Genomic DNA, 57,671 nt, shown 5'->3' on the forward strand with positions numbered 1-57,671 from the left:
ACACCAAAAGAAGACATACAGAAATAGGAAAAGTGCCACCTGATCAAATATTTTATCAGAAAAATATGGCTTCGTAAATAATTAAAAAATACCTTTAGACTGTCCTAAGGATTGGGAGTATCATAGGCTGATTAGGTCATTCTAAAATGATAATTAAAAATAATACGTTAGATGATCAAATATTTAGAATTGACTTTTACTCAATTTTTAAAATAGATGTTTTTACTATTGACAATAAAAAACTAGACAATTTATGTGTTATACAAACTGCTGTTAATAGTGGAATAACAGGATTATATAAAGTTGAGGGAAATTTTTATAATCCTACAGAAGAAGAAATTATGATTGGTAACTGCAGACTATGATTTTTGTTTTACAGGATTATCTATATTTGAAACTGGATTATGCAAAATAGTATAACTTTTCAAAGAAAATTATTAAAGAATAATATAGAGCAATAAGGATGGACTTTTATTCAATTTTTAAAATAGATGTTATAGCTTTTTTGCTTATAGTCCTTTATTTATTAAGTGCCATTTTTTTTTATTTTTTTCTTCTGAGAAGAGAAAGGTTATTGACTAGAGAGGTTGCTGTTACTACTTGTATTGCTTTTTTTCTTCCACTATCCTTTTTTGTTTTAAATCAAATATTTCATTTTAAATCGATACCTCCTGATACACATGCATATGCTGCTGTAATTTTTGATTTTAAAAATTTTAATGCATTCACTTTTGGAGTAATGGGATATTCTATACTCAATTATATTCCCATCAAATTATGTTTTGGAAGACCTGCCGTTTTTGTCATTTTTAATATTTTTTATTTTCAGGTAGCTATATTGTATCTTTTTAAGGCCTTCAAAATGTATTGCGGGTATAATGGAGAGAAAACACGTACCTCGGTTTTTATTTTTTTGCAAATATTATCTGTGGTTTACCCAGTTGCTTTAATGCATACTTCAAGCATCTTAAGAGAATCAATGATGCTTATGGTATTTTCAATATGTATTTATTTCCTAGTTAAATTTTATTGTATGAGATATAAGAATTATGTATTAATGTTAGTTTTTATATTGTTTTTGTTCATCATAAGACCTATTACCGGGATATGTATGGTACTTGCTTATTTTGTTGCCTATGTGGATAAGAAAAAACTTTTAACAGCAAAAAACTTCTTGAAATTTGGAGTTTTAGCTCTGATTCTTGCATTTATTGGGCAAGAGGTTATTTTGAGCTTGTATAATATTGACTTTAGCATAGAATGGATTGCTCAATACAGGGCGCGCTCGAATTCAAGATTCGGTATTGAAGGTTACAATTCGTTAGATTGGACGAGCCCATTATACTATCTCAAAAATCTTTTTCTTATAGTTACTCAATATATACTTTCACCCCTACCTATTTTAGTATCAAAAGAAGTTGCATTTAATAAGTTAATTCCATTATTGGACTCAGTTTTTATAATAGTATTTCTATTTTTGCCTATTGTTATGTTTAGGAGAAAGAATTTTAATCGCTGGATGATATTATTTCTTCTGTTTATAGTTGTACCTGCAATTATGGAAACTAACATTTCAGGAGCTTATAGGCATAGAATGAATGGAATTTTTATGTTGCTACCTTTAGCGGCGTATGTTTTTTCATTATTTAAAATTAAAAATATTGGAAGATAAAGTAATCATTTTAGCATCTACAGTTGATAGGAAGATTTTAGAAAATGATCATTTAATTGGTTTACATCTTTCACCAGATTTAAGCATGGTTATTGTTAATCAAATGATTAATGACAAAACACCGCTGCAACTGGAAAAAGAGTTTTGTAAAATCGTTAATGATAATGGTAAAGGCCTATCTAGAAGTAGAAACATTGCTTTGGATCAGGTAAACTCAGGATATTGTATTGTTGCTGATGATGATGTTGAATATGTAAAAGAATTCGATACAATAATCAAAGAGTCATTCAATAAAAATCAAGAAGATGAGATTTTAACTTTTATGATTAAGACACCTGATGGCAAATTTTTTAAAGAATATGCTAATAAACAATTTGTTCATTCAAAAAGAACATTACTTAAAGTGTCCTCTATCGACATGGTTTTGAACTTAAATAGGATTCAAAAAAGTCTACGATTTGATGAAAATTTTGGATTAGGTGCACAATTTAATACAGGAGAGAACAACATTTTTCTTTTTGATGCACATAAACAAGGCTGTAAAATTTCATTCATACCAGAGACTATAGTAATTCATCCTTATGAGAATTCAGGAAGAGTATTAGATAAAAAACATTTTGTTTCAAAAGGAGCAGTATTTAAGAGGATGTTTGGGTTTAAAGGTTTTTTGGTTTCCATGGTATTTTGTTTAAAAAAACGCAAAGAAGCGAAATTGCAAAAAATAGGTTTATTTAACACCATGATTTATTCGTTAAGAGGATATTTAAAGTATAAGAAATGAACAAAATTGAAAGAATTATATATGATGGTGTAAAAAAAACTCCTTTTTTAAAAAAAGCTATTAGGGATTTCTATCAATGTATTATATTATTGTTTAATACACCCAAAAACAAATTTTCAACACAATTTAAAATTGAAGTTAAAGAAGGATTTTTCTTTGGTTTCCATGATAAAACTCCTTGGTCTCCGGATAATTCAAAGGCCTTATCGCACTATATTGGAAAGAACAACTCAAAGTCCTGTAAAGGACAAATTGAAGTTGGATACTTTGATACTCATTCTTTTGAGTTTACATCTATAGGAAAGACAGATTCTTGGAATTGGCAACAAGGAAGTATGTTGCAATGGGTTAATGATAAAGAAATAATATTTAACTATTGGAATGGAGAAAAAAATGCTTCTAAGATTGTAAATCTAAATGGAGAGATTATAAAAGAAATTGATGTTCCTGTTAGCGTAATATCTAAATGTGGTAACTTTGGATTGTCATACTCATTTGACAGATTAAATATCGGTATGCCAGGGTATGGATATCAAAATGAATCTGAAGAATCCAATAATAGTGTTTTAGAGCCCGAGAATATGGGTATAACTTTGGTTAATATCAAAACAAATGAATCTAAGATGTTATTTTCTGTAAAAGATATTGCGAATTTTAATAGAGAAGATTCTATGCAGAATGCATTTCATTTCCTTACACATACTCAGTTTTCTCCTGAAGCGAAAAGATTTTTCTTTTTACATAGATGGAATGAAGGAAAAGGAAAAAGAGTCAAGACCAGGTTACTAACATCAGATTTAAATGGTGAGAACTTATATGAGCTTCCCGCTAGGGATATGGTCTCTCATCTTACTTGGATAAATGAAACCCAGATATTGGCCTATGCTGCAACTACCCAGTACGGAGATGCATATACCATTTTCTCAGATTTTTCTTCAGAATTAAAAGTTTTAGATAAGAAAAGGTTTAATTCAGATGGGCATCCTCAGTTTTGCGAGTCCAATAAACTTGTAGTATCGGACACATATCCCGATCGCAATAGGATTCAAAAGGTTTTTACTATTGATTTAGAAGATAATACAAGAAGCGAAATAGGTTATTTTTTCTCTCCATTTAAATATAGAGAAATGTATCGATGTGATTTACACCCGAGGTGGGATAGACTAGGGACCAAAATTTCTTTTGATTCTGTTCATCCAGGAGTAAGATCTTTTTGTGTTTTATCGCTAAAGGATTCTAATGTCAAATTAACAAATGTACAGGCTTGAAAGTTAGTATAATTACACCAGTTTATAATTCTGAAAAATTCCTTAGAGAAACTATAGATTCTGTTATCGCACAAACGTTTGAAGATTGGGAAATGATTCTTATTGATGATAGATCAACAGATAATTCTTGGGGTATTATTGATGAATGTAGAGTTAAAGACCATAGAATAAAATCATATAAGCTAAATAAAAATTCGGGGGCAGGTGTAGCAAGAAACAAAGCTATAAGATTAGCAAAAGGGCGATTTATAGCCTTTCTAGATAGTGATGATATGTGGCACCCAGAAAAGCTACAAAAGCAACTGGATTTTATGCAGTCAAATAATTTTGCCTTTAGCTTTACGAGTTATAGACAAATTGATGAAGAAGGAAATGAAATAAGGATAATTAAATCAAAGAAACGGGTTACGTATAAGGAAGCTTTGTTTGATAACCCGATCGGTTGTTTGTCAGCTATGTATGACGCTGAGGTATTAGGTAAACAATATATGCCTACAATAAGAAAGAGACAAGATTATGCGTTATGGTTAAAAATATTGAAACTTACTACCGCACACGGTCTCAATGAAGTATTAGCGTATTACAGAGTCCGAAAAGACTCTATTTCTTCTAATAAAGTTAATCTAATAAAGTATCAATGGAGGTTATATCGTGAGATTGAGGGGTTTTCAAAAATCAAAAGTTTGTTTTATTTATTGAATGTCGTAATAAATAAGATAATAAAGAATTAGAAGATCTTTAATATTAATTAATTACTACTTTTGTACTTATTTAAAATTGATGAACAAGGTCTTTACCCTCAATGTAATTGAAAGAAAACTATTTTTATTTATAGGTGATATTATGATTGTCATACTATATCTTTATTTGTTAACAAACAGAACATTAAAAGGGACTTTTGATCATGAAAAACATAGTTTAACTATTTATATAACTGGAATTATTTTATTTTCGATAATTGCTTACGTAATAGATATATATAATTTAGAAAGGGCTTCGAAACCTATTACAATTTTTAGATTAGCATTGATAGTCGGTGTTTTATATTCCTTTTCTATTTTCTTCATTACTGTTTTACTAATCAATACTACAGTAAGTAGACCCTATCTAGTAACGTTTTTAGCATTAATGCCATTTTCATTAACAGCTTGGCGACTCATGTGTTCTAATTTTTTTATTTCACAGCCCTTTTTAAAGAATACTATCTTTATTTATGAAGATTCTTTTGAAATAGATAGAGAAGAGAATATAAATAATATTGAAGGAGAAAAAAATTCTAACGGTTTTAAGGTAAAATTAAGCCTATGCACAAATCATGAAACATTTGCCAATAATCCTGAACGGTTAACTAATCTACTTCCTAAAATTGATACAGTCATCATAAGAATAATTAATTACCAAGATATTCCAGTTGAGGTAGAAAACTTTTTAACCCGAGCAATGTACTTTGGAAAAGAAGCGTTTACATTTACGTCCTTTTATGAATCTACATATGAAGCCTTACCTTTAAATTTATTAGGAAACAATTTTTATGAAGTATTACATTTAAAAAATAAAAGGGCGCATTACATACAGAAGTTGTTTACTAAATTGATTGATCTCACATTATGTGTTATTGTTGGGATCGTTCTCGTTTTAGTAATTCCACTAGTATTAATTTTCAACTTTTTCTTAAATAAAGGACCTCTATTCTACGTTCAAAAGAGAATTGGTAAAAAAGGCAAAGAATTTAATATTTACAAATTTAGATCAATGGTGATTGATGCCGAAAAGTCTGGAGCCAGAATGGCCACTAATAATGATGCTAGAATAACACCTTTTGGCAAAGTTTTAAGAGCATTTAGAATTGATGAGCTACCACAAATTATTTCTGTTATTAACGGAGATATGAGTTTTATAGGGCCAAGACCAGAGAGAAAAATTTTCGTCGATCAGTTGGACAAAATAAATCCTTTCTATTCTGTCAGGCATGTAATTAAACCAGGAATTACTGGATGGGCACAAGTCAAGTACAAATATGGTGAAAACTTAGAGGATTCAATAAGAAAGCTAGAATATGATCTGTATTATATCAAAAACAGGTCTGTTACATTAGATATAAGGATTTTATTTAAAACAGTAACTACTATCTTATTTTCAAGAGGAGTATAAAAACCAGGAAAATCATTATTTAGGAATTAGATACATAAATACTGTAACCCTAATATATTCGGCAAAAATAAAAGAAATTGGTTAGGGTCAATGAACATAGACAAATAATAGATCTTTTAAATTATTTTGATTAATATATAGAATAAAAGTTAATAAAATTCCAGTAGCTTTGAAGCAATTTATCTTTTATCATTTTTTTTAAGTTTTTAATATGCAAATCAAATCCATTTGCTGTATAGGCGCAGGTTATGTAGGCGGACCTACTATGACGGTAATCGCAGAGCAATGCCCTGAAATAAAAGTAACCGTTGTTGATATCAATCAATCGCGAATTGATGATTGGAATGATGATAACCTTAATAACCTTCCAATCTTTGAACCAGGTTTAGCAGAAATAGTAGAGAAGGTTAGAGGAAAAAACCTTTTCTTCTCAACAGAAGTTGATAAAGCAATTGAAGAGGCTGATATGATTTTTATTTCGGTAAACACTCCAACCAAAACATATGGTAAGGGAAAAGGTATGGCTGCTGATTTGAAATATATAGAGTTATGCGCACGTCAGATCGCAAGAGTAGCCAAAACAGAAAAAATAGTCATCGAAAAATCAACATTGCCAGTAAGAACTGCCTCAGCAATTAAAGATATTTTAGATAATACGAGTAATGGAGTACAATTCCAAATTTTATCTAATCCTGAATTTTTGGCCGAGGGTACTGCTATTGAAGATTTGCTAAATCCTGATAGGGTATTGATAGGAGGAGATATGTCTAATTCAGAAGGTAAAAAAGCGATACAAGCATTAGTAGAGATATATGCTAATTGGGTCCCAAAAGAAAAGATTTTGACGACCAATGTTTGGTCCTCAGAACTTTCTAAATTAACTGCCAATGCCTTTTTAGCCCAGCGAGTATCCTCTATTAATGCAATGTCTGAAATTTGTGAAAAAACAGGTGCCGATGTTCAAGAAGTTTCCAAAGCTATTGGGATGGATTCAAGAATTGGATCTAAATTTCTGAATGCTTCAGTTGGTTTTGGTGGATCTTGTTTTCAAAAAGATATTTTAAACTTAGTATACATAGCCAAAAGTTACGGACTGAATGAAGTGGCAGATTATTGGGAACAGGTCATTATTATGAATGATCATCAAAAAAATAGGTTTTCAGATAACATTGTAAGGACATTGTATAATACCGTTTCGGGAAAGAAAATTGCATTTCTGGGATGGGCTTTTAAGAAAAACACAAATGACACCCGAGAGTCTCCAGCTATTAAAGTTGCTGATAATTTATTAAATGAGCAAGCAAATGTTGTCGTATTTGACCCTAAAGTAAAAGAAAAGCAAATATATCAAGATTTAGATTCCCTAGGGACTAGATCACCTGAAGAAAATAAAGAGCATTTAACAGTGCTCAACGACCCTTACAGGACGATGGAAAATGCTCATGGGATTGCTATCCTTACAGAGTGGAATGAGTTCAAAGATTATGACTGGAAAAGGATACATGAGAAAATGAAAAAGCCAGCATTTTTATTTGATGGAAGAGGCATTTTAGATAGAACTAAAATGGAAGAAATGGGTTTTGCTTATTATAAAATTGGATCAGGAAATTAACATAAATTAGTTCTATTCTTAAAGAAGTTCTAAACACAGGAGCGATTGGACGCTTCTGACCCCTATAAAATATGAAATAGTACTGTCATCCTGAATTCATTTCAGGATCTCATGCGCGCTTTTAATAAAATAGAAAGAGAGTCGAGACTATGACTCTAAGTGAGTCACGGTATATGCTACTTCATATATTGTTTAAAATGTCAGTTCACAAGCTAAATCTAAAAAAGGTTAAATCACTTCATTACATGAAAACATAAAACTTTAATCTTATTTTAAAAAAATAATATAAATTATACCGTATTTTCAGGCATAAAATTACACCTGTGCCCATACAACATATACCCCTTAAAAACTACATCAATCAGAACACCACCAATGCCATACGCAACAGGGCCAAAAGCATAGAGCTTATTACCGTTGAACTATCTGAAGATCAAAATGAAGTCAAAGCCGAGGTTCACGGGAGCTATGGCAATACCTATCAGGTACAACTCATCGGTTTTAATACGGGCCAGATACAGGGTGGATGTACCTGTCCTTATGATTGGAGCCCGGTTTGCAAACACCAGGTAGCCATAGCGCATGAAGTGGACGTCTTGTTAAAGTCTCAAAATGAGCAAAGTCAGGATAAAAGCCCTGTAAAAAAGAAAAGATATAGTAGCAAAAAGCCCATTATAATTCCTGTTCCCCAACATAATGGGAATATCAGTGCATTTTTAAACACTATCAGTTCCCCAAAGGTTTCCAAGCAATACAGGAACCATTATGCGCGAGATTATATTACCTTACTACCTCCTTTTGATATCGATCAACCTGTATTTCATTTAGAATTCAACGCAAAAGGACATGTAGCTTCAGAAAATCACCAGATCAAGATCTATAGAAAGCCTGAAAACCTGGAGCTGTATTGTACATGTACAGCAACCAACCAGTTTTTATGCCTGCATCAGATGCTGGCTTTAGATATTTTTTACAGTCATGTACAACCCGTATTTTGGAATCCGGATAGGATAAAAACCATCAAAAAAGGATTGTTACAGCAATATGGGTATGATTTGGATACCGATGATTACAAAAAGTACTTCAGGTTTGGGTATGATCAAGGGGAAATAACGGTCATTCCCGAGCATCCGGGAATTTTAAAATTGCCACAATATCAAGAAGGGCTTCATAAAATTCTAGAAGAATTAGTCACTGGCGAGCAGGCTACGATCGACAAATTACCTGCTGTGCCCTCAAAGCTTCGATCTCCTAAAATGATGGTGGCCATCGGCATGTTTTTTCAACAGGTTCCAGATGCAAATATCCTGGTCATGTTTCCCATCAAAGGGAATACAAAAAAGAATGGCGACCTTTCTAATCAAATCTTTGAAATCAGGGTAGAGGAGTATTATAAAGACAAAGCACTTTTTACACCACCAGAAACCCGTCTTGTTAATGGATTGCTAGAATATAATGAAACCATTAAAAATACACGTAAGGATAATAGATCAGATCAGTTACAAGCGTTAATTTCCCTCTGCCAAAAAATGAAGGAAGATCTTGCTGATGTAATGATTTACGAATTGTCTTACTATCATTCATACGGGTATTATCATGCCCAAAAAATTTCTCCAAAAAATCTTACGCAAAAGAAAGGGATGAATGTTTCAAACCCTCCCAAATTGCATTTTGAAGTGTCGCAGGAAACAGATTATATGAAGGTACAGGCATTTGCCAGAATTAAAGGCGTATCTATCCCGCTGCAAAGTGTTGATATTGCTATAAAAGCACCTTTTCTGGAAAAAGACGGCGTTTTTTACCTGTTAAAATCTGTTGGCGATGTAAAAGCTTTTGAAACGTTTAAAAAGAATGCACAGTTGCGGGTGCCTAGAAACGAATTTAATACATATTATACTGATTTCTTAAATCCTTTATCTAAAAAGTTTACGGTTGATATGCAACATCTTCCCACAAAAACCAGGATAATCCCTGAAACTGAAGTCGCAAAACAGTTGTATTTGTCAGAAATTCATGGGTTTATTTTATTAAAACCGATTGTACTATATGCTGAAGAACCTGTCGAAATATGCAATCCGGCTCCCGTACAAAAATTAAAAAAAGATCATATCGAAGTATTGCAACGGCATCATGCATATGAGGAAGAGTTCAAAAAAATGCTTGTAGGTCTTCACCCGGAGTTTGCTCATCAACATCAGGAGTTTTTTCATCTCACCCCAAAGCAATTTATTGAAAACATGTGGTTTTTAAAGGCTTTCGAACTGCTAAAAGAAAATGACGTTCAGGTTTTTGGCTATAACGACCTGTCTGTAAAAAAATACAGCCTTCACAAGCCTTCCATACAAATGAACATAAACTCTGGTGTCGATTGGTTTGACGTCAATGTTAAAGTAGCTTTTGGTGACCTTACTGTTTCGCTTCAAGATTTGCAAAAATCAGTCATCAATAAAAACAAATACATTGCTCTTGATGATGGAAGCATTGGGATCTTACCAGAGCATTGGCTAGAAAAATACGCTCATCTTTTTAGAACAGCAACCGTTAAAAAAGAGGGGATACGTGTTTCTAAATATCAGTTCTCTGTGATTGATAGTCTCTACGACGATTTGGATCCAGAATCTCCGATATTGGCGCAACATCGTAACATAAAAGAGCGTTTACAACAATTTGATAAGATTTCCAGTGTAACCATACCAAAAGGAATCCTTGCAACACTTCGGGATTACCAAAAAGAGGGGCTCAATTGGCTTTGTTTTTTAGACGAGTACAATTTTGGGGGATGTTTGGCAGATGATATGGGACTAGGGAAAACTCTTCAGGTGATTACCTTTTTGAAACATATCAATACAAAAAATAAGCCGAAAAGAGCCCATCTGGTCATTGTGCCTACTTCATTGATTTTTAACTGGCAGGAAGAAATCAAAAAGTTTTGCCCTTCGTTGCATGTTATTGTGCACACAGGTAGTGAAAGAGAAAAGGACACAGGGTCTTTTAAAGAAAAATTGGTGATCCTAACCACCTACGGCATTGTGATGCGTGATATCCAAATGCTAAAAAACTATGACTTTCACTACATCATTCTAGACGAATCCCAGGCAATTAAAAACCCGAATTCACAACGCTATAAAGCGGTACGGTTGTTAAAAGCCAAAAACCGATTAGTACTTACCGGCACGCCTATAGAAAATAACACCTTTGACCTGTATGCACAAATGAGTTTTGCAAATCCTGGTTTATTGGGCACTATGGCACACTTTAAAAAAGCTTTTTCAATACCTATCGATAAAGATAAAGACTCAAACGTTGCTAAAGAACTAAAAACATTGATCCATCCCTTTTTACTAAGACGCACTAAAGAACAAGTCGCCAAAGAATTGCCAGAAAAAACAGAGCAAATTTTGTATTGTACCATGTCTGAATCGCAACAGCAGGTCTATGATGCGTATCGAAATAAATACAGGAATTATTTGCTTGGGAAAATCGATGAAAACGGATTGGGGAAAACCAAAATATATGTGCTCGAAGGGCTTACCAAGTTAAGACAGATTTGTGATGCCCCGCAACTACTCAAAGAAGATGAAGGATATACATCAGAGGCTGTAAAAATAAAAGAATTACTGCAGCATATCACTGAAAAAACCGGAAAACACAAGATCTTGATATTTTCTCAGTTCGTTGCGATGCTCAATCTACTGAAAAAAGAATTAGATACACAGGGTATTTTATATGAATACCTAGACGGAAAAACAAAAAACCGGCAGGAGCGCGTCGCTAATTTTCAGCAAAATGAAAACATCAGATTGTTTTTGATAAGCCTTAAGGCAGGGGGTACAGGACTCAACCTTACCGCTGCTGATTATGTATATATCGTAGATCCCTGGTGGAACCCTGCTGTAGAAGCACAGGCGATCGATCGTTGCTATCGTATTGGCCAAACCAAACATGTAATGGCCTATAAAATGATCTGCAAAGGCACTATCGAAGAGAAGATCATCAATTATCAAGCCCGTAAAAAAGAACTATCTAGCGATATCATACAAACCGATGAAAGTTTTGTAAAATCGTTGTCCAAAGCATCCATTTTAGAGCTGTTTAGTTGACAATAGTAGTAATAATTAAAAAATGATCTTACAATTTGGGAATTAGATTCCCAAATTGTATATTTGAATATGATTTCTAGGATCGCTATAAAAGCGCTTATAACCCTATCAGAACAATATAAATCCATAGCCGTCGTGGGTCCCAGGCAATCTGGTAAAACAACATTGGTACGATCGGTATTTCCCGTTAAACCCTATGTTAACCTGGAAAACCCCGATATAAGAGCTTTTGCTTTAGAAGATCCCAGGGCTTTTCTCTCGCAATTTTCATCAAACGGAGCCATCCTTGATGAGGCACAACGAGCTCCGCACTTATTTTCCTACTTACAACAAATGTTGGATGAGAAAGAAGACAGGGCCCAGTTCATTATCACAGGTTCCAACAACTTTTTATTACAACAAAATAGTACTCAAAGCCTGGCAGGAAGGGTTGGATATCTTACGTTACTTCCGTTTTCTTTATCTGAGATCAAAACAAATGCCCCGCAAGACATTTCAGAACTTTTATTCAAGGGATTTTACCCTCCTTTGTACGATCAACCCTTCGACATTCAAAGTTGGTTTTCGAATTATATAAGAACATATATAGAAAGAGATGTACGACAACTTAAAGGGATTGAAAATCTTATTATTTTTGAACGGTTTGTAAAGTTATGTGCCGGAAGAATAGGGCAATTGCTCAATAAAAATGCGTTGGCTATAGAGGTGGGTGTGGATAATAAAACTATTGAGTCCTGGATAGGGGTATTAGAAGCCAGCTTTATTGTATTTAGATTACAGCCCCATCATAAAAACTTTAATAAACGTATTGTCAAAATGCCTAAATTATATTTCTATGATGTTGGATTGGCTAGCGCTTTACTAGGGATACAGCATGCCAATCAATGGGAATTACATCCTTTTAAAGGAAATGTATTTGAAAACCTGATAATCGTAGAATTTTTAAAGCAACGTTTTAACCAAGGAAAACCAAATAATCTATATTTTTGGAGAAATAATACAGGTAATGAAGTCGATATCATTATAGACAATTTTGAAGAACTCATTCCTGTAGAAATTAAATCGGGCAAAACCATTACCCAGGAATATTTTAAAGGGTTGCACTATTGGAACAAATTAACAGGTTCTCTAGGAGGGATGGTGATTTACGGAGGTTCGACATATCAAAAAAGAAGCGGTCAGATAGAAGTAATTCCTTATCGGTCAATGTCAGAAAATAACATAATCTAAAAGTGAATATATTTTGAAAAAAATCTTGATCACAGGAGCTGCCGGATTTTTAGGATCGCATTTGTGCGATAGATTCATAAATGAAAGTTTTCATGTGATTGGTATGGACAATTTAATTACAGGAGACTTAAAAAATATTGAACACCTTTTTAAATTAGAAAATTTTGAATTCTATCACCATGACGTGACAAAATTTGTCCACGTTTCAGGGGAGTTAGATTATATTTTGCATTTTGCTTCCCCGGCAAGTCCAATTGATTATCTTAAAATCCCTATTCAAACGTTAAAAGTTGGTTCTTTAGGCACTCATAATCTTTTAGGACTGGCTAAAGAAAAAAAAGCAAGAATCCTAATAGCTTCCACTAGTGAGGTTTATGGCGACCCTCTAGTACACCCTCAAACCGAGGAGTATTATGGTAATGTAAATACGATCGGTCCTCGCGGAGTGTATGATGAAGCAAAACGTTTTCAGGAATCTATTACGATGGCCTACCACACTTACCATGGTATTGAAACTCGTATTGCTCGCATTTTTAATACTTACGGACCAAGAATGCGATTAAATGATGGCCGTGTCGTTCCTGCATTTATTGGGCAATCCCTGCGAGGAGAAGATGTAACAGTCTTTGGGGATGGCTCGCAAACACGTTCGTTTTGCTACGTTGATGATTTGATAGAGGGTATTTATAGACTACTTCTGAGCGATTACGTATACCCTGTAAACTTAGGAAACCCTCATGAAATTACCATTAAAGATTTTGCTGAAGAAATCATAAAACTTACCGGAACTGATCAAAAAATTGTATATAAATCCTTACCGGTCAACGATCCTCTTCAAAGACAACCTAATATATCAAAAGCAAAAGAACTGCTCAATTGGGAACCTACAATAGATCGATCTGAAGGCATGAGACGAACTTTAGCATATTTTCAAAATCTTTCAAAAGAGGAGCTTTATAAAAGTGAGCATAGAGATTTTTCTAAATAAATAGCAATAACTATCGTTTACTAAATTACCTAAGGCTAATTAAATTAAGATAAAGCTAGGAGTAACCAAGGATTATCAAATTAAAAATGAAATGTAGACATGAGACTGATCAAGAGGATATCTCTGCTTTCAGAACTATTTTATAAGCATCAAGACAATTGGATACTCACCATCTTCTGGAATAGTCTATACACCGCCTTTTTTTTATTACCCCTTGGGATTAATCTTCCAACCCCCTTTTTTATAGTTTCAATACTACTTGGGCTTATTCATATTTTCAGGTTCAAAAAAAAGTTTAAGATAGATGATAAGGCGCTGCTCCTGTTTCCTTTATATTTTGTCATTATGGTTTGCAGCTTATTATATACAGAAAATCTTTCCGCAGGTATAGCACTAGTTCAGCGATCCTTGTCGCTTTTGTTTTTCCCTATAATTTTCCTTTTCGTAAAAGAAGATGCATCTACCGTCAAAAAATTGTTCGAATTCTTACTTTACGGACTCATTTTATCATTTTTTCTGAACTTTGTATTAGCATGCTATACGGTCGTAGGCATAATCAATACCGAAATGTCTTCTTTAGAGATGTCAGCAGAAGGAATGTCACTACTCATGTATACCCTTAGTGATGGATTGACAAATTTCCTTGGTGCAGAATTTTCGAGTTTGGTCAATCCTAATTATGTTTCTTTATATATTTTGCTTGTGTTGTCATACTATCTTAAAAATCAACTTCAATCCAGATTACAAGCCTTTATTGTATTTATATTGTTTCTTTATCTTTTTCTTCTTGCTTCTATAGCAGCATACTTAATTTTGTTCATTGTAAGTATCATGCTCATTTCTAAGATTACAAATAAGAGCCAAAAATATACCATGGTTCTCATGTTTTTTCTTGGATGTATCGTTTTTTTACAAAACCCCAGGGTTTTTGATTTTTATACGAATGTCACCAGTATTGACAGAACGCTAGAGATAGATAATACTTCGATAGAGCGATCCAGGTTATTAACCTGGGATGCCAGTATAAAGCTTATTGCAAAGGCTCCGATTTTTGGATATGGTATTGGGGATACCAATACCGTTTTGGTCGAAAAATACAAAGACTTAAATTATGTATTGAACTATCAAAACCAATACAATGCGCATAATCAATTTCTTCAGACATTTTTGCAAACCGGAATCATAGGATTCGCAGTATTGCTGAACGTTTTTATCGTTTTAGCCTTTCGAATGAATAGAAGTAGAAATGAAATAGCTGTATTCGTTATCCTTTTTATCTCCCTCTTTTTTGAGTCTATGCTGGTACGGTTTAACGGAATCGTATTCTTTTCAATAGTCATTCCGTTACTACTTAAAAAAAGAAGTATATTGAGTAGTAGAATCATTCGAAACGATGCTGCTACCAAAGAATTTTGATGTCTATTCATCGCTACAGCCCACCAAATCAACGCTACGATGATGTAGTGTAGCTGGGGTATTATACTATCTTTTGAAAAAAATCTTCAGTTAAATCAAAAGTTTTTACTCAGAACGAAAGGAGCAAAGTCCCTCTTTGAAAGCTTGTGCTGAACTGGTTTCAGTAAGGGATTTAGGGAGATGTTTTATTTACAGAATATTATGCAATCTGTCAATTCAAGATTTCTGACAAAAATTTTATCCAGCTGTTGAACCGACGTATTACATTCATCCCTTTTCCTGCGCTCTATCTCGCCTGTCGCTATCACGCCATCGTCTTCAAAGGAAGGGGGCAAAGTCCCTCTTAGAAGAGGAATTTAGGGAGATGTTTTGTTCGCTAAAAATCAATGCATTACATAATACGTCAATTCGAAATTTCCAATAAAAATTTTATCCAGCTGTTGAACCGACGTATTATATTCATCCCTCGCCACACATAATCTCACCTATCGCCTTGCGCTATCATCTTCAAAAGGAAAGTAGCCCAAAGTCTCCCCTTGAGGGGAGATACAGAGGGGTGTTGTCCCCGAAAAGAATAAAAAATACGATCTAAGACGTAGAAGGGGTAATCCTATAAAATTTATTAATAATGTGCCAGTGTCAAAAAATGAAACTGGAATACTGTATCATTGCAAATGCAAGTTAAAATCAGATCCATAGAAATTAAAAATTTTATGAAATTATTAACAAATTGGAGTATTACGTATATAATTATAGCAATATATCTATATTCGCCATGCCGCTACAATCCCAAAATATAAAACTCATAATTATTTAATCCCCTAGATGATATGAAAACAAGAATTTTAACGGTCATAGCCATATTATTATGTGCGATTATTTTAGGTCAAACTAATTCATTTCCTGATAATGGTGATGTGGGTATAGGAACAACTAATCCACAATCAAAACTTCATGTAGAAGGGCGCGCTTCTTTTGGAAGATCAGGAGTTTTGGTATCGGATTGGACGAACCAGTCTAATTGGGGAGGTCATTCAAATAAATGGTCAGGACATATAGGCTTTAATGCATATAGAAATAATAATGAAACTAGGGATTATTATTATGGTATCAATCGATATACATCAAAAGGAGTTTTTGAAGGTTCAAATTACGGGTTTAGATGGTTATTTAGAAACCACAACAACTATGATTCAGAAGGACAACATAAGCTAATGGAATATATGTGTTTAACCAATTCTGGTAATTTAGGGATTGGAACCAACAATCCTACATCAAGATTATCAATTAAGAAAGGAGGACAATCTATTAATTTTTTAACCGGGACTAACTCTAGTAGTTACGAATTAAACGTAGGAATAAACAACGATGGAATTAATATCGCTAATAATTCAAAAGTCAGAGGGTTTAACTTCAAAAATGCAAATGGTCTTTTGCTAAAAATAACACATACTGGCAACATAGGCATTGGCACGAAAAACCCCGACGCCAAACTCACCGTAAAAGGAAAAATTCATGCCGAAGAAGTAAAGATTGACCTTAGCGTACCAGCACCCGATTATGTTTTCAAAAAGGATTATGCCTTATTAACGATTGATGAGGTACAACAACACATCCAGGAAAAAGGGCATTTGCCTAATATTCCATCAGCCAAAGTAATGGAAACTGAAGGTGTAGATCTGGGAATCATGAATATGAAATTATTGGAAAAGATTGAGGAGTTGACACTATATACCATTGAGCAAGAAAGAAAAATAAAGCAACTTGAAAACCAAAATACTTTAATAATTGATCTTAAGAACAAAGTTGATTTTCTATTAACACAAATGAAAAAATAGCATGCAAAAAAAAGTATTTATAATAGGAGCTTTTATAAGCTTTAGTGGTGTTATTAGTGGACAACACAATTATGATAGTCAAAATACAATTTATTCTGAAAACAGTAATGTTGGAATTGGTATAAACAATCCATCAGCAAAACTACAAGTAGATGGAGATATTTCTTCGGTAAACAAAATAGGTTTTTCTACGCACGATGCTTTTAATGTATTGGGTAATTCAGTAGCGCATTATGGGTTATCTCGCATCAGTGGTTCGGGATATCAACGTGTTGGTTTATCAGGATTTTTTGGACTTAACTTTTATACCGAGGGTAAGGAGAGAATAAAGGTAAATCAGAATGGTAATGTTGGAATTGGTATAAGCAATCCATCAGCAAAACTACAAGTAGATGGAGATATTTCTTCGGTAAACAAAATAGGTTTTTCTACGCACGATGCTTTTAATGTATTGGGTAATTCAGTAGCGCATTATGGTCTATCCCGCATTAGTGGTTCAGGATATCATCGTGTTGGTTTATCAGGATTTTTTGGACTTAACTTTTATACCGAGGGTAAAGAGAGAATAAGGGTAAATCAGAATGGTAATGTTGGAATAGGAACGACAACCCCCGATGCCAAACTCACCGTAAAAGGAAAAATCCATGCCGAAGAAGTAAAAATTGACCTAAGTGTTCCGGCTCCCGATTATGTATTCAAAAAAGAATATGATTTGTTGACTATTGATGAGGTGCAACAACACATCCAGGAAAAAGGGCATTTGCCTAATATTCCATCAGCCAAGGTAATGGAAACTGAAGGCGTAGACCTGGGAGTCATGAATATGAAATTGTTGGAGAAGATTGAAGAACTAACGTTGTATATGATTCAGCAACAAAAAGAAATTGAATTGTTAAAAATTTCAGTTCTAGAGACACTAAAAAATAAAGGGTAATATTTTTAATCCTTCAAACTTAGCAAGTAGAATACAACTTATTATAATAAATTATTTTATGAACAATTACACTTTTATCTTGGTATTGTTATGGTCGGGAATTATAAAGGCTCAAAATTTTGATAATCTTACTGCAAATCTAGGGTCTGATAAATCAATAACTTGGTTTTCATCAAGCTGGGGATCCGGATTTGGACATAGAATTATCAACGAAGATCCCGGAGGTAAAACTTTATTAAATTTTCAGGGGAGACATGATACAGCGACCTGGACCAATATCATGACTCTAACTTCGAATGGAAATATTGGGATGGGGCTCAAAGATCCAGAAGGTAAACTTCATGTGAATGGAAATATAATTAGTTCGGGAGCAGACAGTCAAATAAAAATTCAAGGTACGGGAACTGGAAATTACCAAGGAGCCAATCTAATCCTTGCTGCAAAAGGGGTCACTAGGGGAAACAGTCATGTTTCTACTTGGCTCATGACACATCGGGGAACGGATGGAACTGCCACAATTGACCTGCAAAGACGCGGAGATAACGGTCAATACAACGGAACTTTGTTACTTTATCGTGATGGTTATGGATGGAAGTTTGCTGTTGGAGAAAATAAATCATCAGGCCTGCAAAATGCTATGATAATAGATCAAATAGGAAATGTAGGTATTGGAAATACATCACCTACAGAAAAATTAGATGTTACTGGAACCATAAAAGGTCACAAATTGTTACTTCTTGATCCAAATGCCACCGATAATTGGAACTCTCTATGGCAAAGCGGTTTTTATCAAAGTTATAACGCAACCAATGCACCCGAGCCTAATCAATGGTTTTGGGGAATTAATATGAACCATAGCGCTAATAACTCTTCCTATCGATATAATGGACAAATTGTTATTCGAAACACTTCTACAACTCCGAGAATGTATTTTAGAAGCACTAAGGTTGATGGTAGTGGAACTTGGGCTAGGATCGTTCATAGTGAAGGAGATCAATTTATTGGTGGAAAATTAGGCATCGGCACCACAACCCCCGACGCCAAACTCACCGTAAAAGGAAAAATCCATGCCGAAGAAGTAAAAGTTGACCTAAGCGTTCCAGCACCAGACTACGTTTTCAAAAAAGAGTATGATTTATTGACCATTAATGAGGTACAACAACACATCCAGGAAAAAGGGCATTTGCCTAATATTCCTTCAGCCAAGATAATGGAAAGTGAAGGTATAGATTTGGGAATCATGAACATGAAATTGTTGGAGAAGATTGAAGAACTAACGTTGTACACAATTCAACAAGAAGATCGAATAAAGAAGCTAGAAACAGTAAACCAAAAACTTCAAACCTCAGTCTCCGGTCTTCCGTCTTCAAAAACGATTGAAGAATTGACACTACAAATCATCGCTCAAGAAAAACAACTAAAACAACAAAAAGAAAAAAATAACACCCTTGAAACACGGTTGGCAAAATTAGAAACCCTGTTGATTAAACGATAAATACTCAAAATAAAACAGAAACAATGACAATGATGAACAAATTAGTACTACCCATTTCAATCTTAGCGCTTGTAATAGCTATAGCTTCTTTTTTCTACTTGAAATCCTCTTCAGATCTGGTATATGTAGATGTTAACAAACTTTTAGAGGGATATAAGAGAACCAAAGTCGTAAAAGCAGAATTTGATGAAAAAGCCAAAACGATGAAAGCTAATGTAGATAGTTTGATTACAGGTTGGCAAAACGAACTCAAAACGTATGAAAAAGAGCGTAGTTCGATGAGCAAAAAAGAATTAGAATTAAAACAAGAATTACTGGCCAACAAACAACAACAAATAAATAACTATCAACAAGCCATACAAAAACAATTGGTAGAAGAAGACAAAAAAGTTACGCAAACCGTAATTAATGATATTAATGACTTCGTTAAAGAATATGGTAAGAAAAATGGACACAAAGTAATTTTTGGAGCCACCGGAAACGGAACCATCATGTATGGTGAAGAGTCTGCAGATCTTACTGAAAAGGTCTTAACAGAGTTAAATGCTGAATTTGAAGGGAAGTAACGAAGGCAGGAGTCAGAGATCAGAAATCCGGAGTTAAAAGACGGAAGACAATAGATAAAGAACAATCTACCTTCCAGCTTCTGACTCCCGTCTTCCAGCTCTCAACAAAAAAGCTATGAAATTTAAATTCGAAAACCTAATTATATGGCAAAGAGCAATGGATTTGGGAGAAGGGCTAAACGCTATAACAGGACAGTTTCCAAAAAAGGAGATGTATAATCTGTCTTCTCAAATAATGAGAGCAGTTGATTCTGTGGCTCTAAATATTTCTGAAGGATCGATTGGACAAACAAATCCTGAATTCAAAAGGTTTATGGGATATTCGATACGATCTTTAGCCGAAGTTGTAACCTGTTTACACAAAGCCAGTAGAAGGAAATATATAACAGCTAAAGAGTTTGAAAAGTATTATAATGACAGCTTTGAATTAATGAATATGATGGTTGCGTTTAAGAATAAAATTAAATAAAGTGAGTGGTTAAAAACAGAGGGTTGAAAAACGAAGCTTGCCTTCAAGAATCAAGGAATATGCTTCAGACTACGAGCATAAAAAGAAAAACAACATCCGAGTTCAGTCATCTGACTTCGGACAAAAAAACAAATAATTTGAAAATAATAACAGCAATACTCATAGGAAGCTTCCTCCTTTTCTCGTGTGCTACCAAAACCTTTGATACCGCTACAGAATTGTTGAATTATATCCAACAGCCAGAACATGATTATTTACAAACCAAAACAGTTAATGGAGTAAACTTTTCTATACTGTACAAACCAACAGATCTACTGGTAGATCAAGAATTAACAGGTGAGCGTACAGCCTTGAAGATCGATAGTTTACGAAGTAAATATGAGCAGTATCTGTATTTCACCATATCGATGTCCAAAAACAATCAGGAATTATTAACCAATATGGCAAGAGATAAACAACGATTTGGAGCGATGGTCAATCAATTAGCCTTTGGGATGGAAGAAAAAGTACATCTATATACACCTCAAAAAGATACGATAGCTATTGCAGACTATCTCTATCCACGAATGTATGGGATGAGCGGATCGACAACAATTTTGTTTGTTTATCCAAGAGACAAAAAAATAACCAATCAAGAATATGTACATATGACCATTGACGATTTAGGATTATATACCGGGGATGTAAAATTTAAGATTCCCACGGAGATAATGAATAACGAACCAAGAATAAAATTTTAATCAATACTTAAAGCTGTTCCTTCTCCCTTGAGGGAGAAGGCTAGGATGAGGGTGTAACTGAATACGATCATAGTCAGAACATTATAACGCTGATTTGTCACACTAAGCTTTTCGAAGTGCTGTCAAAGCATATATAACAACAAATACGTTTTATGAAAACAAAAACCAAACCATCACATCGCATAATTGCCATATTTTTTATGCTAACTTTTTTACAAACACTCATTCCTTACAATCAGCTTTGGGCCAATAACAATGGTCCTAATGCACCAGAAGCTGCTTCGTTCGAACCGGTAGATGCAACCGATATGGTTAATTTATTAACTGGGGATTTCTCGTATGTACTACCTCTACTTAATGTCCCTTCTCCCGAAGGCGGATATCCTCTAGCGTTGGCTTATCACGCTGGTATTGCAATGGATCAGGAAGCCTCTTGGGTCGGGTTGGGATGGAATTTAAATCCTGGGGCAATTAACAGGTCTGTGAATGGATTTGCAGATGATTTTTATCTCGAAAAATTTCATGAATTCTTCTATGATAGAGGAGGATCTGCATCATACTATAATCTTTCTGTTGGTTATGGATCCTTAGAATCAGGATTATCAGTTGGTCTAGGTTTTTCTTGGGGTACAAACAGGGCTTTAGGAGGTAGCATAAATTTGGGATTTGGCCCTCCTGGACAACCGTTTGGTAGCAATATTTCTGTAGGAACTGATGGCGCATCAGGCGGTATAGGTTATCAATTCGCTGGAGGATTGTCATTTGGAATAAATGCAAGTACCTCAGGAAATTTAGGAGTAAATACTGGATTTGCTTCAAACGGTGTGGGTATGTCTGTAAGTGCTAATACGAATGGAACTTACGGTGTAGGAATATCAGCTCCTTTAAATAAAAATGATAGTATGGGACTAAATTTTAGTTTTAGTGAAAATGGAGTTGGAATTACGGCGACAAGTATAAGTCGTGATAATGGTAACGTTGTTGGCGGAGGCGGAGTAGGACTACAACTTAATTTTGATAATAGTATTGATCAAGGTGATTATAACATTAAACAATCTGGATATAATATTCCTGTAATTGTACCAACGCCGTATGGAGTATTCTTTGGATCATTTGGTAAACAAAAAATAACATGGTTTTTAAACAAGGCAGAACAAAACTTAATTACTGGACCTTTAAATTTCAATAAAACAATTTCTTCAATCTATAAAATAGAATGTAAAAAAAATGTCTTTGGTAAATTTGGGGCTAGATTATTGGCCTCAGAGACAGCTAGAACATTTAATGAAGCCGAGCAAATAAAACAAAGATTAGATATAGAAAATCAATGTGATAGATGTCGTTGTAGGATTTCAGAAACTGTTGAAGCTTCTATGGATGTAAACGAATTTCCCTTAAACAATGAAAATTACACTTCTGTAGATAAGAATAATGTTATATTCCCAAATGTAGATAATTATAATGTTCAAGCACAAGGTATATCCGGTAACTTGTCGTTGAAACATTATGAAAATGCAAATTTGTTTAGTCTTTCAAAAAAGAATTCTTTGTTTACCTCTTCATTTAATATTAATGGAAAAACTCAACCAACGGCGTCAACAACATTTATATTTAACAGTAGACCAGAGTTCTATTTCGAAAATGAATTTAGTTCATATTTAGCAACACAAATAGCGACCTTTAATACGAAGGTTGATAATTTGAACATTTTAGACTATTACGAAACTTCAAATCCAGATGCTCTGCCAAGAAGAAAAACTGCTAATTATATTGAATACTTTACCCATGGTGAGCTAAGCAATCCAAATGATGAATCGTTATACCTAAGAGGGTTTATCCCACCTGGAAATAATCATAATATATTAAAACCATCTAACAATGCAATTGCTGCTTTTACAGTCACCGCTCCAGACGGTAAAAAATATCACTATTCTATTCCAGTGTATAATAATACATCGGTAACACGAATTATAGGAACGGTCGAGAATAAAGAAGAAAAAGATGCATATTTTGAAAAAATACAAGACAATCCTTATGCTACCCATTGGCTATTAACCGCCATTACAGGGCCAGATTATTTCGATACGAACGGAAATAGAAAAGTTGACGAAAGTGACTATGGGTATTGGGTGGAATTTGATTATGGTAAGTGGTCTGAAGCTTACGGTTGGAAAATGCCATACGGAAAGGATTATATAGAATCTAATAATGATGAAAACGTTAAAACTAGAATAGAAGGTTTCAAAGATATATACTATCTGGATCAAGTGAAAACCAGGACTCATACTGCAATATTTAGTAAATCCCAACGATTTGATGGAACAGGATATGAATGGAAATATAATTCTGTAAACTGGAACGATGCAGGAAGTGCATTTACAGAAAGGTTCAAAATACCATCGCAGCGCTCTTTAAAATTAGATCAGATTATTCTTCTTAAAAATGAAGATGCTCATACATTAAATAAAGGAAATGGTAGTCGTGGAACCATTTCTATAAAATTTCCTTATCCCAATAGCACCGCAAAAAACTATGATTACAATTTGTGGTCTAATGTATTTGACAAAAATGACATATCAAGTGAAATTTTTGATAAAGCAATCAAAGTAATTGATTTCGGATACAGAAATTCTGAAACTTCGCTAGTTCAAAACACACCTAATACGTTATTAAATGGAAGGTTAACCTTAAACAGAGTAACATTTAAAGGTAAGCAAAATAAAGGATGTGTACCTCCCTATCTGTTTGATTATTTTAACGAAACTTCTTTCAATTTAGATAATAAGAATGATTGGGGTTATTCAAATACCAAACCTTGGGACTGGTCTTTAAAATCTATTAAAACTCCTGAAGGAAGCAAAATAAGTATGGTGTATGAATCTGATGATTTTCACAAGCCTGCCTTTCAAACAGGTAGATTATTTTCTAGCCAATTACAATTTACATTTCTAGATGTTCCATCTTCAGGCAGTACTCCAAATATTGCTCCTAAACGTAAAATAAGAATAAAAATTGAGCAGGATCCCTTGGATCCATTAGCAGCTGATATACGCTTTGAAGATCATTTCGATATCACTAAATCATTTTTTATGGATATGTGGTTTTCAGGAGTGCGTAATTATAGAGGTCGAGGATATGCTAGGTTCACGGTAGATATTGAAGAAGAACAAGCAGTTATCACAGAGCTCAATACTGATCAAAATTATATGATTATCGAAGTTTCTGCTTCTAGTCCATATAGAACAGAGGACTTTAGAACCGACGTGAATCCAGTTTCGGCTACAGAAGCAGGAGCTATTAACTTTTTAGGAATCCGTAATTATGGTAAAAATGAAAAAAAACCTCGATATGACTTAGTTTGGCGTGAAGAAAATGCTTCGACTAATAATGGATATTCTTTAATTTTTAAATTAGTTGGAAACAAGCATATATTTGATCAAAAAGAAGGAGATATTCGGGTAAAAGAACTTACGGTGACTGATGGTGCAAGTGAGTACAAAACAAAATATCATTACCAGCAAAATGGATACCATCAAGACCCTTATCACTCACAATATAGGTCATCTGGTGCTTTATCTTATATACCCAATGACAAAAATTTAGCAATTCCTTATGCAGCAGAATTACCCGCTCCTAAGGTTATGTATGAAAAAGTAACTGTTACAAGTACAGATGCAAAAGGAGTCGATCAAGGAAAATCTGTATACACCTTTAATGTTTTCAAAGAAAAAGAAGAAGGAAAAATTAAATTTGGGGAATTTTTTGAAATTGAAACTTTTGAGAAAACATTTTATAATAATAAAGCAAATAAAAATGTAGGTATTAGAAATACTATTATACATGATAATTTAAGTGCTGTTGGACAACTACTTAAACTCGAAATATTTAACAAAAAAGGTCAATTAATTTCGAAAATCAAAAATGAATACTTTGGCAGAGAAAACAGACCTAACAATCAAGGAATCGATCAGCAATCATTTCAAACCTATAAAGAAATTGATTATAACGAAGATGTTTTTATTGACAAATGGTTAGTAGGCTCGTCAACAAGAGTAAATTATTTACCTGCCCTTAAAAGTAAAACAACTACAGCTAAAAATCAGGTTAGAACTACGAGCTTCGATCGATATGACGAAGTTTCTGGAGCAACATTAGAAACCTCCACACATTTAAGTGACCAACAAACTCAGATAAAATCTATCGTGATACCTGCATACACAAAATATAGTGCCTTGAGTTCCAAAGTTGATGATATAAATAATAAAAATATGTTAATACAAAATGCAGCAATATTAACACAAATCAAAGTAAATAACACTTGGAAAGCTATTAATACAAATATTACTACATGGAATAACAACTGGACTTACCGAAAAACAGATGGGTCAACAGAATTAGCTCCTACAGAAAATGCAAGAATCTGGCGTAAGCATAAAACCTATACCTGGAAAAGTGATGTAGATACGGATGGAGCATATTCAGAATATACTGGTGATTTTGACAGTTTTAATTGGCAAATCAACGGAACTCAAACCAATCCCAAATGGATCAATACGTCAACAATTAGCCTTTATGACCATTATTCGATGCCATTAGAAACTATAGATATGAACAACAACAAGGTAGCTACTAAAATGACAGATAAAGATTCTAAAATAGCCATAGTAGCGAACGCAGGGTATACCGAAATGTTCTACTCTAGTGCAGAGTATAAAAATGGAAATTATATAGGAAATGAAATCCAAGGGGCAAACTTCCAAAGTAACGTAATTGCTCATACAGGTAAATTTTCATTAGCTCTAGGTCCAGGAAATGAAGGTTTCAAAATTTCAATGAAGGCTAATGATCAACACCGTGCAGGTCAATATAAAATTTCGATATGGGTTAATACAGCTAATGTTAATGATGCAAGAATTCATATTAATGGTGAGACAAAACCTTTTAATGGTGAAAAAGTATCTGCCGGAAATTGGACTCAATTAAATCATTATGAAGAGCTATCTGCGGGAGATGAAACGATTTACATTACTGCATCTGCTAATACCATATATGCAGACGATTTTAGACTACATCCCATCGAATCTTCAATGACAAGTTATATTTACAATAAATGGGATGAGCTATCTGATATTTTGGGATCCAATAATCTGGCAACGCACTATGAATATGATAACAATGGGAAATTAAAGAAAACCTATAATGAAGTTGTTGATGCGACGAATATTGCCGGAGGATTAAAATTAATCGATCATAGTATATATAGATATAGCAACCCTATTTGTGGAGATTTAGGCGGAGGCTCAGAAGAAAATGAAATATCGTTTAGTATTGGTGTAGCAGTTCCCACTTCAGGACCTACTGGAAAAATAACAGTAACTACATATGGAGGTAGTGGAAATTTCTCTTTTCGCTGGGCAAAAGGTCAAGAAGGAGAAACAGGATATAGCCATTTAACATTTGGTTCTTGGTCCAATCAAGGAACTATTTATTTAGTAGATGAATTGTGTGATGATAAAGGTGTTCCTTTTATGCTAGAAGTTAGAGACAATGTAATAGGTGGAGTAAAATCACGTAGAGGTTTTTATAAACGTATTTGCAACTCAAATGGTGACGGTGGAGTGGATGGTTGCCTGAATTGTGGAGAACAATATTAAATGAATTAATTGATTACTACATTAAAAAAGAAAATATAATGAAAAAGTTTTTAATATTTTGTTTCGTTTTAAATGCTATTTCTCAAGCTTATGCCCAAAGCGAAGATGATGCATTAGACTGTTCTTTCAATGATCAAATTTGGGTAGATAATCGATATTATGATCTTGATAATGATGGTATTGGCGGAGCTCGAATAAGCATGTACGTTTGTAAAAATAAACCTCTTCCCGGAGTAATTAGAGGAGGAGATTGTAATGATAATAATAGAAATATTCGTGGACCGAAAACATGGTATAGAGATAAGGACGGTGATACCTATGGATCATATACGGTAACGGAAACTAGTTGTATCCAACCTGTAGGATATGTTGGAAGAAGTGGTGATTGTAATGATAATGATGAGAATTTGATTTTTGAAGAAAGATATTATATTGATTCAGATGGAGACGGTAAAGGTGCATACGGTTCTACTGCTGTTATGTCTTGCGGAGAACCTTCAGGTAATTATGTAAACAATGCACAAGATTGCGACGATAATAATCGTAATAACTGGCAGAACTCAGTTTGGTATGTAGATACCGATGATGATGGTCTAGGAGAAGGTGCTCCTGTCGTAAGTTCTGTAAGTTATTGCCAACCTCCTAATGACGGAAAAAAGTATGTATCAAATAATAATGACAGATGTCCTGGATTGTATGGTGAAGAAGATGGATGCCCTCCACCTCCCCCGCCAAATCATACTTTAGAAGAGTCAAAAAATACAGTAAAAATTATAGGATACGATATTACCGGAAAAATTATAGCACAAAGTAAATCTTACTTTGACAATTTAGGAAAGCTTGTACAGGTACAAACAAAAGATTTCAAAACTGGCGAAACCTGGGCATCATCAACACTTTATGACAGCCAGGGCAGACAGGCTTTACGAACACTAAGTGCTCCAACAAACAGAGATATCCCATTAGATTTTTTCTATAGGTCTAATTTTATCAGAAAAAATGATGGAAATACATTTTCTGTTGCAGATTTCGAAAACAACCCAGAAGATCCAACAATTGTCGGAAATCAAGAAAATACCTTAGGTTGGTACTATAGCGCGGCTAATACACAAGAACCCTATCAAGACGTTACCCAACGCCCATATAGCAGAACTATCTATAGTGATCTTAATCCTGGGGCAGTGCTTAAAACAATAGGAGGCAATAAAATTAATAACCAATGGAAAAATGGCTATTCCTTCTCTATGCCGGCAGGGCAAGAATTGTCAAAAAATGTAGCTTTTGGTGAAGCTAAATATAACGGGTACAAAGTGATCAAAACCGTAACTCGCGATGTACACGGGGTAGAAAACGTAATATTTACCGATACAGATGGAAAAACCTTGGCTTCAGCGCGCAGTGGTGATGCAGTCGTACGATATGCAACCGTTGAAATCGGTTTACAAGAATTTGTTGATATTCATATCCCAAAAGGAACCAAAGGAATCGAAAAACTTGGGACTGCTTCAAATCAATTGCGTATTTATAATCTAATTACCGAAAAAGTGGTGAATGCAAGTATAAGTAGTCTTAATCCTGGATTTTATAGAATTGTCGTGTTAAGTAATACCCCTAGAGATCGATACAATCCTGAAATCCAACCTATTTACATTAAATATCCAGAAAACTATTATGACTACAGTTTGAATTACTACGACAAAGCCGGACGGTTATTGCGCAGTAAGCAACCCCTAAATCATCTTGAAAGTACTTTTCAGTACAATTCGTTAGGGCAATTAGAAACTACCACTAGCCCAGATGAAGGAAACGCTTGGTTTCATTATAGAAAAGACGGGCAAATTAGATTATCGATAAACAGTCAGCAATTAATCGATAAAAAAATATCGTTTACAGATTATGATAATCGTGCCAGACCAGTAGCGAGTGGCATCATAGTATACCCCGATTTAACACCAGAATTACTTAATGCCTTCCTTTACGATCGCGATGGTATAGACGCAAACGACCCTTTGGCAATCGCTTTATTTGATGAAAGTTTGCAGATTGCACAACTGCTCCAACAAAACCCAGATGTTAGCTTACAAGAAGTGTATCAAACTACATATGATCTTCCTGATTTATCGGGTCTTAAAGCCGCATTTGGAACAGACAATCGTAGCAACAATTATACTACACAATCTTTTGTAGCCGGTAATGTTTCAAAAACTAGTAACAGCAATACAACAACATGGTACAGTTATGACATTTATGGCAGGGTACAATGGATAGTTCAAAATATAGCAGGTTTAGGTGTTAAAACTATTGATTATGAATATAATGCTATATCTGGTCTGATAGATAAAGTAATTTACCAAAAAGATAAACCTGATCAATTTATACATCGTTATACTTATGACCAGGCAGATTACAGTTTAATCAAAGTAGAGACATCTACTGATGATACAAAATACATAGAACATGCGCAGTACGAGTATTACCAGACAGGAGCGCTAAAGCGTATTAATCTGGCAAAAAATTTGCAAGGGATTGATTATGTATATAATCTACAAGGAGCCCTAAAAAGTATCAACCACCCAAGTTTAAAAGGTCAAAATGATCCTAGCGGAGATACAGACGACCTGTTTGGGATGATCATTGATTATCACGAACATGACTATAACCGCCCCTTGCGTAATATTAAAAGCGCCAGTTACGGGACAAATCAATATAACGGAAACATAAAAGGAATACGCTGGAACTCTAGCTACAATCCAGTAGCCGGTAAAGAGCATACCTATCAATATCAGTACAACAGAAACAACTGGTTGCAAAAAGCCGAGTACGGACAGTTTACGGGAGACTATACTAGCTTGCCTGTAATTACAGAAGAACAGTTAGGAAATGCACCACAAGATTACATTACTACTACCGATATTACAAACTCGGGAAGCACTAAAAATTATTTTGCCAACCAGGCGATTACATTAAAGCCCGGTTTTCATGCAAAATCAGGGAGTACAGTATCGGCAAAAATCTCTCAGACGGGACCCATACATGATGTAAACGCAGGAAGTTTTTTAGCAAATAGCAATGGTGATTATAAGGTGAGTAATCTAACCTATGATGCCAATGGTAATATCCAATCCTTGTTTCGTAATAAACATACCGAAAGTGGTAGCAATGCCATGGATCAACTATCGTATGTTTACAAGACAGATAAACCCAATCAATTACTACGAGTAGATGATGCTGCTGGTGATGTACCAGGCGCAAAGGATATAGGTGATCAAAACGGCGATAATTATGAGTATAACCAAATAGGACAATTGATAAAAAACCATGAAGAAAATATTCATTATCTTTATAATGCCAGTGGATTGGTGACCGAAGTACAAAAGGATAATCAACCCCTGGTGAAGTTCTTTTACAACGATAAAGGGTATCGGGTAAAAAAGGAAAGATATAATCCTACCAATGGTAGCTTAATATATACCGAACATTATGTACGAGATGCAGCAGGCAGCGCTTTGGCAATTTATAGAAATGGCCAGTTGATCGAAAATACGATCTACGGCGCAAGTAGATTAGGCGTACGTATAAGTGACGGTACGAATTTATATCAGCTAACCGATCATTTGGGTAATGTACGTGCTGTAGTGGGTAGAACAGCCTATGGCGAAGCCATAGGATTAAATAGTGCTACAGACTACTATCCCTTTGGGATGCCCATGCCTAATAGGAAAACCATAGGAGAACCCTACAGGTACGGGTACCAAGGTCAGGAAGTTGATCCAGAAACCAGGAAAGAAGCGTTTGAGCTTAGATTATGGGATAGTCGTATAGGGCGATGGTTGACTACGGATCCTTACGGGGAGTTTTCTTCTCCTTATTTAGGAATGGGAAATAATCCTGTAGTTAATATTGATCCGGATGGGGGCTGTGTATCTTGTATAAACCAGGGAACTTTAGTTTCAATTGCATCTACAGCCCAAACACAATTAAATACTGTTAATTTAGGAGTACTTGAAAGGCCTTTTTCTTTTAGTGATTTATGGAATAATGATATAACTAGGGGAATTACAGGGGATGCTATCTCTTTTGGTGGTGGATATGCTGCTAATATATTCTTAGGTGCCGATGTCAATGCCGAATTTACTTGGATTTTAAGAGGTAAAGATGCAAGTTTTAAGCCTAATGTAACCATTGGTCCAGCCATTACTGTTGGAGATGGGGGCGAAGTTACAGCTTCAGCTTTTCTCTCTAAAAAGTTTTATAATGGATCAGTTGATCAAATTAATGTAAGAGATTTAGGTGGTTACTCAACCTTTGTTGAAGGCGGTCTAGCTTTAGGGTTAGGAGCTTTTGCAGGTGCTGATGCAAGTTTAAATGATAAACTTCAACCAACTTGGGTTAGTATTTATGGAGGTGTTTCAGGTGGAGCAGAAGCGAGTCCTCTTACGGGGGCTAATATTAAAGCTGGAGTTAGGCACAATACAATGCTATTTCATAATAATGGAAATCTATACATTAATAATCCTGTAGAGCCTAGTAAAAATTTAATAATTGATACAAATTTTAACGCTACTTATGAATAAGAAGTATTTAAAAATATTGGTATTTATTGTCTTTTTTGTTGGGATTTTCTTTTTAATTAAAAGAAGCAAGAATTTAGCTCTAAATGATAGCATGAATGGAATTATTGAGAATGTTTCTATTTATGGGGGGAAAGGGGATGTCAAAGTTCATTTTACTAGAGGAGAACCTGTAATACTAAGTCTTTACAAAGTTAAAAAAGAAGATAATGTTGAAGTTGGTGATTCTTTGTTTAAGAGAATAGGTGAGTTAGTTTTATATCACTATAAGAAGGATACTTCTGATAAGTTTTTTCTTTATAAAACATACAGATATTCTTCTTTTTTTGATTAGATATTAGCGTAAAAAAATTTTAATAGCAACCTCTGCTGGCGCGAGCACAATGTCATTAAGTTAAGGTATTTATTATAATACATCTTTTTGATTTTTAGGGACTTTAGGTTTAATCCTGGATCGATATTTTCCTGAAGTTCGTTTAAAAGACCTATTGGGTCTTATGGGTATTTGATGCTCAAGGAATAGTTTTTTGATTTGCTCTACTGTATTTTGCATAGAGTTTTCGGATAAAAAGATTTCTAATATTCTATTTTTTAATAGTCCATATGATAAGTTAGTATTAATTTTATAGTTATACTTTCTTTCTTGGTTTTGTATGGTAATTTCATCTTCTATCTCGCCAACGATCAAAGTTTGGATATTACTAATGAACAAAGCGGTATAAAAATCCTGAAGGATACTTTGATTAGAATATCCTGAAAAATGCTCTACTTTCAATTTATTTTTTAACTCATCATAAAATGTTTCAACACCCCATCTTTTTCTGTAGAGTTCTTTGAAGATTGTATTGGGATATGCTTTAGCATTTAGTAAAGAAGTCATCAAAATTTCAACTTGTCCCTTAGAAAGCTCTACTTGAATAAGCCGCAATTTTATAGGAGTATCTTTTCGGTAGGTTTTATCGGATAGCTTAGTATTCTTACCTGGGAAAATCTCGACAATTTCCGATCTCTTTTTACTTTTCTCAAAATCGATCGTTAACTGACTAAAACTAACTTTGACCCGCATTAAGTAATCTAAATCCCGGGTAACATGCTGATGTATAAAATCGTAGGAAGGATAGCCCCTGTCATAAATTAGCAAATCCCCTTTTTGACAAAACGATAGATGGGACAAAGCTAATTCCCTCTCGCCTTGTTTTAAAGGAGCTAATCTACCATCCAAAGCATAGTTGTTTTCCATATCATAAAGCATCGAACATCTGGCTTGGACAATACTGGTTGTTGACTGGTTTTTGGTCTCCCCGTATAAGCCCTTCAATTCCTCTGTGATAGGTAGGGTAATTCTAGAACCATCGACAGCTAGCAACCTAAAACCCTTCCATTTCTTAATAGCTACATCGTTATCTGTATAAAATTCGCTTACCAAAGTTTGAGAAAGATGTTTGAATACCTCTGGTTTAATCTTCATTCGGGCTTGAACAAAGGCACTTTTGGTAAACTTCTTTGATGGACTAAATTTTAGAAAACTCCAGAAATTTTCAATCTCCAACGATAAGCTTTTTCTTAAAAGGTTCATCATAAACAACAAGATATAAGAAAACTGTTGTTTTCGAATCCTTGTAAAGCATGTTTTTGAAACTCTAAATTCATTTTTTAACGATTCGCTCAGTAGCTCTGTTTTGACCTTCTCGAAAATAAAAACAGCAGTTTTTTTTCAAGGTAATAAAAATTGATTAATACAGTAATGTACAAAAAAAATGAGTTTTCACATCTATAAGTATTTTAAAATCAAACAAATAAACCCTTAACTTAATGACATTGGGCGCGAGCAAAACTAAGTAACGGCTAGCGCGATGCTTTTGGCTCGTGCCGTCAAAGCTTGGCAGGTAACGGTAAAAATAGTAAAACAACCACGATCTATTTTATTGATAGGTTGTGGTTTTGCTTTTAAGAAGCATACGCTTTTTTAGCATTAAAATCACGAATAAGGGCATCTATGGTAATATAAATATGTTCTTTTTCTTTTTGAGATAGCTTAGAGACGTGTTCTATTCTTTTAAGGAGTTCTGTATCGAGTTCTAAATCAGTACTACCTACTAAATAATCCAACGATACTTTTAAAGCATTGGCAATTTTGGTAGCCATCTCGATGGTTGGTTTTACTTCGTTACGTTCATATCTACCGTACGCATCGCCATTGATATTGATAAGTTTGCCAATATCAGCCTGTGATAATTTTTTTCTTTTACGTACCAAACCTAAACGCTCACCAAAAGTCATAAATGTATGTTTTAATACAGTATTTTATATTAAAGCACAAATATAGAAACAAAATGTGTAGTATAAAATTGCGTTTTGTTTATTTGGTTCATTAAGATATTATAGTTTTGCTACAGATATGTAGGCAAAAAATATTCTTATGCAATAGCAAACCGATAATACAGATCAATTAACTTACACAAACGACATCCTACAACTTACGGTTTTAGGTGGTATCAAACTAGAAGGGTTAGACAGAATGCGTACTACCCTAAAAGTACAGTTACAAGAAAGTAGCCGCCCACCTGTAAGACACAACTTAGATTTATACAACGATACGCAATTAGAGAAGTTTATAAGAAAATGTGCAGAGCGATTAGAAATCGGTACTAGTGTACTAGCAGGATGTTTTGCAGAACTCACCGAAGAACTAGAAAAATATAGGTTACAGGAAATCAAAAGCAAAGAAGAAAACCTAAAACTAAAATTTAAGAAACTCAATCTAGTAGAAATCGAAGAAGCGGAAACCTTCCTAAAATCCAAAGATTTACTACAAAAAACCAATGATTTAATCGGTAAAAGTGGTGTAATCGGAGAAGAAACCAACCGATTATTAATGTATCTAATTTTTACATCAAGAAAAAGAGAACAACCCTTACACGTTGTAAGTTTAGGAAGTTCAGGAACAGGAAAGACCCATTTACAAGAAAAGGTTGGTGAACTCATACCAGAAGAAGAACGGGTAAGCATTACTACGCTATCAGAAAATGCTTTTTATTATTTTGGCAAACAAGAACTCAAACACAAAGTCATCTTAATCGAAGATTTAGACGGCGCAGAAAATGCACTCTACCCGTTACGAGAACTATAAACTAAAAAGAGAATCGTAAAAACCATTGCCAGTAAAAATCATAAAGGCGAAACGCAAACAAAATACCTAGTCGTAGAAGGTCCTGTTTGTGTTGCAGGTTGTACCACCAAAGAACATATTTATGAAGATAATGCCAATCGTAGTTTTTTAATCTACCTTGATGAAAGCAACATACAGGATGAAAAAATAATGGGGTATCAACGTCAATTATCTGCTGGTGAGATCAATACTTACGAACAAAAAGAAATACAAGAATTTTTACAGAATACACAAAGGGTTTTAAAACCAATAACGATACGAAACCCTTTTGCTAATAAACTCAACCTTCCACAATCCGTATTTAAACCTAGAAGAACCAATAACCATTATTTACAATTTATAGAAGCAGTTACCTTCTACTATCAATACCAAAGAGAGCAACAAACAGACAAGGACACAGGAGAAATTTATATAGAAACCACATTAGAGGATATTGAAAATGCAAATATGCTTTTAAAAGAAGTTTTACTACGTAAAAGTGACGAGTTAACAGGGAGTTGTAGAAATTACTTGGAAAATCTTAAATCTTACTTACAAACCAAAAAGAAAAAACTGTTTACGGCATTAGAAATCCGTAAGCAATTACGATTGCCCAAAACCACACAATGGCGATATCATAAACAATTAGAAGATAGTTATTTGATTAAAAAAGTAAAGCGTAAAGAAAAGCAGACCAATCAGTACGAGATCACTAATGAAAAGGAATACAAAGAACTAGAATCACAAATACAAACGGTTTTAGATGACTGTCTGAATACTATCAAATCGTCCGTTGCGACCCGCAACCGTTCCAGTATTCCAAAGCGTTCCAAATCTAAAACGGAACGGTTAAACAAAACAAAAACAGCCAATTAGACTAACTGTTCCTGTGTTCCTTCAAAAGATATAAGCGCGATGCGAAAATTACTCTTAAAAAACGAAAGTTATCAATATCTAGAAGCCTCTTTTAAAGAATGGCTTGATATCTTGGGTTATGCAGAAAGCACAGTTTACAATTTACCCAATCATATACGAGAACTATTTTACTTTTTAGAACAACAAAACATTAACAATATCACCCAATTAGACAATCAAATCATCTAAGAATATTACAACCATCTAAAATTACGGAGTAATGACCGAAAAGGAGGAGCATTAAGTAATGGCAGTTTAAACAAACACTTGCAAGCACTCTATAAATTTACGGATTACTTACGCCAAAGTGGTCGAATGATATTACCAATACTGAACATTGATTGGGAGGAAGATGATACAGGAGCCATCGAAACCCTAACCATACAAGAAATACAACAACTTTACAAAGCGACACGAGCATATCCAAGAAATGTAAAACACACCAAACCCGAATACTTTTTTGAAGCGATAGCCCTTCGTGATTGCGCGATACTGACTATTTTTTACGGTTGTGGATTACGCAGAAATGAAGGGTATCACCTGCGAGTAGATGACATTAATTTTGATCGACAAATACTTCACGTCAGAAAAGGAAAAGCAGGTAAAGAACGGTTTGTACCGCTCAATAAAACAAACCTCAAATACCTAGAAGAATACGTATACGATGGTAGACCAATATTACTTAGAGATAAACGAGAAAGTGCTTTTTTTATCAATGAACGAGGAAACCGATTAGGAGCGCAATCTATTGCCATACGGTTAACAATATTACACCAAAGAACTGATGATATTACCCTGCAAGAAAAAAATGTACGCCTGCACGTACTACGGCATAGTATTGCTACGCATCTGCTCGCCAATGGAATGCCTTTAGAAAATATCAGTAGGTTTTTAGGACATACCTCTTTAGAATCCACCCAGATATACACTCACTTAATTGCTCAACAAGATGGAAACTTTTAAAAATTACTTGTTATCCGAAGGGTTCAGCTCCAAAACCACTCAAACCCATCAAAAGCAACTATTAGCATTTATCACCTGGACAGATGCAGAGCAGATAGATCCAGAGCAAGCTACTTACAGAGAGTTATTAGGCTATATCCAATATGTACGGAACAAAAATGTAAGCAGCCGTGCCGTACAATCCTATATCAACAGCCTAAACCATTATTACAAATGGGTCGTAAAACGACAGTTAAGAAGGGATAACCCAACCCCTAATATTGATATCAAAGGTATCAAACGCAGAAACCTATATCATATCCTCAGCAAGCAAGAACTCGAAAAACTATATTACGATTACAAAGAATTATCAAGTCAAAGCCCATCTGAAAAACGCAATGAAATTATTGTGAGTTTATTGGTATATCAAGGCTTAACTACTACAGAACTCAAAAAACTGACCCTCCAAGATATAAAATTACGGGAAGGCAACATTTACATCGCAGCTACCAGAAGGAGTAACGAAAGAACCTTAAAACTGGAATCCCACCAGATATTGGATATTATGGAATACACCTTGCATGTGAGGCAGGCAATTTTATCAGAAACCCAAAAGAAAACGGATCTATTTTTAGTGAGTACAGGGAATAGTTTACAACTAGGTAATGTCCTTCAAAAACTGATGCAACAATTACGCAAACAAAGTAGAAAAATAGAGAGCCTTAAACAAATCCGGACTTCGGTCATTACCCATTGGCTCAAAAACTACAATCTACGGGAAACCCAATATATGGCAGGACACCGTTTTGTAAGTTCTACAGAAGCATATCTAATCAATGATTTAGAAGATTTACAAGGCGATATTAATAAATACCATCCGATAGGATAAAGAATGATATGTTAAACTTAAAATAGAGTATATTTGTTATGAACGTAAAAATGAATATTATGGGAGCGATAGATTTAAGGCAGAGCGTTTTAGACTATGTGAAAAATGCGGACAACCGTTTTTTAAGGTTGGTACAGGCTTTAGCAGAAAGTTACGAGGAAGAAGATCTTCAGCGTGATACTATTGAGCAGTACAATAAAGAAATTGATGAAGCCAATGCAAGGATCGACGCAGGAGAATTTTATACCCAAGAAGAAGTGGAAAAGATTGCCCGCCAATGGTAAAAAAGAAAGTTGTATGGGATAGCGAAGCCTTATCCCAATTACAGGAATGTTATGAATACATAAAAGAACGGTCTATAACTTCAGCACAGAAAGTAAGAAAAGTGATCTTGGAAGAAGTAAAAGAGTTACCGAACCACCCTGAAAGCCATAAATTGGATAGGTTTAAAATAGAAAATGACGGTAATTATCGCGCTTTTGAAAAGTATAGTTACAGGGTTAGTTATCGGATAAAGGCAGAAGAAATACGAATATTAAGAGTAAGGCATACCAGTAGAAGCCCTCTTAAACATTGAAGTAAGATATTATCTCGGATCGAAAGGTTTGGGATTTTTTTATAGGAGAAAAAGCCAAGTGACTCTTCCGCAGGTGCGGGATCGGATTTTAGTAGTACCGGTTTGTTCCACTGCGTTACACCGCACCGGTTGGCTGTCAAAGGTGTTCCTTCGTCACTCGTTCACAGCTTCGTCGGTTGCTGGCGCACCGTCGATACTTCCTCAACTTCGGTCGTCAGTATCGACTACTGATCTTCGCGTGACTCCTTCCTCCATCACCCGCAGCTACTTTTTTGCTTAAAAACGATAAGGAACGCTATTGCTATGATAAAAATTAAGCAAAACCGCTGCCTCATTGGCTCCGCCGCCCCATCGCAGCCTAGCCGATTATTTATGTTGAAGTTACTATTTTGATAAATAGGAACACATAAAAATCGTCTGGCACACAAAACCGTTACACACTTCAGCTTTAATCTAAATGTTTTTACTCGAAACGGAAAACTATTTTAAAAGATAACGGAATGCGTTGGCAAATGCGGATGAGTTCCGTTAGCTTTTAAAATACTAGTCTTAATGGCAATTGAATGACCCCACAATGCTTGGGAAACGTTCTACGGCACAATTATATCCGTATAATATTGTAATATCTTCCGTAAAAACAGCTCGTTAGAAGTCAAAATCTTCAATGTTAGTAGTTAAGTGCGCGCCTATTTTACATGGTTGTATTATGGGGCGCGGAGTACCCATAATGCCCAATTATGTAAAGCTAGGTTGGGCGATGCGGCTGGCATTACAAAAACGAAATTTTACTATATTTACCGAAGCTGAAAGGCTGGACGTTCTTTTAAAAAAGTGGGAGGGAAGCAGTAGGCAAATAGACTAACCGATCAAAAAAATACATTTGATTAGTTTTCCGGCGGGATGCCCATGCCTAACCGAAAAACTATTAGGGAACCCTACAGGTATGGGTACCAAGGGCAAGAAGTTGACGATGAAACTGGAAAACCTGCCTTCGAACTTCGTTTATACGACCCTCGTATTAACCGTTGGTTAACTCCTGATCCTTATGGGGAATATCACAGTCCATACTTATCTATGGGAAATAACTGGATAAGTAATGTTGATCCCGATGGAGGTTGTGTATCTTGCTTACCTTCCTTTGAAACGCTTCAATCTATAGGGGATGCTGCTTTTTTTAGTTCTACAGGTTTTTTCAATAGTGGTACTCTGTTAGATGAAGTTGCTATTACTGATGGTTTTTATTTAGGAAATCATATAGCACCTGCGATATCAGAGCTTAGTGGATGGGATAATTTTACTGCTACCATAGAAGCTAATATTAATATAAATGATTATCGAAGAGTAACATACAATGATAACTGGTATTGGGTAGATCCATATGGTAGAGCCGTTACAAATGGAATGGCTTCTCCAACAACAGGAATTGCACCATCACCAAGTAGCGGAGCAGGAAGTGCTAAAACAATTTATACAACAATAAAACAGGGGACTAAAGCTTGGAAAGAAGCTGTCAAATCTATAAGAGACTTAAAAAAAGCTAATTTTAGAGTAGCAACTGTGCAAGAAGCAAAAGCTTTACTAAAAGAATCTTTTGGTAATATGAATAGAGTTCATCGTTACAAAAAGTTACCCTCTGGAAGTCCTCAGGCAGCAAAAAGATATGAAGTTCATAATTTAGATAAAATTAATAGTGCGAGAGAAATTAGTGTTGGTAATGATCTAAATCATATCAAATACATAAATGGAAAACAAAGTGGGCATATATACTTTGGAAATTAAGTCTTATGAGTATTGGAGTTTTATTAGATGATTTAAATTTTACTGAATTTAAGTTCCGACTTTTCAAAAAGTTTGGGCAAAATACAGGGGGAAACCCAATGTTTATAAATTCTACATTAGAAGATAAAGACAGTTTTATTGAAAGTAAAGAGTTTTTTAACTTACCAGAAATATATGCATTACATTGTATATATGACCAAGAGTTTATTTATAGGTTGACTTCTTTGGAGGAGAAAAAGTTTTTTTTCACTAAAGACATTAAAGAAACAGAATCTATAAACCTTTTTGATAAAGATTTGAATTGGGTATTAACAATTTTTGATCAAAATATGATTTAACATGATGGAATCAATATCAGGATTATTAAATATTCCAACCTTTAAAACTGATAGATTAGAAGGCAAAGAATATGGGCAAGTCAAAATGAATTTTATAAAAAATTATGGAACATTGTCCAATTATAATGTTCCATGGAAGCAATTAAGATTAAAAAAAATAAATTTCAATCAATTAGAGGAACAAATATTCGAATTTACAAATCAAGTTTACATTTTGATTGATTCATCAAAGACCCCTATTTATGAATTCCCTAAAAGTAAATTGAAGGAAATTTTTAATGATAATTCACAACCTTACGATGTGGATATTTATGTTTATGATAAATCATTTGGTAAATGCTTAATATACAAAGGGTTATTTGATAAGCAACTTTATATAACATCCCCTGCTGGCGCAGGCAAATCTAAGTAACCCCGCTAACGTGAGCGCAATATCATTAAGTTTAGAACTAATTCATTGCTATACAATATAATGCATATGTTATAAAATGATTTGTTCTTACTTATAGTATCTGGAATGACAAAAAACATTGAAAAACAAAAAGGTGGCTTTGTCATTCCGGCGTAGGCCGGAATCCAGAATAAGGTTAAATTCAATTCTTAAAAACATTCAAATTAATGAAAATCAAACTATTAACCCCCCCCCTTAACTTAACGACATTGAACTTGCGCCAGCCGTAGGAGGGCTGTTATTTTATACAAAAATGCCACCAGAACCCACCAAATCAACGCTACGATGATTAAGTATATCTCAGCTATTATAGTATCTTAATAAAAAATCTCTCGTTAAATCAAAAGTTTTTCCAAAAAACTAGTAGCATTACCAAAACGAATCCACTATTTTTGATGCCGTAAAACTAGAAGAAGCCTAAATCTTGAAATGGTTTTTTTTAGGCTATAATGTATATTTTTAGACCTATATGAACATTCGTTCTTTCGAAAGATGGAAGTCAGAAGTCTCCCTTTGAAGGGAGATTTAGAGGGATGTTTAGTTTCTTTTTATTGGCACCGCCAAAGGGTATAATACCCCGAGGCTCGCCTCGAAATTGAAAAATTGTTTACAACAAATGCCTCATGGGCCTGCCCTGAGGTAGTTTACTACTACAAATAGCCTTTAAAGGAAGTCAGGATGAAGGTGTACAAAAGACTATAAAATCAACACACATGAATATCCTAATACTCGGATCCGGAGGCAGAGAACACACCTTTGCCTACAAAATTGCACAAAGTGACCTTTGCGATCAACTATTTGTAGCTCCCGGTAACGCGGGTACAGCTGCTATAGCGACCAATGTGTCTGTGGCAGTTACAGATTTTGCAGAGATCAAAGCATTAGTACGTAAAGAGAATATTGAAATGCTGGTAGTAGGTCCCGAAGATCCTTTGGTACAAGGCATAAGCGATTATTTTCAAGAAGATGCCGAGCTTAAGGATATCGTAGTTATCGGTCCTTCAAAAAGAGGGGCCTTGCTAGAAGGCAGTAAAGAACGTGCTAAAGAATTTATGGCTATACATCATATTCCAACAGCAGCCTATCAAAGTTTTACTGAAGAAAGTTTGGTAGCCGGAAAAGCATTTATAGAAACTTTAGCACCACCCTATGTATTGAAAGCAGATGGTCTAGCTGCTGGTAAAGGTGTATTGATCTTACAGGATCTTGAAGAAGCCAAAACCGAGCTCGAAAATATGCTCACCAATAAAAAATTTGGTGCGGCCAGCGAAAAAGTAGTGATCGAAGAGTTTCTCGATGGGATCGAACTGAGTGTTTTCGTACTTACCGACGGTAAAAACTATGTAACTTTACCTACAGCCAAAGATTACAAACGTATAGGTGAAGGCGATACGGGGCTTAATACCGGGGGTATGGGTGCTATCTCCCCTGTACCATTTGCCGATGCGGCGTTTATGAGCAAAATCGAAGAGCAAATCATAAAACCAACCGTAGACGGCTTGGCCAAAGAAAATATCGATTATAAAGGCTTTATTTTTATTGGTCTAATCAAAGTAGGTAATGACCCAAAAGTAATCGAATACAATGTACGTATGGGTGATCCCGAAACTGAGGCAGTATTACCAAGAGTAAAGAATGACCTGGTATCCTTATTTCAGCATGTAGGTAATCAAACATTAGATCAGGTTAAGCTAGAAATTGATAAGCGCAGTGCAACTACAGTAATGACTGTATCAGGAGGATATCCCGAAGCCTACGAAAAAGGAAAAGAAATCACAGGTATCGAATCGATCGAGGATTCTATTGTTTTTCATGCCGGAACAAAATTTGAAGGTGATAAAGTTGTTACCAATGGAGGTAGAGTAATAGCAATTACATCACTTGATGATAATTTTAAAAAGGCGCTTCAAAAATCCTATCAAAATATCAAAAAACTACATTTTGATACTATGTGTTATAGAAAAGATATAGGGTTTGATTTAGCCCCCTAACCCCAAAGGGGGAATTATTAAATTTGTACTATACTCAAAAGTCCTTATATCTGCGAGCAGATATAAGGACTTTTGAGTTATTCCCCCTTTGGGAGTTAAGGGACTTTACTTCAAAAATGAATGTGCAGTAGGATCCCTGTTTTCTTCATTATTATCATTAAATGTCTTTAATTGCTTCATCCAATATAAAAAGGCTACAAAACCAATAAGCATAAATAACCAATTCACGATGTTGGCTGCGGTCCAGTCATCCAATTCAAGAGTGCGCAGCGTATCAAACGGTGCAAATAAGACATCGACAAAAAGAGATTCAATTGCTTCAAAAAAATCTTTCATAATTCAAAAATGTGCTTTTATTAAAACTTTATAAACCCAAAAAAATGTTCCTTAGGTTATGTATTAAAAATAGTACGACTCAAAATTGTTTTAAAACACTCGAGACTGTTGCATTTTCAACCCTCATTACGAAATTCTAATACATAATCCGGGTTAAACTTTTATACATTAGTTCTTTACTAAATCAAAACAATATTCTAATATTGCTAATACGTTAAATGCAAAAATATAAAAAATAGTAGTGTTAACAAGCTTTTTTAGCAAATCAAAACCCATTACATATATAGTTATAGCACTATATATTCTTGTGTTGTATGGTACGACCTGTATTAAATCCGGTATAGATACACGAATAACATCCATTTTATTGTATTTGCTAGATGTTTTTTTAGTGATTGGCTCTGTATTTATTCTTCAGTTTATCGTGCAAAAAAATGATCTTACAATCAAAGGGGCATATACCATCTTTTTGTATGCCTGTCTGGTATGTACATTGCCTAATGCATTTATAAATAATACCAGCTTCTTACTTTTATCTCATTTTTTGGTGGTATTGGGTTTTCAAAACCTAGTGTATTTACGAGACGGAAAACAACTAAAGTCAAAACTTTTTAACGCTTCTATATGCATAGCATTAGCTTCGTTGGCGTATTTCTGGAGCATCGGATTTATGTTTTTGATTTTTATAGCTGTTGCCATTTTTGCACCTCAAAACTATAGAAATTGGATTATTCCTTTGTTAGGAGTTATAATGATATATGTATTTGCCAATTGTTTTACATTGCTCGTGTATGATATATTTTTTCCAATTTCGCGGTATATCGATACAGTATCTTTTACATTTGAGCCGTATCTATCTGGGGATGAGCTAGTCTCAGTCGGAGTTATAGGTTTGTGCACTATCTTTTTTGGTCTCCTATTTTTGTTTAAGTTTAGTCGTAAATCTGCAAATCAAAAACCTGTATTGCGACTCATTGTTGCCTATCTAATCATTGCGATGGGTATTGCAGCGATTGCACCACAAAAAAATACATCAGAGTTGTTTTTTATGGCTACCCCATTGGCTATTATCGGCTCAACCTATCTCGAGATGCAATACCATAAGTTTGCCAAAGAAATCAATATTTGGGTTTTCTTATTGATTCCGGTGGTGATACTATGGTTTTAGGGACAAAAATAATACCTTTACACTTTAAAAAATAGCATACATGTTTACAGAGACCGCAAATTCGATTTTTAAAGAGGTCATAGACACATATCACATTGCCGATAGTGTAGATCAGGAATTTTCTAATCCTTATGATAGCAAATCCCAGGCTATAGAACACCTCTTGTATCGTAAATGTTGGATCGACACAGTACAGTGGCATTATGAAGATATTATTCGCGACCCTCAGATCGAACCGGTTGCCGCACTGCGACTTAAAAGACAAATCGATGCATCAAATCAGGATCGAACCGACATGGTAGAATATATCGATAGTTATTTTTTAGAAAAATATAAAGAGGTAACGCCCAAACCAGATGCAACAATCAATACCGAAAGCCCGGCATGGGGGATAGACCGTTTGTCTATTTTAGCACTAAAAGTGTATCATATGCATGAAGAAACGATACGTCAAGATGCTAGTGATGCCCATAAAACGGCTTGCCAAAACAAACTAAATGTGCTGTTAGAGCAGCAAGTAGATCTTTCTACAGCTATCGATACATTGTTAAACGACATTGAAAACGGAGATAAGTATATGAAGGTATACAAGCAGATGAAAATGTACAATGACGATGAATTGAATCCGGTTTTGAGAGGAGAAAAGTAATTAGGGCGTTCGAGCGGGCTATTCGCTATATCTTTTGTATACGAATGCCTCACAAGTGCTGCATTCCTATACAAAAGGATGCCGCTACTATCCCTAACGCAGCGTAATAAGAAGGAGTCGTTGTTTTGATCAGTAAAAAAGGAATTTCAAAAGAGCAAAAAGTCCGGGATAAGCATTCGGCGAACGATCATATTCTCATCATTCGACTGTCGGCCATGGGAGATGTTGCCATGACAGTACCCGTATTGAGAACGTTTAGCAACACATATCCCGATATAAAACTTATCGTGCTTACCAGAGCGTTTTTTGAGCCTGTTTTTTCAGACATCCCCAATGTAGAAGTGTATCCTGCCGATGTAAGCGGAAAGCATAAAGGTATAGTGGGCTTAACGCGCTTGTTTACTGAACTTCGTAAAAAAAACATTGATGCAGTTGCAGACCTACATAATGTACTACGTTCGAATGTATTGAAAACAATGTTCTCTCTTTCAGGCATACCAGTCGTTCAAATAGATAAGGGAAGAGAAGAGAAGAAAGCACTTACCAGAGCAACACATAAGATTTTTGAACCTCTAAAAACAACGCACCAACGCTATGCCGATGTTTTTGCAGACTTGGGCTACCCCATTGATCTTAGCAAGCATAAATTTCCCGAAAAACCGAGTTTAACTCCTGGCATCATAGAAATAACTCAAAATTCTACCAAAAAATGGCTGGGGATTGCCCCTTTTGCGCAATATGACAGTAAAACCTACCCTTTAGAGCTTATGGTCAAGCTTATCGAAATGTTAGACGCTCAAAATGAGTATGAAATTTTCTTATTTGGGGGCGGTAAACGTGAAATCGATATTTTGAACAACATAGGAAGTAAATACAAAAATGCCATTAGTATCGCAGGCAAACTATCATTTGCTGACGAATTGAAACTCATCGCTAATCTGGATACTATGGTAGCTATGGATAGTGGTAATGCGCATTTAGCTGCGATGTACGGTGTACCTACAATTACGCTATGGGGAGTTACTCACCCTTATGCCGGTTTTATGCCTTTTGCACAGCCGTTTGAGCATGCTATTCTGCCCAATTTGACAAAATATGATCAGATTCCCACATCAATCTACGGAAATAAAGTTCCTGCAGGATACGAAAAAGTGATGTATACGATCAAGCCAGAAACCGTAGTCGAAGTTATTAATAAGCAGTTATAACATTTTTTGTCATACAGGAGCAAAGTCGAGGTGTTGTATCCTCTAACAATTAATGGCAAACCTTTTCCGTATCAAACATCATCAAAATCTATACTAAGCGATGCACTGGTAGGGTGTGCCTGGCAGGCAAGGATAAGTCCTTCTGCGATTTCACCATCGGTTAGAATGCTATTTTTTTCCATCACCGCAGTACCTTCTGTAATTCTACAAATACAAGAACTGCAAACACCGCCCTGACAAGAATAAGGCGCGTCGATATCTTCATCTAGCGCTGCATCCAATATGGTTTTTTTCTGATCCATGGCAAACGTAAACTCCTCGTCGTCTACAACAACCGTAATATTGGTTTTTCCATCAAGATCGGCTTCAATTTCTGTAGCTTCACTACTACTGGTAAATAACTCAAAATAAATAGTGCCTTTTTCAATACCATTTTCGACTAATACATCGCTTACAACTGTAATCATTTCTTCTGGACCACATAAATAGAAGGCTTTAAACGAAATATCTTTAAATTTATTCTTAACGACATAATTGATAGTTGGTTTTTCGATTCTGCCAAAATGAGCGTTTTCTTCACGATGACGGCTATACACAAATTCTATAAATAAACGATCGGGATAGGCAATTTGAAGCTCTAAAAGCGCTTTGTGAAATATAGTTTCTTCTGGAGTTCTATTTCCAAAAACTAAAACAAAACGACTTTGTGGTTCTTCTTCTAGCACGGCTTTGATCATGCTCATAATCGGGGTAATGCCACTACCTGCTGCAAATGCGGCATAGGTGTGTTTGGCAGAGGCATCAGTTTCTAAAAGAAAATTCCCCTCTGGTGGGTGTACTTCGAGCACGTCGCCCTCTTTAAGCTGATTGTTGGCTACTGTAGAAAATGTACCTCCTTCTATCTCTTTGACCGCTACTTGAAGTATTCCGCTTTTTGGTGAGCTGCATATCGAATACGCTCTTCGAATTTTTTGCCCTTCTAGTTCAGTTTTTAAAGTAAGATATTGACCGGCAATAAACTCATATTCTTTTGCAAGATCGGCGGGAACTTTAAAAGTAATGGAAACTGCCTGAGGCGTTTCTCGTTCTATATGTTGTATCGTTAGATGATGAAAATCTGGCATCGCACTTTTTTTTGTAAAAATAACAAATGCAACAGGAGCAAACAGACTTTATGAAAAAATTTTAAACCAGTTCTATTTAAACTCGAATGCTAAGACACTTTTGAATAGGTATTTTGTAACAAAATCTTTTTTTTGATACTAAATAGGCGTAGAAGTGATTTAAAATCACTTTATAAACTGTTTTAAAAATGTTTCGACACTTTTTTACATTACAATGGAAATCATTTTGGAGGTCTGCATCTCTAACTTCCGGACTTTTCATGAAATTGTTTATGGGGTTCTGGGCGCTTTGGTTTGCAATTATGTTCACCGTAGCAGGAATGACCGTCTATGAATTCATTAAAGAAAGATTACACCTTGATCCTTTAGAAACTATCAATAAGTTTTTAATATACTGGTGGGTTTTTGATCTCATATTTAGGTATGTTTTACAAAAAATGCCCATAGTTAATAGTACACCTTTGCTATTGCTGCCATTTTCTAAAAATAAGATTGTATGTTTTGCATTGGCAAAAACAGTATTTTCTTTCTTTAACCTAATTCACGCTTTCTTTTTTATTCCGTTTTCTTTGATCTTAGCATCCAACGGATATCCGGCAATAGACATTTTACTATGGCTTATCGCACTAATCGCACTTATTTACAGTAATAATTTTTTGAATATACTGCTCAATAAAAAAGATAAATTAGTCTTTTTCGTAGCTGTACTATTGATACTATCGGCAACATTACAGTATTTTGAGTATTTTGATAGTACAGTCTATACAAGCTTGTTTTTTAAGAGCTTCTATAGCACACCCTTTATGGTTTTTGTACCAATACTCACACTGTTGGTATTGATTTTGGTGTCATTTACTTCTTTTGCTAAACAATTGTATCTCGACGCCGGAGTAAAAACAAAATACCGAACTGTAAAAACTGAAAACTTAGCGTGGTTAGATCGATTTGGCAGAACGGCAATTTTTTTAAAAAATGATGTCAAACTTATCAAAAGGAACAAAAGAGCTCGTTCTACAATTTTAGTAAGTTTTTTATTTCTTTTTTATGGGCTACTATTTTTCACAGGTACATTTAAGTCCTATGATAATCCCGTTTGGACAATTTTTGCCGCCATTTTTGTTACAGGAGGCTTTTTATTGAGTTTCGGACAATTTGTTCCTAGCTGGGATAGCGCTTACTATCCACTTATGATGAGTCAGAATATAAAATATAAAGAATATTTATCATCAAAATGGTGGTTAATGGTAATTGCAACCTTATTTTCGACACTTCTTGCTTCGGGATATCTCTATTTTGGTTGGGATGTGTATTTGGCAATACTAGTCACTTCAATATATAATATCGGAGTAAATTCACATATTGTGCTGTGGGCAGGAGCTTATGTAAAGACTCCAATAGATTTAACCAGTCATAAAAAGGCCTTTGGTGATAAGCAAGCCTTTAATACAAAAACTCTTATGTTATCCTTGCCAAAAATGGTATTGCCTATGCTTTTGTACGCCGTTGGCTATTATCTCTATAGTCCAAACGCCGGGTATATCTTAGTAGCAGTCGTTGGGATAGCCGGCTTTGCGTTTAAGGATAAGGTATTTAATATAATAGAACGTATTTATAAGTCTGAGAAGTACAAAACATTGTCAGCTTACAAACAAAAAAATTAACTAATGATAAATATTCACAAGCTCTCTAAAGTATATACAGGAAAAACAGTGCTCGAAATAGATCATCTTTATATAGAAAAAGGGAGTAATTTTGGGCTTGTGGGTAATAACGGAGCAGGAAAAACCACCTTATTTAGTGCATTACTAGATCTTATACAACCTACTACAGGCTATATTGAAAATAATACCGTAAAAGTTAGCGAAAGCGAAGATTGGAAGTCTAGAACATCGGCATTTATAGACGAAACTTTTTTAATTGGGTATTTAACTGCCGAAGAGTATTTTTATTTTATAGGTGAATTACGAGGTCAAAGTAAGGCCGATGTTGATACACTTCTTTTTAAATACGATGATTTTTTTCATGGTGAAATTCTAGGGCAAAACAAGTATTTAAGAGATCTTTCAAAAGGAAATCAGAAAAAAGTTGGCATAATAGCCGCTTTAATAGGCAATCCAGAAGTTATTGTACTCGACGAACCTTTTGCCAATCTAGATCCTACAACGCAAATTCGGCTTAAGAAAATCATCAAAAATCTCGCAGCTAATCCAGAAATTACCATTTTAGTATCTAGTCACGATTTAATGCACGTTACAGAGGTATGTCAACGTATTGTAGTGTTAGATAAAGGAGAAGTCGTAAAGGATTTGGCCACCTCACAACAAACACTCAAAGAATTAGAGGCGTATTTTACTAAATAAAGTGGTGTTTTAAAAAGCAATATGTTAAAAGAATAGTCCCGAGACATTGGTTTTTAAAAACCGAAGTGCTTTGCTAATATGTAACTCTACAGTTTTGGTAGAGATACCTAATAACGCTGCAATTTCTTTATGTTTTTTTTGCTCTATTCTGCTTAGTTTAAAAACTTCTTTACACCTTTTTGGAAGTTTTTCTATCGCACTTTCGAGTTTATGCCAGTCGGCTTCAATAGGATCCTCTTTTTGGTTATACATTTCAAAAAGTGTTTGCCATTTTATTTCATCTAGCGCGTGTAACTCTTTTTTTTGAAGCCTTAAATACATAAGAAATTCATTATGACACGAACGAAAGAGATAATTTTTAAGAGAAGTAGTAATCTTAAGTGAAGATTTTTTTTCCCAAAGGCGTAGCATTACATTTTGAACCAGGTCTTCAGATAACGTCGCATCGTTTGTAAGCTTATAAACATAGTTACATAACCACTTGTAGTAGCGATCGAAAAGAATTTCATAACTCTTTTCATCTCCGTTGGTCAATCCAGAAATAAGCGATATATCTATATTAGAATAACTCTGATCCATAACAAAATGGCTACTAAAGTAAAAAAAATTAAAATAAAGTAGGGGATTGATGTGATTTCTGCATCATATAGATGTAAAACGCACATAATGCACGATTTTTTAACAATAATTAGAAGATATTTAAAAGGGACGATCTCGACAGAAGAGAAAGAAGCATTAAAACGATGGGTAGCATCTGATCCTGAAAATGAGAGACAGTTTAAACAGGAAGTTAAAAATTGGTATAAGCAAGAAAAAAACGATCTGGATATTGATCCTAATAGCGCTTTTGAACGTTTTGTAAATAGAATAGATCAAAAAGAAAACAAGGTAATTACTTTAAAACCAATTATTAAAAGGATTATTTATGCTGCCGTGGTAACAGGTGTTATTTTTGGAGCATATACCTTTTTAAATCGTAATCTGCCCGTAACAAAAAAGACTCCGGCTGTAGTTGAAATAGATGAAGCACCTCTGGATAAAATCAGGATTGTGCAAGCCGATGGTACCACTAGCTACATAGGTACAAATGATAGCGATAAAATTATAGATGCTCATGGCCATCCTATTTTGCAAAAAGACCAGGATACGTTAGTTATTCAAGGTCAAAATTTGAATACCAAAACAGAATTTCTTGAAATTTCTATTCCGAAAGGAAAACTATTTCAACTTGCGCTGTCTGATGGCACCAAAGTGTGGTTAAATGCAGCGAGTTCTCTGAAATTTCCGAGAGTATTTAATGCTGGTGACCAATATCGAGAGGTACATCTTGTTGGAGAAGCCTTTTTTGATGTTACTACCAATAATGAACAGCCTTTTATTGTTAACACAGGAAAAGTAAATGTCGAAGTATTAGGAACTCAATTCAATGTATCGTCTTATAACGAGGATAGTACAGTAAAAACAACTTTGGTTGAAGGGTCGGTTGCGGTAAAAGATCCGGCTAATAAAAATAATCAACTCAAACTAACTCCCAACCACCAGGCGATATATAACAAAGACAATAAAATCTTAGCACAAAAAGAAGTGAATCCCGACATATATACTTCTTGGATGCGTAAAAAGATCATAGTACACAACGAACCATTTAAAGAGGTGTATAAAAGAATTGAAAGAACCTATGATGTTGAAATTACAAGTCTGAATGAAAAGCTAAATAATACGCATTTTACAGGAGAATTCGACATTGAAAGTGTACAACAGATATTAAACGTATTTTCAAAAACTATAGAGTTTACTTATGAAATAGAAGATAAAAAAATTACTATTAATCCGTAAAATAAGAAAGGAAGTGCGGCAACACTTCCTCTTACGGTTTGATTATTATTTAACTGAGTACTAACAACCAAACTTTTCAAAATTATGAAAAAAAAGGGTAATCGTACGCTACGTTCACACTTAGCGCACAAATCAAATGTATTAAAAATGAGGCTTACACTGGTTTTATTTTGCTTTTCCATCTTTCAGGTCATGGGAACCTCGGGGTTTTCTCAAGGCGAAATAGAACTCGATTTTAAAGAAACTTCAATCAACGAGGTTTTAGAAGAGATCCAAAATCAAACTATGTATAAATTCTTTTATATAAGTGATGATATAAATCTTGATCAAAAAACATCCATTAAAGTTAAAAAAGAACAAATAAAAGCGGTTTTAACATTGCTTTTCAGCCAAACGGATATTTCATATACCATAGTAGGAAAACAGGTCATATTGAAGAAAACTCCTTTAGCACCTCAAAAAATGACGCTACAAAAAGAGGTAACAGGTAATGTCAAAGATTCGAATGGAAGTCCGCTTCCTGGTGCCAATGTTTTGGTAAAAGGTACGACCATTGGCGCACAAACCGACTTTGAAGGAAATTTTACCATCAACGTTCCAGATGATAACACTACGCTAGTGATTTCATATATAGGCTTCGAGACCTTAGAAATAGACGTGTCGGATCAGGATTTTATAGCTGTCACATTAAAAGATGCCTCTGCACAATTAGAGGATGTAGTTATCGTAGGTTCTAGAAACCCAAGTCGTACAGCGGTTGAAACAGCCGTTCCTATCGATGTGTTGGATATTACAGAGATAGCCGCACAAGGACCACAAACAACTGTAAATGAAATACTTAATTATGTGGCTCCTTCGTTTACATCACAAACACAAACGGTTTCAGATGGTACCGATCATATTGATCCGGCTTCTCTAAGAGGATTAGGTCCTGATCAGGTTTTAGTATTGATTAATGGAAAAAGAAGACATAATACCGCACTGGTTAATGTAAATGGAACGGTGGGTGCTGGTAGTGTGGGAACTGATATGAATGCCATTCCGACAGCGGCGATTCAACGAATAGAAGTGCTACGAGACGGTGCTGCCGCGCAATATGGGTCAGACGCTATTGCTGGGGTAATAAATATTGTGCTGAAAAAGGCTACCAATACCCTGGATATTATCTTAAATACCGGAGCAAATTTTAGTAAAAACTCGAATCAGTTTGAGGGAGGAAGCGATGGTGAAAAAGTAACGGTTGATGTCAATTATGGGTTACCGATAGGGAATAATGGTGGTTTTATAAACTTCACCGGATCTTTATCTACCAGAGAACCCGCATTGAGAAATAGGGATTATCAAGGTGATATCTTTAGAGGATATCACGGTGCAGAACGTGTATTTGCCCAAAGTGGAGGTAACGTTGCCGAAATGACATTGGTAGATTATCAAACGGCAGCACAAGAAATAACATACCTGGATCAGGCAACCCGAGACCAAATCGCTGCCCTAGACGTTACCAATAACACAGATATCGAGATCCTAAGAGGTTTGTTAGATATCGATGTAGACGAAAGTGAACTTGCTGCCAGAGGTTTAACCCGATCTGATTTTAGGTTTAGAGTAGGTACATCAAAATTGCGAGAAGGAAAATTCTTTGCTAATATGGAAATACCGTTGGGTGAAGATGCAGAATTTTACAGCTTTGGGGGAATTAGTTATCGCGAAGGTTTGGCCTCTGGTTTTTATCGTAGACCTGCTCAAGGTGATGGGCGAGCCAATACGCCGGCATTCCCAAATGGATTCTTACCAAATATAGGAACCGATATTGTAGATAGGTCGATTGCTGTTGGGATTAGAGGTATAGTAGATCATTGGAATGTTGATTTTTCTAATACATATGGAACAAACACTTTTGATTTCAGAGTAACCAATTCTAGTAACGGAACGTTAGGGCTAGCAACTCCAAGAGATTTTAATGCTGGCGGACTTAGTTTTATGCAAAACACTACAAATTTAGACATCAGCAGATTTTATGAAGATGTTTTTAAAGGCTTAAATGTGGCGATGGGAGCAGAATATAAAGTAGAAAATTATACCATTACCGCAGGAGAAGAGGCCTCTTATGCAAGTTATGATATAAACGGAAATATTGTAACCAGTACAACTCCTGATACCGACCTGGTGAGAAATAATTTTACAGGCACACTACTTGGTGGAGGATCTCAGGTATTTAGAGGTTTTGATCCTAATAATGAAACCGACGAGTATCGAAACAGTATTGCCGGATATATAGATCTCGAAGCCGACTTTACAGAACGATGGCTGGTTAGTCTGGCAGGAAGATATGAGAACTTTTCAGATTTTGGAGATACCTTTAATTATAAAGTTGCTACGCGCTATAAAATCACTGAAAATTTCTCGGTTAGAGGTGCAAACAGTACCGGTTTTAGAGCACCATCTTTGCACCAACAATTTTTTAGCCGTACCAGTACCGTTTTTATAGAAAATCAACCTTTCGAACAAGGAACGTTCACCAATAATAGCCGAGCAGCAGATTTAATCGGAATTGCAGAGCTCGAAGAAGAAACTTCAAATAGCTATAGCATTGGACTTACGGCCAAAATTCAAAATTTTACTGTGACTGCAGATGCATATTTGATCAATATCGATGATAGAATTGTATATAGTGGTAACTTTGGCAACGGTGGCGATCCAGAATTAACACGAATATTTGAAGCCGCAGGAGCAACAAGTGCTCGATTTTTTGTGAATGCTATCGATACCAAATCTCAAGGTATAGATGTCGTGGTCTCACATAAAATCAATTTTGGTGAAGAAACCACTTTAAAAAATGATCTTTCAGCAACATTTGCCGAAACTGAGGTCGAAGAAATTCGTGTTCCGACAAGAATTGCTAATGCTGGGCAAGGCGGTAATTTCTTCGATGGGCAAGAAGAGGCATTTTTAACCTTAGCGCAACCTAGAACCAAAATAAGCTTGAGCAATGCGCTGTCATTCGGAAAATACAATGTTTTATTACGTAATGTCTTTTTTGGTGAAGTTACCGATCCAGATGATTTTAACGGGGATCCAAGAGTTGATGGAACCGTAGTAAGTGACGATGCTGTTTATGGAGGAAAAGTAATAACCGACCTTTCTTTCTCTGCAAAACTTCTAGAAAATCTGAGTGTCATCATTGGAGCAAACAATCTGTTAGACGTCTATCCCGATGAAAATAGAGAGGGAGGCACAGCAGGTGATCAATTTGTGTATTCCCGAAGAACCTCGCAATTTGGATATACCGGTAGATTTTTATTTGCCCGCATTAATTTCAAATTATAACCCTGTTTCGATATTTCAGTTTTTGTTTGTTAAGTCAGGCAAGGGTCTATTCGCCTTTGCCTGATTTTAGTTTACCCCCTATATCTTCTTTACGACATAAAATTAACCATTCTAAAAATCATATTAATGTTGAAAAAAGAGAATAAAACAAGGAGCACATGCAGAAAAATAGGTTAACCCCGTGTTTTTTTTGTTAAAGAAACGTATTTTTACCATTTACTTGCTATTTTATAGTCGGGCTATACACTAAAAAGCAAGTTTTTTAGTTATCACACGTATCAAATGATCTGGTTTGGGGAAAAAAGTATCACAAATCATCGTAGTATTGCTTATCCTATTCTTAGGATATGCTTGTTCGCGTAAAAAAGATAAGTTCGTTAATCGCGCCTGGCATGATGTAACTACAAAAAATAATACCTTATATAATGGTCGTTTAGCTTTTGCAACGGGGGGTGAAGAATTGATTCAATCTTATAAAGATAACTTTTGGGAACTGCTTCCTATAGAAAGAATGATCGTAAGCGAAGATGTAAGGCTTCCTAACGAAGTGCTAAATCAAAATTTTGATAAAGCTGAAGAAAAAGCAGTTAAAGCAATCCAAAAGCATAGCATGCTTATCGATGGCAGAGAGCGTAATCCTAAGATCGATGAGGCTTTTCTGCTTCTAGGAAAATCAAGATACTTTGAACAACGATTTATCCCGGCGCTAGAGGCATTTAATTATATCCTGTATAAATATCCCACCAGTAATACCATTAATCACGCAAAGGTTTGGAGAGCAAAAACCAATCTTAGGTTAGACAACAACGAAAAAGCAATCGAAGATCTAACAAGGATGATCGAGCAGGAGTATATGAAACCTCAGGATTATGCCGATGCAGTAGCCATGATGGCACAGGCCTATATCAACCTAAAACAAAAAGATTCTGCTACTACATACATTAATAAAGCTGCAGTACACACCAAAAACTTTGAGCAAAAGGGACGTTATTTATATATCAAGGGACAATTATTGAACGAGTTGGGCTATAAAGATAGTGCCAATTATGCATTTGATCAGGTGATCGCTCTCAATAGAAAGACCCCCCGAATTTATATGATTAATGCAGAAATGGCCAAAGCTAGAAATTTTGACTACGAACGAGGAAACAAGGAAGAATTTCTCGAACTGCTTACCGATCTCGAAGAAAATCGGGAAAACCGACCTTTTTTAGATAAAATTTACCATCAAAAAGCGGTATATTTTAAAACATTGGACTCGATTGATCTAGCTGTCGATTATTACAATAAATCGTTGCGTACCAATTCTGAAGATAAATACTTAGAGTCTTTAAATTACTATACGCTAGGTGACATCAATTTTGATAACAAAGAATATGCTATTTCCGGAGCATATTATGATAGTACATTGCAACGTATGATTGTCGATTCGAAAAGGTATCGTGTACTGAAGAAAAAGCGTGTCAATCTTGATGATGTCATTTTGTATGAAGGCATAGCACAAACCAACGACAGTATTCTTACCGTAGTTGCGATGTCACCACAAGAGCAATTGGCTTATTACTCGGCATATACAGATAAAATAAAAGCACAAGCTATAGCAGCTCAAGAAGCCGAGGAGATTGCCCAGATCAAAAGTCAGTTACCCACCGAGCAGCGTTTTGGACAATCCGGTACTTCTATCGGTACAGCATCAAACAACCAGCAGGCCGGAGGCCGGTTTTATTTTTACAATCAAACAACAGTAGCCTATGGTAAAACAGCTTTCAAAAGAACGTATGGCAACCGCGAGTTACAAGACAATTGGAGAGTGTCTAGTATTGTGAATCCGGGAGTCGTTGCCGAAGAGGTCGAAGAACAACAGGAAGTGTATACTATTGAGTCTGATCCTACTTTTAACCCTCAAACCTATATTGCGCAGTTACCTACAGAACAAGGTGTATTAGATAGTTTGCAGACCGATAGAAATTTTGCGTATTATCAATTGGGTGTTATCTATAAAGAAAAGTTTCAGGAGTATGATTTGGCAATCGATAAATTTGAGACATTGCTTCAAAATAATCCCGAAGAACGGTTGATCGTTCCTTCAAAATATAATTTGTACAAGATCTACACGGCACAAGCAGAGTTAGCAAATGCAAATAAATACAAACAAGACATCATTAATAATCATGGTGAATCCAGATATGCCAAGATTCTTCAAAATCCAAATCAGGAACTCGAGGATAAAGATAGTCCAGAGTCGATGTATAATCAATTGTACAAAGATTTTCAGAATCAAAAATATGCAGAAGTTATACGTAGAAGCGACTTGCTAATTACCAAATTTGGAGGAGATGACAACTTCTTGCCCAAATTTGAACTTTTAAAGGCCCAGGCATTAGGAAGGTATCAGGGGTTCGAAGCCTATAAGAAAGCTCTAAATTATGTGGCATTAAATTACCCTCAAAGCCCAGAAGGTAAGAAAGCACAAATCATGTACCAGGTAACCATTCCCCAGATAGAAAACAATGTATTTCTGGTTGATGCCAATGAAGATGAAAATCACAAGCTGGTCTACCCGTTTTCGACCTTTGGGGATCATCAGGCTATGGCTTTAAAAGAACTTATCGAAGAGATTCTGAAGGAATTAAAATACGATAAAATGAAAGTTTCTATAGATGTATATACTAAAGACCAGCAATTCGTAGTTGTACATACCAAAAGAAATAAATCTGAAGCTGAAGGTTTGGGTGAATTACTGTCGCTGGGAAAGACAGAAAATACTAAAGGTGTTGATCTAACGCGATGGAATCGTAAAAAGAAATATTACGAAAAAATAGAGGCACCGTATTTTACAATAGCATCGCCAAACTATAGAATACTTCAAATTCATAAAAATTTGGAAGAATATCAACAAGCCTTAGAACCAGACGAAGAAGAAACGAAATAAAATAATTAACAAATCCCTCTATAGATTATGTTTTCAGATAATAAAAAAGGAAGAGACCAAGGACCCATGACAGATTTTTCACGCAATCAGAACAAAATTTCAGAAGGCACTAAAATGGTAGGCGATATCGTTGCCGAAGGAGGTTTTAGAATCGAAGGAACAATTGAAGGAACCTTCAAAACTACCGGCAAAGTTGTTGTTGGTAAATCCGGATTC

The 57,671-nt window shown here is 35.0% G+C and carries 45 protein-coding genes (1 of these 45 running past the window's edge); 40 read left to right on the forward strand and 5 right to left on the reverse strand.

Features of this window, described 5'->3' with window-relative positions; all coding sequences use genetic code 11:
- The first annotated feature begins 463 nt into the window (after positions 1-463).
- From J8281_RS13810 to J8281_RS13900, 19 genes are all read left to right on the forward strand, one after another.
- A complete protein-coding gene (locus J8281_RS13810; protein ID WP_210198228.1) occupies positions 464-1,672 on the forward strand; it encodes a hypothetical protein in 1,209 nt (402 codons plus the stop codon).
- Positions 1,662-2,453 (forward strand): glycosyltransferase, encoded by a 792-nt coding sequence (locus J8281_RS13815; protein ID WP_210198229.1) that lies wholly within the window; start codon positions 1,662-1,664, stop codon positions 2,451-2,453. The genes J8281_RS13810 and J8281_RS13815 overlap by 11 nt, the downstream gene beginning before the upstream one ends.
- A complete protein-coding gene (locus J8281_RS13820) occupies positions 2,450-3,721 on the forward strand; it encodes a hypothetical protein (RefSeq protein ID WP_210198230.1) in 1,272 nt (423 codons plus the stop codon). Before J8281_RS13815 ends, J8281_RS13820 begins: the two co-directional genes overlap by 4 nt.
- The gene (locus J8281_RS13825) at positions 3,718-4,452 is read left to right on the forward strand and encodes a glycosyltransferase family 2 protein (protein ID WP_210198231.1); all 735 of its coding nucleotides are present in this window, start codon (positions 3,718-3,720) and stop codon (positions 4,450-4,452) included. The genes J8281_RS13820 and J8281_RS13825 overlap by 4 nt, the downstream gene beginning before the upstream one ends.
- A 49-nt stretch (positions 4,453-4,501) precedes the next feature.
- Complete coding sequence (locus J8281_RS13830) at positions 4,502-5,872, forward strand: exopolysaccharide biosynthesis polyprenyl glycosylphosphotransferase (protein WP_210198232.1); 1,371 nt, start codon at positions 4,502-4,504, stop codon at positions 5,870-5,872.
- A gap of 211 nt (positions 5,873-6,083) precedes the next feature.
- Positions 6,084-7,484, forward strand: a complete 1,401-nt coding sequence (locus tag J8281_RS13835; RefSeq protein WP_210198233.1) for a nucleotide sugar dehydrogenase — start codon at positions 6,084-6,086, stop codon at positions 7,482-7,484.
- A gap of 323 nt (positions 7,485-7,807) precedes the next feature.
- The gene (locus tag J8281_RS19740) at positions 7,808-11,584 is read left to right on the forward strand and encodes a DEAD/DEAH box helicase (RefSeq protein WP_210198234.1); all 3,777 of its coding nucleotides are present in this window, start codon (positions 7,808-7,810) and stop codon (positions 11,582-11,584) included.
- Between the two features lie 69 nt (positions 11,585-11,653).
- The gene (locus J8281_RS13845) at positions 11,654-12,814 is read left to right on the forward strand and encodes an ATP-binding protein (protein ID WP_210198235.1); all 1,161 of its coding nucleotides are present in this window, start codon (positions 11,654-11,656) and stop codon (positions 12,812-12,814) included.
- A gap of 13 nt (positions 12,815-12,827) precedes the next feature.
- Positions 12,828-13,802, forward strand: a complete 975-nt coding sequence (locus J8281_RS13850; RefSeq protein ID WP_210198236.1) for a UDP-glucuronic acid decarboxylase family protein — start codon at positions 12,828-12,830, stop codon at positions 13,800-13,802.
- Between the two features lie 99 nt (positions 13,803-13,901).
- Positions 13,902-15,218, forward strand: coding sequence for an O-antigen ligase (locus J8281_RS13855; protein WP_210198237.1), 1,317 nt, complete (start codon positions 13,902-13,904; stop codon positions 15,216-15,218).
- Between the two features lie 830 nt (positions 15,219-16,048).
- Complete coding sequence (locus J8281_RS13860) at positions 16,049-17,056, forward strand: tail fiber protein (RefSeq protein ID WP_210198238.1); 1,008 nt, start codon at positions 16,049-16,051, stop codon at positions 17,054-17,056.
- A gap of 1 nt (position 17,057) precedes the next feature.
- A complete protein-coding gene (locus J8281_RS13865; protein ID WP_210198239.1) occupies positions 17,058-17,990 on the forward strand; it encodes a tail fiber protein in 933 nt (310 codons plus the stop codon).
- A gap of 58 nt (positions 17,991-18,048) precedes the next feature.
- Positions 18,049-19,485 (forward strand): pyocin knob domain-containing protein, encoded by a 1,437-nt coding sequence (locus J8281_RS13870; protein WP_210198240.1) that lies wholly within the window; start codon positions 18,049-18,051, stop codon positions 19,483-19,485.
- 29 nt (positions 19,486-19,514) lie between these two features.
- Entirely contained in the window at positions 19,515-20,051 is a 537-nt protein-coding gene (locus J8281_RS13875) for an OmpH family outer membrane protein (protein ID WP_210198241.1), read from the forward strand.
- Between the two features lie 115 nt (positions 20,052-20,166).
- Positions 20,167-20,520, forward strand: coding sequence for a four helix bundle protein (locus J8281_RS13880; RefSeq protein ID WP_210198242.1), 354 nt, complete (start codon positions 20,167-20,169; stop codon positions 20,518-20,520).
- A 137-nt stretch (positions 20,521-20,657) separates the two neighbouring features.
- Complete coding sequence (locus J8281_RS13885; protein WP_210198243.1) at positions 20,658-21,260, forward strand: hypothetical protein; 603 nt, start codon at positions 20,658-20,660, stop codon at positions 21,258-21,260.
- A gap of 152 nt (positions 21,261-21,412) precedes the next feature.
- On the forward strand, positions 21,413-26,914 hold the full coding sequence (locus J8281_RS13890; RefSeq protein ID WP_210198244.1) for a hypothetical protein: 5,502 nt from the start codon (positions 21,413-21,415) through the stop codon (positions 26,912-26,914).
- 38 nt (positions 26,915-26,952) lie between these two features.
- The gene (locus J8281_RS13895; RefSeq protein ID WP_210198245.1) at positions 26,953-31,488 is read left to right on the forward strand and encodes an RHS repeat domain-containing protein; all 4,536 of its coding nucleotides are present in this window, start codon (positions 26,953-26,955) and stop codon (positions 31,486-31,488) included.
- The gene (locus J8281_RS13900; RefSeq protein ID WP_210198246.1) at positions 31,481-31,819 is read left to right on the forward strand and encodes a hypothetical protein; all 339 of its coding nucleotides are present in this window, start codon (positions 31,481-31,483) and stop codon (positions 31,817-31,819) included. Before J8281_RS13895 ends, J8281_RS13900 begins: the two co-directional genes overlap by 8 nt.
- 72 nt (positions 31,820-31,891) lie before the next feature.
- On the opposite strand, the gene J8281_RS13905 is transcribed toward J8281_RS13900, so the two are convergent.
- Together J8281_RS13905 and J8281_RS13910 are read right to left on the reverse strand one after the other, a co-directional pair.
- Complete coding sequence (locus tag J8281_RS13905) at positions 31,892-33,181, reverse strand: IS4 family transposase (protein ID WP_210198338.1); 1,290 nt, start codon at positions 33,179-33,181, stop codon at positions 31,892-31,894.
- A 251-nt stretch (positions 33,182-33,432) separates the two neighbouring features.
- Entirely contained in the window at positions 33,433-33,765 is a 333-nt protein-coding gene (locus J8281_RS13910; RefSeq protein ID WP_210198247.1) for a helix-turn-helix domain-containing protein, read from the reverse strand.
- A 238-nt stretch (positions 33,766-34,003) separates the two neighbouring features.
- Between J8281_RS13910 and J8281_RS13915 the strand changes: the two genes are divergently transcribed.
- The 12 genes from J8281_RS13915 (at position 34,004) to purD (ending at position 42,515) form a co-directional block, all read left to right on the forward strand.
- Positions 34,004-34,615 (forward strand): hypothetical protein, encoded by a 612-nt coding sequence (locus J8281_RS13915; RefSeq protein ID WP_210198248.1) that lies wholly within the window; start codon positions 34,004-34,006, stop codon positions 34,613-34,615.
- A 189-nt stretch (positions 34,616-34,804) separates the two neighbouring features.
- Positions 34,805-35,509, forward strand: coding sequence for a hypothetical protein (locus tag J8281_RS13920; RefSeq protein WP_210198249.1), 705 nt, complete (start codon positions 34,805-34,807; stop codon positions 35,507-35,509).
- A 39-nt stretch (positions 35,510-35,548) separates the two neighbouring features.
- Positions 35,549-35,737, forward strand: a complete 189-nt coding sequence (locus J8281_RS13925) for a hypothetical protein (protein WP_210198250.1) — start codon at positions 35,549-35,551, stop codon at positions 35,735-35,737.
- A gap of 126 nt (positions 35,738-35,863) precedes the next feature.
- A complete protein-coding gene (locus J8281_RS13930; RefSeq protein WP_210198251.1) occupies positions 35,864-36,511 on the forward strand; it encodes a tyrosine-type recombinase/integrase in 648 nt (215 codons plus the stop codon).
- Entirely contained in the window at positions 36,498-37,379 is an 882-nt protein-coding gene (locus tag J8281_RS13935; protein ID WP_210198252.1) for a tyrosine-type recombinase/integrase, read from the forward strand. The genes J8281_RS13930 and J8281_RS13935 overlap by 14 nt, the downstream gene beginning before the upstream one ends.
- 59 nt (positions 37,380-37,438) lie before the next feature.
- Positions 37,439-37,663 carry a hypothetical protein gene (locus J8281_RS13940; RefSeq protein WP_210198253.1) on the forward strand — a complete coding sequence of 75 codons (225 nt, stop codon included), beginning with the start codon at positions 37,439-37,441 and terminating at the stop codon, positions 37,661-37,663.
- The gene (locus J8281_RS13945) at positions 37,657-37,956 is read left to right on the forward strand and encodes a type II toxin-antitoxin system RelE/ParE family toxin (RefSeq protein WP_210198254.1); all 300 of its coding nucleotides are present in this window, start codon (positions 37,657-37,659) and stop codon (positions 37,954-37,956) included. The genes J8281_RS13940 and J8281_RS13945 overlap by 7 nt, the downstream gene beginning before the upstream one ends.
- A gap of 664 nt (positions 37,957-38,620) precedes the next feature.
- Positions 38,621-38,818, forward strand: coding sequence for a hypothetical protein (locus J8281_RS13950; RefSeq protein WP_210198255.1), 198 nt, complete (start codon positions 38,621-38,623; stop codon positions 38,816-38,818).
- Positions 38,819-38,862: 44 nt separating this feature from the next.
- Positions 38,863-39,735, forward strand: coding sequence for an RHS repeat-associated core domain-containing protein (locus J8281_RS13955; RefSeq protein ID WP_210198256.1), 873 nt, complete (start codon positions 38,863-38,865; stop codon positions 39,733-39,735).
- 5 nt (positions 39,736-39,740) lie between these two features.
- Positions 39,741-40,073 carry a hypothetical protein gene (locus J8281_RS13960; protein ID WP_210198257.1) on the forward strand — a complete coding sequence of 111 codons (333 nt, stop codon included), beginning with the start codon at positions 39,741-39,743 and terminating at the stop codon, positions 40,071-40,073.
- Between the two features lies 1 nt (position 40,074).
- Positions 40,075-40,485: a hypothetical protein gene (locus J8281_RS13965; protein WP_210198258.1), complete on the forward strand. Its 411-nt coding sequence runs from the start codon at positions 40,075-40,077 to the stop codon at positions 40,483-40,485.
- A 752-nt stretch (positions 40,486-41,237) separates the two neighbouring features.
- Complete coding sequence (purD, locus tag J8281_RS13970) at positions 41,238-42,515, forward strand: phosphoribosylamine--glycine ligase (protein WP_210198259.1); 1,278 nt, start codon at positions 41,238-41,240, stop codon at positions 42,513-42,515.
- Between the two features lie 105 nt (positions 42,516-42,620).
- Here purD and J8281_RS13975 read toward each other — a convergent pair whose 3' ends face one another.
- The gene (locus tag J8281_RS13975; protein WP_210198260.1) at positions 42,621-42,851 is read right to left on the reverse strand and encodes a uracil phosphoribosyltransferase; all 231 of its coding nucleotides are present in this window, start codon (positions 42,849-42,851) and stop codon (positions 42,621-42,623) included.
- A gap of 241 nt (positions 42,852-43,092) precedes the next feature.
- Here J8281_RS13975 and J8281_RS13980 point away from each other — a divergent pair, with 241 nt between their 5' ends.
- The 3 genes from J8281_RS13980 to J8281_RS13990 all read left to right on the forward strand — a co-directional run bounded on the left by J8281_RS13980 (position 43,093) and on the right by J8281_RS13990 (position 45,876).
- On the forward strand, positions 43,093-44,019 hold the full coding sequence (locus J8281_RS13980; protein ID WP_371812617.1) for a DUF6427 family protein: 927 nt from the start codon (positions 43,093-43,095) through the stop codon (positions 44,017-44,019).
- 40 nt (positions 44,020-44,059) lie between these two features.
- On the forward strand, positions 44,060-44,668 hold the full coding sequence (locus J8281_RS13985) for a DUF4254 domain-containing protein (protein WP_210198262.1): 609 nt from the start codon (positions 44,060-44,062) through the stop codon (positions 44,666-44,668).
- Positions 44,669-44,793: 125 nt separating this feature from the next.
- Positions 44,794-45,876: a glycosyltransferase family 9 protein gene (locus J8281_RS13990; protein WP_371812618.1), complete on the forward strand. Its 1,083-nt coding sequence runs from the start codon at positions 44,794-44,796 to the stop codon at positions 45,874-45,876.
- A gap of 71 nt (positions 45,877-45,947) precedes the next feature.
- Here J8281_RS13990 and J8281_RS13995 read toward each other — a convergent pair whose 3' ends face one another.
- Positions 45,948-47,000, reverse strand: coding sequence for a ferredoxin--NADP reductase (locus J8281_RS13995; RefSeq protein ID WP_210198263.1), 1,053 nt, complete (start codon positions 46,998-47,000; stop codon positions 45,948-45,950).
- 188 nt (positions 47,001-47,188) lie between these two features.
- On the opposite strand from J8281_RS13995, the gene J8281_RS14000 reads away from it, so the two are divergent.
- Positions 47,189-48,661 (forward strand): DUF5687 family protein, encoded by a 1,473-nt coding sequence (locus J8281_RS14000; RefSeq protein WP_210198264.1) that lies wholly within the window; start codon positions 47,189-47,191, stop codon positions 48,659-48,661.
- A gap of 3 nt (positions 48,662-48,664) precedes the next feature.
- A complete protein-coding gene (locus J8281_RS14005) occupies positions 48,665-49,360 on the forward strand; it encodes an ABC transporter ATP-binding protein (RefSeq protein ID WP_210198265.1) in 696 nt (231 codons plus the stop codon).
- A gap of 24 nt (positions 49,361-49,384) precedes the next feature.
- On the opposite strand, the gene J8281_RS14010 is transcribed toward J8281_RS14005, so the two are convergent.
- The gene (locus tag J8281_RS14010; protein ID WP_210198266.1) at positions 49,385-49,939 is read right to left on the reverse strand and encodes an RNA polymerase sigma factor; all 555 of its coding nucleotides are present in this window, start codon (positions 49,937-49,939) and stop codon (positions 49,385-49,387) included.
- A gap of 87 nt (positions 49,940-50,026) precedes the next feature.
- Between J8281_RS14010 and J8281_RS14015 the strand changes: the two genes are divergently transcribed.
- The 4 genes from J8281_RS14015 to J8281_RS14030 form a co-directional block, all read left to right on the forward strand.
- On the forward strand, positions 50,027-51,196 hold the full coding sequence (locus tag J8281_RS14015) for a FecR family protein (protein ID WP_210198267.1): 1,170 nt from the start codon (positions 50,027-50,029) through the stop codon (positions 51,194-51,196).
- 84 nt (positions 51,197-51,280) lie between these two features.
- Complete coding sequence (locus tag J8281_RS14020) at positions 51,281-54,523, forward strand: TonB-dependent receptor (RefSeq protein WP_246849122.1); 3,243 nt, start codon at positions 51,281-51,283, stop codon at positions 54,521-54,523.
- A gap of 292 nt (positions 54,524-54,815) precedes the next feature.
- Complete coding sequence (locus J8281_RS14025; protein WP_210198268.1) at positions 54,816-57,455, forward strand: tetratricopeptide repeat protein; 2,640 nt, start codon at positions 54,816-54,818, stop codon at positions 57,453-57,455.
- A gap of 27 nt (positions 57,456-57,482) precedes the next feature.
- Positions 57,483-57,671, forward strand: the 5' end (the start) of a protein-coding gene (locus J8281_RS14030) for a polymer-forming cytoskeletal protein (RefSeq protein WP_210198269.1). It continues 270 nt past the right edge of the window; only the first 189 of its 459 coding nucleotides appear in the window; its start codon is at positions 57,483-57,485; the stop codon falls past the right edge of the window.

The sequence above is a fragment of the Aquimarina sp. U1-2 genome, from assembly GCF_017897595.1.
GTDB lineage: Bacteria > Bacteroidota > Bacteroidia > Flavobacteriales > Flavobacteriaceae > Aquimarina.

Bases quoted from the DNA above. Each gene is read 5' to 3' on its own strand.
- J8281_RS13810 (WP_210198228.1), top strand. From the start codon at position 464: ATGGACTTTTATTCAATTTTTAAAATAGATGTTATAGCTTTTTTGCTT.
- J8281_RS13820 (WP_210198230.1), top strand. From the start codon at position 2,450: ATGAACAAAATTGAAAGAATTATATATGATGGTGTAAAAAAAACTCCT.
- J8281_RS13830 (WP_210198232.1), top strand. From the start codon at position 4,502: ATGAACAAGGTCTTTACCCTCAATGTAATTGAAAGAAAACTATTTTTA.
- J8281_RS13835 (WP_210198233.1), top strand. From the start codon at position 6,084: ATGCAAATCAAATCCATTTGCTGTATAGGCGCAGGTTATGTAGGCGGA.
- J8281_RS13845 (WP_210198235.1), top strand. From the start codon at position 11,654: ATGATTTCTAGGATCGCTATAAAAGCGCTTATAACCCTATCAGAACAA.
- J8281_RS13855 (WP_210198237.1), top strand. From the start codon at position 13,902: ATGAGACTGATCAAGAGGATATCTCTGCTTTCAGAACTATTTTATAAG.
- J8281_RS13860 (WP_210198238.1), top strand. From the start codon at position 16,049: ATGAAAACAAGAATTTTAACGGTCATAGCCATATTATTATGTGCGATT.
- J8281_RS13865 (WP_210198239.1), top strand. From the start codon at position 17,058: ATGCAAAAAAAAGTATTTATAATAGGAGCTTTTATAAGCTTTAGTGGT.
- J8281_RS13870 (WP_210198240.1), top strand. From the start codon at position 18,049: ATGAACAATTACACTTTTATCTTGGTATTGTTATGGTCGGGAATTATA.
- J8281_RS13875 (WP_210198241.1), top strand. From the start codon at position 19,515: ATGATGAACAAATTAGTACTACCCATTTCAATCTTAGCGCTTGTAATA.
- J8281_RS13880 (WP_210198242.1), top strand. From the start codon at position 20,167: ATGAAATTTAAATTCGAAAACCTAATTATATGGCAAAGAGCAATGGAT.
- J8281_RS13890 (WP_210198244.1), top strand. From the start codon at position 21,413: ATGAAAACAAAAACCAAACCATCACATCGCATAATTGCCATATTTTTT.
- J8281_RS13895 (WP_210198245.1), top strand. From the start codon at position 26,953: ATGAAAAAGTTTTTAATATTTTGTTTCGTTTTAAATGCTATTTCTCAA.
- J8281_RS13900 (WP_210198246.1), top strand. From the start codon at position 31,481: ATGAATAAGAAGTATTTAAAAATATTGGTATTTATTGTCTTTTTTGTT.
- J8281_RS13910 (WP_210198247.1), bottom strand. From the start codon at position 33,765: ATGACTTTTGGTGAGCGTTTAGGTTTGGTACGTAAAAGAAAAAAATTA.
- J8281_RS13915 (WP_210198248.1), top strand. From the start codon at position 34,004: ATGCGTACTACCCTAAAAGTACAGTTACAAGAAAGTAGCCGCCCACCT.
- J8281_RS13920 (WP_210198249.1), top strand. From the start codon at position 34,805: ATGGGGTATCAACGTCAATTATCTGCTGGTGAGATCAATACTTACGAA.
- J8281_RS13925 (WP_210198250.1), top strand. From the start codon at position 35,549: ATGCGAAAATTACTCTTAAAAAACGAAAGTTATCAATATCTAGAAGCC.
- J8281_RS13930 (WP_210198251.1), top strand. From the start codon at position 35,864: ATGATATTACCAATACTGAACATTGATTGGGAGGAAGATGATACAGGA.
- J8281_RS13935 (WP_210198252.1), top strand. From the start codon at position 36,498: ATGGAAACTTTTAAAAATTACTTGTTATCCGAAGGGTTCAGCTCCAAA.
- J8281_RS13940 (WP_210198253.1), top strand. From the start codon at position 37,439: ATGGGAGCGATAGATTTAAGGCAGAGCGTTTTAGACTATGTGAAAAAT.
- J8281_RS13945 (WP_210198254.1), top strand. From the start codon at position 37,657: ATGGTAAAAAAGAAAGTTGTATGGGATAGCGAAGCCTTATCCCAATTA.
- J8281_RS13950 (WP_210198255.1), top strand. From the start codon at position 38,621: ATGTTAGTAGTTAAGTGCGCGCCTATTTTACATGGTTGTATTATGGGG.
- J8281_RS13955 (WP_210198256.1), top strand. From the start codon at position 38,863: ATGCCTAACCGAAAAACTATTAGGGAACCCTACAGGTATGGGTACCAA.
- J8281_RS13960 (WP_210198257.1), top strand. From the start codon at position 39,741: ATGAGTATTGGAGTTTTATTAGATGATTTAAATTTTACTGAATTTAAG.
- J8281_RS13965 (WP_210198258.1), top strand. From the start codon at position 40,075: ATGATGGAATCAATATCAGGATTATTAAATATTCCAACCTTTAAAACT.
- purD (WP_210198259.1), top strand. From the start codon at position 41,238: ATGAATATCCTAATACTCGGATCCGGAGGCAGAGAACACACCTTTGCC.
- J8281_RS13975 (WP_210198260.1), bottom strand. From the start codon at position 42,851: ATGAAAGATTTTTTTGAAGCAATTGAATCTCTTTTTGTCGATGTCTTA.
- J8281_RS13985 (WP_210198262.1), top strand. From the start codon at position 44,060: ATGTTTACAGAGACCGCAAATTCGATTTTTAAAGAGGTCATAGACACA.
- J8281_RS13995 (WP_210198263.1), bottom strand. From the start codon at position 47,000: ATGCCAGATTTTCATCATCTAACGATACAACATATAGAACGAGAAACG.
- J8281_RS14000 (WP_210198264.1), top strand. From the start codon at position 47,189: ATGTTTCGACACTTTTTTACATTACAATGGAAATCATTTTGGAGGTCT.
- J8281_RS14005 (WP_210198265.1), top strand. From the start codon at position 48,665: ATGATAAATATTCACAAGCTCTCTAAAGTATATACAGGAAAAACAGTG.
- J8281_RS14010 (WP_210198266.1), bottom strand. From the start codon at position 49,939: ATGGATCAGAGTTATTCTAATATAGATATATCGCTTATTTCTGGATTG.
- J8281_RS14015 (WP_210198267.1), top strand. From the start codon at position 50,027: ATGCACGATTTTTTAACAATAATTAGAAGATATTTAAAAGGGACGATC.
- J8281_RS14020 (WP_246849122.1), top strand. From the start codon at position 51,281: ATGAAAAAAAAGGGTAATCGTACGCTACGTTCACACTTAGCGCACAAA.